This is a genomic window from Parazoarcus communis SWub3 = DSM 12120 (genome assembly GCF_003226565.1).
In the GTDB taxonomy this organism is placed as follows: Bacteria; Pseudomonadota; Gammaproteobacteria; order Burkholderiales; family Rhodocyclaceae; genus Parazoarcus; species Parazoarcus communis.
The window spans coordinates 288357-344109 of record NZ_QKOE01000002.1; the positions used below are offsets into that span (position 1 = coordinate 288357).

General features: G+C 63.4%; 58 protein-coding genes (2 of these 58 only partly in view). 31 read left to right on the forward strand and 27 right to left on the reverse strand.

Annotated features, from left to right (window positions below; genetic code table 11):
• On the forward strand, positions 1–14 hold the 3' portion of the coding sequence (locus DNK49_RS04895) for a DUF6156 family protein (RefSeq protein WP_110523202.1). The gene continues 265 nt to the left of window position 1, outside the view; 14 of the gene's 279 nt are visible here — the last part of the coding sequence; the start codon falls outside the window, past its left edge; its stop codon occupies positions 12–14.
• Positions 15–159: 145 nt separating this feature from the next.
• Here DNK49_RS04895 and DNK49_RS04900 read toward each other — a convergent pair whose 3' ends face one another.
• The 5 genes from DNK49_RS04900 to DNK49_RS04920 form a co-directional block, all read right to left on the reverse strand.
• Positions 160–1821, reverse strand: a complete 1662-nt coding sequence (locus DNK49_RS04900) for a serine protease (RefSeq protein WP_110523203.1) — start codon at positions 1819–1821, stop codon at positions 160–162.
• Positions 1822–1844: 23 nt separating this feature from the next.
• On the reverse strand, positions 1845–2795 hold the full coding sequence (locus DNK49_RS04905; RefSeq protein WP_110523204.1) for an alpha/beta hydrolase family protein: 951 nt from the start codon (positions 2793–2795) through the stop codon (positions 1845–1847).
• 58 nt (positions 2796–2853) lie between these two features.
• The gene (locus tag DNK49_RS04910; RefSeq protein ID WP_110523205.1) at positions 2854–5046 is read right to left on the reverse strand and encodes an ATP-binding protein; all 2193 of its coding nucleotides are present in this window, start codon (positions 5044–5046) and stop codon (positions 2854–2856) included.
• Complete coding sequence (locus DNK49_RS04915) at positions 5043–6140, reverse strand: toll/interleukin-1 receptor domain-containing protein (RefSeq protein ID WP_110523206.1); 1098 nt, start codon at positions 6138–6140, stop codon at positions 5043–5045. Before DNK49_RS04915 ends, DNK49_RS04910 begins: the two co-directional genes overlap by 4 nt.
• Before the next feature lie 211 nt (positions 6141–6351).
• Positions 6352–6570 carry a Nif11-like leader peptide family natural product precursor gene (locus tag DNK49_RS04920; RefSeq protein ID WP_110523207.1) on the reverse strand — a complete coding sequence of 73 codons (219 nt, stop codon included), beginning with the start codon at positions 6568–6570 and terminating at the stop codon, positions 6352–6354.
• A gap of 326 nt (positions 6571–6896) precedes the next feature.
• Here DNK49_RS04920 and mnmG point away from each other — a divergent pair, with 326 nt between their 5' ends.
• The 6 genes from mnmG to DNK49_RS04950 all read left to right on the forward strand — a co-directional run bounded on the left by mnmG (position 6897) and on the right by DNK49_RS04950 (position 11847).
• Positions 6897–8807, forward strand: coding sequence for a tRNA uridine-5-carboxymethylaminomethyl(34) synthesis enzyme MnmG (mnmG, locus tag DNK49_RS04925; protein WP_110523208.1), 1911 nt, complete (start codon positions 6897–6899; stop codon positions 8805–8807).
• The gene (gene rsmG / locus DNK49_RS04930) at positions 8804–9463 is read left to right on the forward strand and encodes a 16S rRNA (guanine(527)-N(7))-methyltransferase RsmG (protein ID WP_110523209.1); all 660 of its coding nucleotides are present in this window, start codon (positions 8804–8806) and stop codon (positions 9461–9463) included. The genes mnmG and rsmG overlap by 4 nt, the downstream gene beginning before the upstream one ends.
• Positions 9464–9562: 99 nt before the next feature.
• Entirely contained in the window at positions 9563–10333 is a 771-nt protein-coding gene (locus DNK49_RS04935; RefSeq protein ID WP_110523210.1) for a ParA family protein, read from the forward strand.
• Between the two features lie 10 nt (positions 10334–10343).
• Complete coding sequence (locus DNK49_RS04940) at positions 10344–10637, forward strand: nucleotidyltransferase family protein (RefSeq protein WP_110523211.1); 294 nt, start codon at positions 10344–10346, stop codon at positions 10635–10637.
• Complete coding sequence (locus tag DNK49_RS04945) at positions 10637–10999, forward strand: HepT-like ribonuclease domain-containing protein (RefSeq protein ID WP_110523212.1); 363 nt, start codon at positions 10637–10639, stop codon at positions 10997–10999. Before DNK49_RS04940 ends, DNK49_RS04945 begins: the two co-directional genes overlap by 1 nt.
• A complete protein-coding gene (locus tag DNK49_RS04950) occupies positions 10996–11847 on the forward strand; it encodes a ParB/RepB/Spo0J family partition protein (RefSeq protein WP_110523213.1) in 852 nt (283 codons plus the stop codon). Before DNK49_RS04945 ends, DNK49_RS04950 begins: the two co-directional genes overlap by 4 nt.
• Positions 11848–12054: 207 nt before the next feature.
• On the opposite strand, the gene DNK49_RS04955 is transcribed toward DNK49_RS04950, so the two are convergent.
• The 4 genes from DNK49_RS04955 to DNK49_RS04970 form a co-directional block, all read right to left on the reverse strand.
• The gene (locus DNK49_RS04955; RefSeq protein WP_110523214.1) at positions 12055–14919 is read right to left on the reverse strand and encodes a DUF2339 domain-containing protein; all 2865 of its coding nucleotides are present in this window, start codon (positions 14917–14919) and stop codon (positions 12055–12057) included.
• Between the two features lie 14 nt (positions 14920–14933).
• Complete coding sequence (locus DNK49_RS04960; RefSeq protein WP_110523215.1) at positions 14934–16814, reverse strand: MFS transporter; 1881 nt, start codon at positions 16812–16814, stop codon at positions 14934–14936.
• Positions 16815–16941: 127 nt separating this feature from the next.
• A complete protein-coding gene (aas, locus tag DNK49_RS04965; RefSeq protein ID WP_110523216.1) occupies positions 16942–19086 on the reverse strand; it encodes a bifunctional acyl-ACP--phospholipid O-acyltransferase/long-chain-fatty-acid--ACP ligase in 2145 nt (714 codons plus the stop codon).
• A gap of 92 nt (positions 19087–19178) precedes the next feature.
• Positions 19179–19490, reverse strand: coding sequence for an ArsR/SmtB family transcription factor (locus DNK49_RS04970; protein WP_110523217.1), 312 nt, complete (start codon positions 19488–19490; stop codon positions 19179–19181).
• A gap of 190 nt (positions 19491–19680) precedes the next feature.
• Between DNK49_RS04970 and DNK49_RS04975 the strand changes: the two genes are divergently transcribed.
• From DNK49_RS04975 to DNK49_RS05015, 9 genes are all read left to right on the forward strand, one after another.
• Positions 19681–20022 carry an ATP synthase subunit I gene (locus DNK49_RS04975; protein ID WP_110523218.1) on the forward strand — a complete coding sequence of 114 codons (342 nt, stop codon included), beginning with the start codon at positions 19681–19683 and terminating at the stop codon, positions 20020–20022.
• A gap of 2 nt (positions 20023–20024) precedes the next feature.
• On the forward strand, positions 20025–20870 hold the full coding sequence (gene atpB, locus DNK49_RS04980; protein ID WP_110523219.1) for a F0F1 ATP synthase subunit A: 846 nt from the start codon (positions 20025–20027) through the stop codon (positions 20868–20870).
• A gap of 69 nt (positions 20871–20939) precedes the next feature.
• A complete protein-coding gene (atpE, locus tag DNK49_RS04985) occupies positions 20940–21185 on the forward strand; it encodes a F0F1 ATP synthase subunit C (protein ID WP_002925444.1) in 246 nt (81 codons plus the stop codon).
• A 41-nt stretch (positions 21186–21226) separates the two neighbouring features.
• A complete protein-coding gene (locus tag DNK49_RS04990) occupies positions 21227–21700 on the forward strand; it encodes a F0F1 ATP synthase subunit B (RefSeq protein ID WP_110523220.1) in 474 nt (157 codons plus the stop codon).
• Between the two features lie 3 nt (positions 21701–21703).
• Complete coding sequence (locus tag DNK49_RS04995; RefSeq protein WP_110523221.1) at positions 21704–22237, forward strand: F0F1 ATP synthase subunit delta; 534 nt, start codon at positions 21704–21706, stop codon at positions 22235–22237.
• Positions 22238–22249: 12 nt separating this feature from the next.
• Positions 22250–23788: a F0F1 ATP synthase subunit alpha gene (atpA, locus tag DNK49_RS05000; protein WP_110523222.1), complete on the forward strand. Its 1539-nt coding sequence runs from the start codon at positions 22250–22252 to the stop codon at positions 23786–23788.
• Positions 23789–23808: 20 nt separating this feature from the next.
• The gene (atpG, locus tag DNK49_RS05005) at positions 23809–24678 is read left to right on the forward strand and encodes a F0F1 ATP synthase subunit gamma (RefSeq protein ID WP_110523223.1); all 870 of its coding nucleotides are present in this window, start codon (positions 23809–23811) and stop codon (positions 24676–24678) included.
• A 24-nt stretch (positions 24679–24702) separates the two neighbouring features.
• Positions 24703–26103 carry a F0F1 ATP synthase subunit beta gene (atpD, locus tag DNK49_RS05010; protein ID WP_110523224.1) on the forward strand — a complete coding sequence of 467 codons (1401 nt, stop codon included), beginning with the start codon at positions 24703–24705 and terminating at the stop codon, positions 26101–26103.
• Positions 26104–26156: 53 nt separating this feature from the next.
• On the forward strand, positions 26157–26582 hold the full coding sequence (locus tag DNK49_RS05015; RefSeq protein WP_110523225.1) for a F0F1 ATP synthase subunit epsilon: 426 nt from the start codon (positions 26157–26159) through the stop codon (positions 26580–26582).
• Positions 26583–26730: 148 nt separating this feature from the next.
• Here the strand turns inward: DNK49_RS05015 and DNK49_RS05020 are convergent, their stop codons facing one another.
• From DNK49_RS05020 to DNK49_RS05035, 4 genes are read right to left on the reverse strand one after another with little or no spacing between them, the layout of a single operon-like run.
• A complete protein-coding gene (locus tag DNK49_RS05020; protein WP_110523226.1) occupies positions 26731–27306 on the reverse strand; it encodes a ubiquinone biosynthesis accessory factor UbiJ in 576 nt (191 codons plus the stop codon).
• A gap of 46 nt (positions 27307–27352) precedes the next feature.
• Positions 27353–28213 carry a Tim44 domain-containing protein gene (locus tag DNK49_RS05025; RefSeq protein WP_110523227.1) on the reverse strand — a complete coding sequence of 287 codons (861 nt, stop codon included), beginning with the start codon at positions 28211–28213 and terminating at the stop codon, positions 27353–27355.
• Positions 28214–28233: 20 nt separating this feature from the next.
• On the reverse strand, positions 28234–28971 hold the full coding sequence (gene ubiE / locus DNK49_RS05030) for a bifunctional demethylmenaquinone methyltransferase/2-methoxy-6-polyprenyl-1,4-benzoquinol methylase UbiE (RefSeq protein ID WP_110523228.1): 738 nt from the start codon (positions 28969–28971) through the stop codon (positions 28234–28236).
• 9 nt (positions 28972–28980) lie between these two features.
• Entirely contained in the window at positions 28981–29406 is a 426-nt protein-coding gene (locus DNK49_RS05035) for a gamma-butyrobetaine hydroxylase family protein (protein ID WP_110523312.1), read from the reverse strand.
• Positions 29407–29583: 177 nt separating this feature from the next.
• On the opposite strand from DNK49_RS05035, the gene phoB reads away from it, so the two are divergent.
• Positions 29584–30294, forward strand: a complete 711-nt coding sequence (phoB, locus tag DNK49_RS05040) for a phosphate regulon transcriptional regulator PhoB (RefSeq protein ID WP_110523229.1) — start codon at positions 29584–29586, stop codon at positions 30292–30294.
• 67 nt (positions 30295–30361) lie between these two features.
• Positions 30362–31660, forward strand: a complete 1299-nt coding sequence (phoR, locus tag DNK49_RS05045; protein ID WP_165843258.1) for a phosphate regulon sensor histidine kinase PhoR — start codon at positions 30362–30364, stop codon at positions 31658–31660.
• Here the strand turns inward: phoR and DNK49_RS05050 are convergent.
• The 8 genes from DNK49_RS05050 to gatC all read right to left on the reverse strand — a co-directional run bounded on the left by DNK49_RS05050 (position 31626) and on the right by gatC (position 39831).
• The gene (locus DNK49_RS05050; RefSeq protein ID WP_110523231.1) at positions 31626–33242 is read right to left on the reverse strand and encodes a hypothetical protein; all 1617 of its coding nucleotides are present in this window, start codon (positions 33240–33242) and stop codon (positions 31626–31628) included. The two genes, phoR and DNK49_RS05050, sit on opposite strands and share 35 nt — an antisense overlap.
• Positions 33243–33253: 11 nt before the next feature.
• Positions 33254–33691 (reverse strand): HIT family protein, encoded by a 438-nt coding sequence (locus DNK49_RS05055; protein ID WP_110523232.1) that lies wholly within the window; start codon positions 33689–33691, stop codon positions 33254–33256.
• 92 nt (positions 33692–33783) lie between these two features.
• Positions 33784–34587, reverse strand: a complete 804-nt coding sequence (locus DNK49_RS05060; protein ID WP_110523233.1) for a class II glutamine amidotransferase — start codon at positions 34585–34587, stop codon at positions 33784–33786.
• Between the two features lie 166 nt (positions 34588–34753).
• Positions 34754–35842 (reverse strand): YeeE/YedE family protein, encoded by a 1089-nt coding sequence (locus DNK49_RS05065; protein ID WP_110523234.1) that lies wholly within the window; start codon positions 35840–35842, stop codon positions 34754–34756.
• A 180-nt stretch (positions 35843–36022) separates the two neighbouring features.
• Positions 36023–37480 (reverse strand): Asp-tRNA(Asn)/Glu-tRNA(Gln) amidotransferase subunit GatB, encoded by a 1458-nt coding sequence (gene gatB / locus DNK49_RS05070; protein ID WP_110523235.1) that lies wholly within the window; start codon positions 37478–37480, stop codon positions 36023–36025.
• A gap of 26 nt (positions 37481–37506) precedes the next feature.
• Positions 37507–38004 (reverse strand): hypothetical protein, encoded by a 498-nt coding sequence (locus tag DNK49_RS05075; protein ID WP_110523236.1) that lies wholly within the window; start codon positions 38002–38004, stop codon positions 37507–37509.
• A 5-nt stretch (positions 38005–38009) separates the two neighbouring features.
• Entirely contained in the window at positions 38010–39482 is a 1473-nt protein-coding gene (gene gatA, locus DNK49_RS05080; protein WP_110523237.1) for an Asp-tRNA(Asn)/Glu-tRNA(Gln) amidotransferase subunit GatA, read from the reverse strand.
• 61 nt (positions 39483–39543) lie between these two features.
• The gene (gene gatC, locus DNK49_RS05085) at positions 39544–39831 is read right to left on the reverse strand and encodes an Asp-tRNA(Asn)/Glu-tRNA(Gln) amidotransferase subunit GatC (protein WP_110523238.1); all 288 of its coding nucleotides are present in this window, start codon (positions 39829–39831) and stop codon (positions 39544–39546) included.
• Positions 39832–39945: 114 nt separating this feature from the next.
• Between gatC and DNK49_RS05090 the strand changes: the two genes are divergently transcribed.
• The 12 genes from DNK49_RS05090 to DNK49_RS05145 all read left to right on the forward strand — a co-directional run bounded on the left by DNK49_RS05090 (position 39946) and on the right by DNK49_RS05145 (position 51506).
• Positions 39946–40989, forward strand: coding sequence for a rod shape-determining protein (locus DNK49_RS05090; RefSeq protein WP_110523239.1), 1044 nt, complete (start codon positions 39946–39948; stop codon positions 40987–40989).
• Between the two features lie 53 nt (positions 40990–41042).
• Positions 41043–41942 (forward strand): rod shape-determining protein MreC, encoded by a 900-nt coding sequence (gene mreC, locus DNK49_RS05095; RefSeq protein ID WP_110523240.1) that lies wholly within the window; start codon positions 41043–41045, stop codon positions 41940–41942.
• Positions 41943–41952: 10 nt separating this feature from the next.
• A complete protein-coding gene (gene mreD / locus DNK49_RS05100; RefSeq protein WP_110523241.1) occupies positions 41953–42474 on the forward strand; it encodes a rod shape-determining protein MreD in 522 nt (173 codons plus the stop codon).
• Positions 42475–42548: 74 nt separating this feature from the next.
• Positions 42549–44441 (forward strand): penicillin-binding protein 2, encoded by a 1893-nt coding sequence (mrdA, locus tag DNK49_RS05105; RefSeq protein ID WP_110523242.1) that lies wholly within the window; start codon positions 42549–42551, stop codon positions 44439–44441.
• Entirely contained in the window at positions 44438–45580 is a 1143-nt protein-coding gene (rodA, locus tag DNK49_RS05110) for a rod shape-determining protein RodA (RefSeq protein WP_110523243.1), read from the forward strand. The genes mrdA and rodA overlap by 4 nt, the downstream gene beginning before the upstream one ends.
• A gap of 12 nt (positions 45581–45592) precedes the next feature.
• On the forward strand, positions 45593–46624 hold the full coding sequence (locus tag DNK49_RS05115; protein ID WP_243632239.1) for a septal ring lytic transglycosylase RlpA family protein: 1032 nt from the start codon (positions 45593–45595) through the stop codon (positions 46622–46624).
• Positions 46625–46727: 103 nt separating this feature from the next.
• Positions 46728–47855 carry a D-alanyl-D-alanine carboxypeptidase family protein gene (locus DNK49_RS05120; RefSeq protein ID WP_110523244.1) on the forward strand — a complete coding sequence of 376 codons (1128 nt, stop codon included), beginning with the start codon at positions 46728–46730 and terminating at the stop codon, positions 47853–47855.
• Between the two features lie 27 nt (positions 47856–47882).
• Complete coding sequence (locus tag DNK49_RS05125) at positions 47883–48740, forward strand: D-amino acid aminotransferase (RefSeq protein ID WP_110523245.1); 858 nt, start codon at positions 47883–47885, stop codon at positions 48738–48740.
• On the forward strand, positions 48733–49014 hold the full coding sequence (locus tag DNK49_RS05130) for a YbeD family protein (RefSeq protein ID WP_110523246.1): 282 nt from the start codon (positions 48733–48735) through the stop codon (positions 49012–49014). Before DNK49_RS05125 ends, DNK49_RS05130 begins: the two co-directional genes overlap by 8 nt.
• Positions 49011–49700 (forward strand): lipoyl(octanoyl) transferase LipB, encoded by a 690-nt coding sequence (gene lipB / locus DNK49_RS05135; RefSeq protein ID WP_279386404.1) that lies wholly within the window; start codon positions 49011–49013, stop codon positions 49698–49700. The genes DNK49_RS05130 and lipB overlap by 4 nt, the downstream gene beginning before the upstream one ends.
• Before the next feature lie 67 nt (positions 49701–49767).
• Positions 49768–50715 carry a lipoyl synthase gene (lipA, locus tag DNK49_RS05140; RefSeq protein ID WP_110523247.1) on the forward strand — a complete coding sequence of 316 codons (948 nt, stop codon included), beginning with the start codon at positions 49768–49770 and terminating at the stop codon, positions 50713–50715.
• Between the two features lie 62 nt (positions 50716–50777).
• Entirely contained in the window at positions 50778–51506 is a 729-nt protein-coding gene (locus DNK49_RS05145; RefSeq protein ID WP_110523248.1) for an SIMPL domain-containing protein, read from the forward strand.
• Positions 51507–51539: 33 nt separating this feature from the next.
• On the opposite strand, the gene DNK49_RS05150 is transcribed toward DNK49_RS05145, so the two are convergent.
• Positions 51540–52181, reverse strand: a complete 642-nt coding sequence (locus tag DNK49_RS05150; protein ID WP_110523249.1) for a pentapeptide repeat-containing protein — start codon at positions 52179–52181, stop codon at positions 51540–51542.
• 205 nt (positions 52182–52386) lie between these two features.
• Between DNK49_RS05150 and DNK49_RS05155 the strand changes: the two genes are divergently transcribed.
• The gene (locus tag DNK49_RS05155) at positions 52387–53067 is read left to right on the forward strand and encodes a DUF4197 domain-containing protein (protein ID WP_110523250.1); all 681 of its coding nucleotides are present in this window, start codon (positions 52387–52389) and stop codon (positions 53065–53067) included.
• A gap of 45 nt (positions 53068–53112) precedes the next feature.
• Here DNK49_RS05155 and DNK49_RS05160 read toward each other — a convergent pair whose 3' ends face one another.
• The 5 genes from DNK49_RS05160 to DNK49_RS05180 form a co-directional block, all read right to left on the reverse strand.
• Positions 53113–53472: a hypothetical protein gene (locus DNK49_RS05160; protein WP_243632240.1), complete on the reverse strand. Its 360-nt coding sequence runs from the start codon at positions 53470–53472 to the stop codon at positions 53113–53115.
• Positions 53473–53506: 34 nt separating this feature from the next.
• Positions 53507–54208: a C39 family peptidase gene (locus DNK49_RS05165; RefSeq protein WP_110523315.1), complete on the reverse strand. Its 702-nt coding sequence runs from the start codon at positions 54206–54208 to the stop codon at positions 53507–53509.
• Between the two features lie 8 nt (positions 54209–54216).
• Positions 54217–54795 (reverse strand): hypothetical protein, encoded by a 579-nt coding sequence (locus tag DNK49_RS05170; RefSeq protein WP_110523251.1) that lies wholly within the window; start codon positions 54793–54795, stop codon positions 54217–54219.
• A 397-nt stretch (positions 54796–55192) separates the two neighbouring features.
• Positions 55193–55534 (reverse strand): hypothetical protein, encoded by a 342-nt coding sequence (locus tag DNK49_RS05175; protein WP_110523252.1) that lies wholly within the window; start codon positions 55532–55534, stop codon positions 55193–55195.
• Between the two features lie 148 nt (positions 55535–55682).
• Positions 55683–55753, reverse strand: the 3' portion of a protein-coding gene (locus DNK49_RS05180; protein ID WP_243632241.1) for a transporter. 853 nt of this gene lie beyond the right edge of the window; the window shows 71 of its 924 coding nt (coding positions 854–924); its start codon lies off the right edge, out of view; it ends in the stop codon at positions 55683–55685.

Sequence of the window (55753 nt, forward strand, 5' to 3'; positions counted from 1 at the left end):
CAGGCAAGGCTTGAACGGGGGATGAGTGTCGGGGGGCGCGGGTGACGACTGCCGTCCTCAAGCACCGCCTTCTGAGCGGGGTCGAAGGGCGGTGGGCTTCGGCAGGCTTGGATCGAATGGGAGCACGATGTTCAGAGCCTGGGTGAATCGCGTTGCGCTTCAGTCTGCCATGGGCGGGGAAAACGCCTGCATGATCGCCGCGCGGATCGAGCCGATGAAGATGCCCTCGTTGGCGCCATAGGTGCCGGTAGCGCCGTTCAGCCGTTGCATCTGCCCGCTGCCTTTGTGGTGGATGCCGATCAGCCGCCAGCTGGCGTTGAATACCGGACTGCCGGAACTGCCCGGTTCGGTCGGTGTGCGGTAATGCAATAGCGGCAGCTCGTGATCGAGCAGCAGGCTGTCCTGCAGCGAGAATGCCAGTGATCCGCCAGCCGGGTGGCCGATGACGAACACCCGCTGCTTGCCGTCGCGCAGAGGGGGCGAGCTGGCCAGTGGATAGGGTGGTGCATGGGTGACTGGCCGGTTCAGGCGCAAGAGCGTGGCGTCGAGCGCATCCGGGGGTGATGTCCAGAGTTCTGCCGCGATTTCCCAGTGCTCGTTGGGGTCGTGGGCTTCGAACACCACGATGGCTTCGTCGGCGGGGATGGCCGCTGCCGCCCGTGGATCGCTGCTGATCACATGGGCATTGGTCAGCAGCAGCATTTCTTCGCCCAGGGGGGGATACAGGTCGCTGCCGCGGATCAGGAATCCGGTGCCCTCGCCCCGGACCCGGTCGCGGCCGATGCGGGCAACGCCAAGTGCGCGCAACTGGGCGTTGCGAATCCAGTCCAGGCTCTGGAAGGTGTCAAAGCCGAGCACCTTTTCCAGACCATGCAAGTTGCGCCCATCTCCCTTCAGGGCCTGATGGCGGGCGGCAATGGCGTGGCGGGTGTCGGCCGCACCCACCACCACCTGGCCACCGTCGTCACCAATCAAGGCTGCCTCCAGCAGCGGCAGCAGGTGTGCCCCCGGGGCGTGATCGCGGTCCAGCCGCCAGACCTCGACCAGCTGGCGCCGGGTGCTGGCGAGCTCGAACGGGTTGGCGCCGGGGTGGCCCACGTACAGGGTCAGCCATTCGGCGGCCTCCTGGCCGCGGTCGAGGGCGAGCAGGGCTTCGGCTGCGGTGGCGTAGTCGTAAAGGTTGGCCTCCCGGTAATTGCGTCTTTCCTGAATCGAGGCGAGCAGTGCCTGCGCATAGGCGACGGCATCGGCACCGGGATGGGGGTGGTCGGGCAGGTCAAGGCCGTCGCGTGCGGCGCGGCACAGCAGGGCCACCGCATTGATGCCGTGCCAGCTGCGACTGCGGTCTTGCAGGTAGATGCCCTCATACAGCGCGATCGCGCGTGCCAGATCCTGGCGGGTACGTTCCAGCGTCGGGTTGTCGGCATTCACATAGCGTTGCTTGAAGGCGCGACCGAGCAGACCACAGGCTTCGCCATGTTCGCGATGTCCGGCGGGCAGGATGCTGCGCAGGGATTCCAGCTCGTCGATCGCGGCGCGCAGCTTGCCTTGCTCGATCAGGGCCTGGGCATACAGGCGGCGGATCTGGGGGGCAGCCTGGCCGCTGTCGATGAAGGCTTCAGCGAGTTCCCGCAGGTCGTTGAACCAGCGCCGCGCACGCAGACGCTCCAGTACGGGCCAGGCGAGTTCGAGCGGGCAGCTGTCGTCAGTCTGCCGGATGGCCTCCACCAGCGCGCGTGTCGCGCTTGCAACCCGGGTTTCGTCCAGGCTGTCGATGGCGGGCGGCAGGGCCTGCAGGCATTGCTCGAGGTGCGCATCCATGGCGGGACTCCCGGTTCAGCCATTCATGGCGTCAGCAACTGGGTCAGTGCTGCACGCAGTTGCCGGCCTTGCAGGTATTTGGTGATCGAATGGCGCCAGGCGCCCCAGTTTGCCTCCTGAATGTCTTCGACCGCTTCCGTACCGTCGCGGCGATAGTCATTGGCAAAGTGGGGGTCGAAGCCGGCAACCGGGTCGAGCCGGTCGAACACATTGACCCAGCGTCCGCGTACCCGCGGGGTGGGAAAGCCGTCGTTGCGCCGCCATTCCGGCTTCAGCATGTCCTGGATCTCGTCGAGTCCGAGCGGGCTGCCGAGGGTCATCAGTGCGCTGACTGAGGGACAACTGGCGACCCGTTTCAGGCAGTCGTAGGCGATGACCGTACCCATGCTGTGACTGACGACGACATGTGGCGTGCCGGTCGCGAGCGTGTTGCCCGCCTCGATCGCGGCGACAAAGCGGGCGCGGATCTCGTCCTGAACCCGGAACTGCACGCCCGGGCGCGGGCTGTGCAAGGCATTGAACAGGTAGTGATGCACGTCGCGCAGCAGCCTTTCCATCATGGGCTTCTTGATCGCCCACGGTAGCGGGATGCGTTCGAGCTCGGCTTCCGGTGTGCCGATGGGGACCGGATCGACTTCCTCATCCGGTTCGTCGGCACCCAGATGACGGGCAAGCGCATCGATCTGCGCGGCTTCGTCGGGGGGAAGCTCCTCGCGCCAGTCTTCTGCCTGCTCGGGGGTGATTCCGTCCTGGCGGATGGACTCGAAATCGTCGTCGGCCACACTCTCGTAGCGGCCGTCGTCGATCAGCGGTGCGGCATACATGACATCCGCCCAATACACCATCGAGGCGCTGATGCCTTCACTGCCCAGGTCCGGGCCATCGTTGCGGGCGAGGGCCTGCAGCCAGATACGCAGCAGGGCATCGCAGTCGGGCTTGTTGGCAATGCCGTGGATGAAGGTGATGTGGGCCATGCTGGAGGTCTCCCTGTCGGCTGTCTGTACGGTGTGGGTGGAGCGGGATGCAAGGGTGTCATGGGATTCGCAACTGGATGGGGCCGGCTGGAAACCACAGCTCCAGATGGCCGTCACGGGTGGCGGTCTTGCCGTAGCGGTTGCTCAGGTCGCGCAGCTCGACCTGGGGTGAGGCAAGCTGGCGGTTGATCTCGGCCAGCACGACAGGTGCCAGACGTTCGCACTCCGGCGGCGAGAAGCAGCGCAACTGGGCTTGCGAAGGAAACTCCTTGACCAGCTCAATACCTGGCACCACCAGCGTGCGCTCGCCGATCCGGAGTTGCTCCAGCATCCGTTCCAGCGCGCGTGCGTTTGTGCGTTGCCCTTCCTCGGCAATGTGTACGTAAAGCCGGGGGGCGAGGCTGCTGCTGGCGATGGGCGCTGGTGTGGCAGCGGGTTGCTGCAGCTTGTTCTGCGCGGTGGTGATCTGTGCCGTCCAGCCACGGGTGTCAACCGTGCTGCCGGTCTGATGCACGACTGCCGCCTTGGCTTCTTCCAGCGCATTCAGGGTGGCCGCCAGTTCTGCGCCCAGGGATTCGTTTCGGGTACGCAGGCTGGTGATCAGGTTCTCGAGTTCGATGTTGCGACTGCGGGTGGCGTCTACGCTGGCGTGCTGGATACGACTTTCCTGTATTTCACTGAATGCGTACAGCAGCGCAGTGATCAGGGCAACCACCAACATGCCGGTGATGGTCAGCGCCCGGCGCATCAGGCCGGCCCTGGCGCTGCGGCGCAGGGCTTCGGCTTCGTTTGCCCTGGCCTGATCACGGGCGTGGATGCTGGCAGCAATCAGGGCCTGCACGCGGTCCCAGCCACCGCCATAGCGTTCGGCCCAGGCCGGATTACGTCGCTTGAGCCAGCGTTCACGTTCGTCGGTGGTGGCCGGCGCAAGCACATTGTCGGGGTTGCGTTCGAAGCTGTCGGCCTGCACCAGCAGCGCCCGCCAGACCAGGCTGTTGCGAAACTCGCGGATCAGCCAGCCGTCACGTGGGTCTGCCAGTGCCTGCCAGCATCTCAGCAGGGCCTCATGGCCGACGTCCACTGCGGCACCGTCAGATAGTGCGTGCTCGCCATGGGGGCCGAGAAAGGACACGCCGTCGGCACGAAAGGCATCGATCGCCTTGCGCATCCTGTCGACGCTCGTGCCGCTCATCAGGGCAAGTTGGTCCAGGCGCTGACGGCGGCGGATGGCGTGCCCTTCGGCATTGATCTCGGACAATGCGCGAAACAGGTCCTCGACCAGGCGTGGAGGCGTGCCGGCAACGGCCTGCACCTGTGCCATGACCTCATCGGCGTGGGCTGACAGCAGGCCGGCCAGCCCGCCGGCCGCCGGAAAGTCCGTGACGCCCAGGCGCCAGCGACCCGCTGGATCGCGCTCGGTGCGCTGGTAGAGCCGCATCAGACCGTGCTGGATCAGCGGTAACTGGTCCTGGCTGCCGCCGACGTCGGCAATCATGCGTTCGGCCAGCTCGCGACTGACGGTGCCATCGTAGAGCAGCGCTGGCTCGCAAATGGCGCGGATCATGTCTTCGTGTTCGATCCTTGGCAGCAGGTACTGCACCGCATTGACCATCTCGGCAAAGCCTTCGAATCGTGCGCAGGCGCCGAGGTATTCGGAACGCATCGTCATGGCCAGGTGCAGCCCAGGGATGGGCTGCTCGTGCAGCCCGATCAGTACGCGGGTCAGCAGGATGGCCTCTTCGGGGCCCTGGCTGCGTGCATGCTCGAAGAGCTCCTCGAACTGGTCGATCAGCAGGCAGCATGGGGCGTTGTCAGTCCCGGCGAACCGCGGGCGGAGCGCGTCGGCCGCATGGATGCCGGCGTTGAGCGCCCGCCGCCAGGCGAGCACGCAGCCATCGTCATCCGCCTCTCCGGTCAGATCGGCAAAGGCCTTTGCTAGGTTCCAGAGCGGCGTGGTGCCGGGCAGGGCGGCTGCCGTGCGCCAGCGCTGACCTGGGGCGCCTTGTGTCAGCCGGGCGAACACGCCGGCGCGCAGCAGCGAGCTTTTGCCACAGCCCGAGTCGCCGTGCACGAACAACATGCGGTGCCGGATCAGACGTGCAAGCACCTCATCGGTCATGCGTTCGCGGCCGAAGAACACCGGCCACTCGCTGGCGGCGAAAGGGCGCAGCCCGGGGTAGGGGCGTGGCGGCAGGATGCAGCCCGGACTGTCGGCGTCCGTATCGGCGGCCAGGTCGGCAGTGGCGATCATGGCGCCTGCACCGCGGCAGTGCCCTTGTCGGTCAGCCATTGATGGACGCGCGGAAGCCAGGGTTCAGTGGTGCCGTCCAGCCAGTCTGCCTGCAGATTGCGAGCAGCCCGTTTGCGAATCTCGGTGGCCACGGGCGGGCCGACGGTATCGAGCACGCCGCAGGGTAACAGGCGGTGGCTGCGTGCCCGTGCGGACTGGCGGTTGTGGCGTCCGACCTCCATCAGGTCCAGGTCCAGCGCGCGGCCGTCGGCGGTGCCGAGCAGCAGCAGGGCGTCGCAGTTGCCCAGGGTGTCGACACGTTGTTCGTTGAGCTTGAGGCGGGCTTCCGGTTCGCTCACCGGGGGGTCGGGTTCGCCAGGGAACACCGCAAAGCCCTCGTCGCTCAGCGCAAGCGCGGTGCGCTCCCAGGTGGTTCGGTTGTCGTCGCGCCCATGCAGGTAAATTGCCTGGCCACCATGTGCCTGAAGGCGCCTGGCTTCATCCTGGATGCGCTGCAAGGCCGAGGTGCGGACCTTGAGCGCATCGAGCTTGAGGGCCAGGTGGCCGGCAAGCTCGACCAGGGCCGCGCGGAAGTCCTTGCCGAAGGCGTCGGGCAGTTCGGTCCAGCCCAGCGGCCGGCAGGTGCCGACGCGTTCATGAAACTGGAAACCGACCAGCGGCTCTCCCTGTGCATCGCAGAACTCGGCAGGCCAGGGGGGCTCGGTCGGCGCCATGCGAACGATGGCAATCCGCTCCTGGGTTGGCAGACCGAGCGCATGCTGTCCGTCAAGCCACCAACTGCGTTCGCGTTCGCACCAGCGCGAAGCCAGATAGTGCGGTGACATCAGCACCACCAGCAGTCCCGAGCTGCCGGCATGGGCCTGGAGTTGCGGGTGCAGCCCGTCCATCGGGTCGATGCCCTCGCCCGGACGCTCGCCTGCGTCGAAGAAGACGTTCAGCGAACGGGTCAGGCGGAAGTCGAAGCGCAACTCGTTTTCGAGTTCGCGGGCAAAGGCTTGCGACCAGGGGCGGAGAATACCCCGACCCTTGCCATCATCGCCGTGGCTGTAGCTGATGAACAGGTCGTGTTCGAACGGACTGCCGACGTAGGCCATGCCGACTCCCTGCCAACTTGACGCCTTGTCCTGAAAGCATAGGACAAGTGGGAGGCAATGAAAGGAGAAGATGCAGGGTCACGATGCCGGGTGTCAGAAGCCTGCTGCTTCCGGGTCGAACAGGGGCTGGATGTTGCCGATCACGCCGGAATGGCGCGTAGGTCGGGCCGTGTCGCATGTCTGACAAGCGACACGGTAAACATGGCGTGGCTCAGGCCCTGAGCAAGGCCTTGACCAGACGCTCGGACAGCTGTTCTTCGGTGAACTGTGCTTCATTGGGCGGATAGAGCTCGTCTTCGATGAAGTTGAAGCCGCTATCTTTCGCGAGTGTCAGCATCTCGCGAACCTTCTGACAGCTCTTGAGTTTTTCGCCGAGTTCGGCGTCAGTGCGTGCCTTATCCGAGAAGGCCTTGATTTCCTTGATTGCCATGGTCCGACTTTGCTTCCTGACTGTGGTTGAAGGAGTGAAACGCGCCGACGGCCCTGGCCTCCGCCAAGGGCGGGTGCATGGCTTGTTGTCGGCACCCGTACGGAACTGCAATAAGTGTTCCAGTGTTGTTTTCGGTGTGGGTGTCACGCTCATGCCTTACTGCGGGCTTGGGGGCGGGGCTTCTGGGCCTGGCTTCAAAACGAAGTTTAACCATATGTTTAAAAATGAGTATTTCGTGAAACAAGCATGTGTTGTGCTAGGCATCCAGGCGTTGTCGGCGTAGAATCCTGCCCCTTCCTTCCCGGCTTCACTGCGCGGAGCGCGCCATGCTTTATCCCTCCCGTTTCGATGTCATCGTGGTTGGTGGCGGTCATGCCGGCACCGAGGCGGCGCTTGCCGCTGCACGCATGGGCTGTCGTACCTTGCTGCTCAGCCACAACATCGAGACCTTGGGGCAGATGAGCTGCAACCCGTCGATCGGTGGCATCGGCAAGGGCCACCTGGTCAAGGAGGTCGATGCGCTGGGCGGGGCGATGGCTGCGGCCACCGATGAGGGCGGGATCCAGTTCCGCATCCTCAATGCGTCCAAGGGCCCCGCGGTGCGCGCCACCCGCGCCCAGGCCGATCGCGTGCTGTACAAGGCGGCGATCCGCAAGCGCCTGGAGAACCAGCCCAATCTGTGGCTGTTCCAGCAGGCGGTGGATGATCTGACGGTGGTTGGCGACCGGGTGACTGGCGTGGTCACGCAGATCGGCCTGCGCTTCGAGGCGCCGGCGGTGGTGCTGACCGCCGGCACCTTTCTCAATGGTCTGATCCATGTCGGCATGCAGCACTATTCCGCGGGTCGTGCGGGTGACCCACCGGCGATTTCGCTGGGTCAGCGGCTGAAGGAGCTGCAGTTGCCGCAGGGCCGTCTGAAAACCGGTACCCCGCCACGGCTGGATGCGCGCACCATCGACTTTTCGGTGATGACGGTGCAGCCGGGCGATGACCCGGTGCCGGTATTCAGCTTCCTTGGTTCGGCCAGCCAGCATCCGGCGCAGCTGCCGTGCTGGATGACCAGCACCAATACCCGTACCCATGATGTGATCCGGGCCAACCTCGACCGCTCGCCGATGTACTCCGGCGTCATCGAGGGCATCGGGCCGCGTTACTGTCCGTCCATCGAGGACAAGATCCACCGCTTCGCCGACAAGGATAGCCACAACATCTTCCTCGAGCCGGAAGGCTTGACGACGCACGAGATCTACCCGAACGGAATCTCCACCTCGTTGCCTTTCGACGTGCAGCTCGAGATCGTGCGCTCGATCCGTGGTCTGGAGCACGCCCATATCCTGCGCCCGGGCTACGCGATCGAATACGACTATTTCGATCCGCGCAACCTCAAGAGTTCGCTCGAGACGAAATCGATCGGCGGCCTGTTCTTTGCCGGCCAGATCAACGGAACCACCGGCTACGAGGAGGCCGCTGCCCAGGGCCTGCTCGCCGGGGCCAACGCGGCGCTGCAGGTGCAGGGGCGCGAACCCTGGTGCCCGCGTCGCGACGAGGCCTACCTGGGGGTGCTGGTGGACGACCTGATCACCCGTGGAGTGTCCGAGCCGTACCGCATGTTTACCTCGCGCGCCGAATACCGGCTGCAGTTGCGCGAGGACAATGCCGACCTGCGCCTGACCGAAAAGGGGCGCGAGCTGGGCTTGGTGGACGATGCGCGCTGGGCGGCCTTCTGCGCCAAGCGTGAGGCCATCGAACGTGGCAGCACGCAGTTGAAAGCCGCGTGGGCGCGACCGGATGCGATTCCTGTGGACGATCAACTGCGCGTGCTGGGCAAGCCGCTGGAGCGCGAGCAGCGCTACTTCGAGCTGCTGCGCCGGCCGGAGACCAGTTACGCCTCGTTGATGAGTCTGCCCGGCGCGCCGGAAGCGGGTGAGACCGACCCACAGGTGATCGAGCAGATCGAGATCGCGGCCAAGTACCAGGGCTACATCGACCGTCAGCTGGACGAGGTCGCACGCCAGTTGCAGGCCGAATCGACGGCGCTGCCCGAAGGTCTGGACTACGCCGAGGTGCGTGGGCTGTCCAAGGAAGTGCAGCAGAAGCTCAATCAGCACAAGCCGCAGACCATCGGCCAGGCCGGGCGCATCCAGGGGGTAACGCCGGCGGCTATATCCCTGTTGCTGGTCTGGCTCAAGCGTCGCGACCTGGCAGCGCGTGCAGGCACGGAGCAACGTCGCGCATGAATGGACCCCTTGCCCCCTACGCCGGCCGCTTGGCCGATGGTATCGCTGCGCTGGGTCTCACGCTGCCGCAAGCGATTGTCGACAAGCTGCTCGCCTATGGCGAACTGCTGCTGAAGTGGAACCGCGTATATAACCTGACCGCGATCCGTAACCCGCAGGAGGTGGTCACGCACCACCTGCTCGATTCGCTGGCGGTGCTGCCCCTTGTCGGCAATCTGCGGACCCTGGCGGATATCGGTTCGGGCGGCGGCTTGCCCGGCATTCCGTTGTCCATCGTGCGGGACGGCCTGGTGGTCAACTCGGTGGAGACGGTCAACAAGAAGGCAACCTTCCAGCAGCAGGCCAAGATCGAGCTGCAGCTGGGTCACTTCACCGTCATCAACAAGCGTGTCGAGCAGGTGCAGCCAGACAGCCTGTCTGGTGGCGCGGCAGAGGGCGTGATTTCGCGTGCCTTCTCCAGTCTGGCGGACTTTGCCCGCTTGTCTGGCCATCTGGTCGCGGAAGGTGGGGCCTTGTATGCGATGAAAGGGGTGCATCCGGCCGATGAGCTGGCAGCGCTGCCGGCAGGCTGGATCGTGGCGGAGGTGCATCCGCTGACGGTGCCGGGCCTGGATGCCGAGCGCCACCTGCTGGTGTTGCGGCGTCAGCCGGGCTGAATTTTTCCGGTAGCGCATGTTGCGTTGCCGCATTGAACTACACTTGCGGATGCACGCAGATGACGTGCATCCCCTGAATGGAATCGTCCGACCAAGACCATGGCGCGTATCTTCTGTGTAGCCAACCAGAAAGGCGGGGTGGGCAAGACCACCACCTGCGTCAATCTCGCCGCCGCCCTGCATCAGGCCGGGCAGCGCACCCTGCTGGTCGACCTCGATCCGCAGGGCAACGCCACCATGGGCAGCGGGGTGGACAAGCGCGCGCTTCAGCAGTCGGTGTATCACCTGCTGGTCGGCCTTGCCGGGCTGGAGCAGGTAAGAGTCAATTCGCCGACGGGCGGCTATGACATCCTGCCGGCCAATCGCGATCTGGCCGGTGCCGAGATCGAACTGGTCAGCCTGGACAAGCGCGAGAAGCGCTTGCGCGAGGCCCTGCATGCCTTCGATGCCGATTACGATTTCGTGCTCGTCGATTGCCCGCCATCGTTGTCGCTGCTGACCCTGAACGGCCTGTGTGCCGCGCATGGCGTGATCATCCCGATGCAGTGTGAATACTATGCGCTCGAGGGCCTGTCCGATCTGGTCAATTCGATCAAGAAGGTGCATGCCAACCTCAATCGCGATCTCAAGATCATCGGCCTGCTGCGGGTGATGTTCGACCCGCGGGTGACGCTGCAGCAGCAGGTGTCGGCCCAGCTCGAGAGCCACTTCGGCGACAAGGTGTTCCGCGCGGTGGTGCCGCGCAATGTGCGTCTGGCCGAGGCGCCCAGCCATGGCATGCCGGGTGTGGTGTTCGACAAGGCGGCCAAGGGCGCGCAGGCGTACACGGCCTTCGCCGAAGAGATGATCGAACGCATCAAGACGCTGTGAGACATTGACCATGGGCCGTCTGCTCGACCACCTGATCGCCAACCGCGAGCGTGTGCTTGATTGTCTGGCCCGGCATCGCGCGCGTAACCCACGTGTATTCGGTTCGGTGGCGCGAGGCGAAGAGGTGGCCTCCAGTGATGTGGATTTACTGGTCGAGTTTGATGAAGAGGCGAGCCTGTTCGACTTGTTCGAGCTGCAGGATGAGCTGGCACAATTGCTGACCCGGCCGGTGGAGGTCGCGACGGTCGGGGGGCTGCATCCCATGATCCGCGAGGCAGTGATTCGCGAAGCGCGGGCGTTGTGATGGACAAGCGCCAGCGGGCACTGCCTCTGTTGTTGGCGGATATCACCGGTGCTGCCCGTGAGATCGCGGATTACGTATCGGTTGGGAGAGAGGCTTTTCTTGCTGACAGAATGCGTCAGCGGGCGGTCATTCAGTGCTTTGAAGTGATCGGTGAGGCGACCAAGAAGCTGCCAGATGATTTTCGTTCCGCTCATCGTCAATTACCGTGGCGAGCGATGGCGGCATTCCGAGACAAATTGATTCACGACTATTTCGAGGTGGATCTCGCGCTGGTGTGGACCACTGCCAGTCGCGAGATTGCTGCAATGTTGCCCGAGCTGGAGCGACTTTCCAGTATCCCGGATTTGAAGAAAGACGCATGACACCACCCAAACTCAAAGGCTTGGGCCGCGGGCTTGATGCCCTGCTGGCGGCCAATCGCGACGACGACGCCGACAAGGGCGAACTGCAGACCTTGCCAACCACTGCGTTGCAGCCTGGAAAATACCAGCCACGTACCCGCATGGATCCCGGCTCTCTGGAAGAGCTGGCGGCCTCGATCAAGGCCCAGGGGGTGATGCAGCCCATCCTGGTGCGGCCGATCGGCGACGAACTCTACGAGATCATTGCGGGTGAGCGGCGCTGGCGAGCGGCGCAGATCGCCGGACTGGAAGACGTACCCTGCCTCGTGCGCGAGATTCCCGACGATGCCGCATTGGCGATGTCGCTGATCGAGAATATCCAGCGCGAAGACTTGAATCCGCTGGAAGAAGCGGGTGGCATCCAGCGTCTGATCGATGAATTCGCCATGACGCACCAGCAGGCGGCCGATGCCGTCGGGCGCTCGCGTCCGGCGGCAAGCAACCTGTTGCGCCTGCTCAACCTGGCCAAACCGGTGCAGGAATTGCTGATGGCGGGCGATATCGACATGGGGCACGCCCGCGCCTTGCTGCCGCTGGATGGGGCCAACCAGATCCAGCTTGCCAATGTGGTTGCGGCCCGCCAGCTGTCGGTACGTGAGACCGAACGTCTGGTGCAGCAGGTACTCAACCCCCGCCAGAAAAAGGCCCATGCTGCACCGGATCGCGATCTCGTCCGTCTCGAGGAAGAGATCGCCGATGCGATTGGCGCCACGGTCAAGATCAAGGCCAACAAGAAGGGCGCGGGCGAGGTGACCATCCGCTTTGGCAGCCTGGACCAGCTGGACGGCCTGCTTGGGCGCCTGCGCTGACCGCCCGAGGGCAGCATGCCTGCCCGGCGGGCCGTATCTAGGAGGCTGTCGGGCTTGAGGCCGATCTGCTGCGCCAGTGGGAGAAACGGTCCATATCCGCCCGTTTTTTCGTCGCATGGAATGACTATGCGCCTCAAAAACGGCCGAATCTGTCCTCGTTTTCCCCCTCGGCTCGCTACGATCGCTCAAGTCCGACAGCCTCCTAGCTCAGGCCTCGTCTTCTGTCTGGCTTGCGGGCCCGGTCGTCGCCGGCGCCTGTCTGGGTGGCAGCGGCGAAAAATAGCCGACCAACAGCAGGACCAGGCCCGCTCCGATGAAGGACACGATGCGCGCAAGAGCACCGCTGGCCGCCATGTCTACGGTAAATAGCTTGATCACCACGGCGGCCATCAGGCCCGCTCCTGCGAGCCACAGCGGACGGCTGACGCGACGCCCGGCAAACAGCATCATGGCCAGTCCCAAGGCGGCCCAGCTCAGTGACAAGGTGGCCTGGGTGAGCGGTGCCGACAGCAGCCTGTCCAGCGCCCAGTCGATCCCGCCCAGATGATGGATGGCGCGCAGCAGCAGGCCATTGAACGCGATGAAGGCGGCGGCACCGAGCATTGCCTGCAGACGGATCACGGTGGTGAAGGTCTGGGCGAGGATATCGGTGCTGGTGCGCAACCAGGTGTGGACAATGGCCAGGGTCGCGATCACCGCGACATCCAGCGGATTGAGCAGCGGCAGGTAGGACCAGGGCTGGGCGCTGCCGTTACCGGCAAACTGGACCATGATCGCCCAGAGCGTGAGGGCGGCAGCGAGCGGTGCGGCGCCCCATAGGCGGTAGACGGTATGCCACTGCGCAGACCGTTGCCCCTGCCCCCTGCCGGCCCACAGCAGCGCGGCCAGAAGCAGGCCGGGCGCAAGGCCGTAGCCCGCGTCGACCCAACCCTGACCAAGTGCGAGATGAGTCAGGCGCAGCCCCGCCTCCTGGGAAAGTGCGAAGGCAAGCACCCATACCCCCGCGGCATGCGCAAGCGTGACCAGGTTGCGCTCGAGTCGGCTGAAAGTCAGGCCGCGCGCGCAGTACAGGTGCGCGGCAATGCCCACGCCCCAGGCCAGGCCGCCCAGATTTGCCGTAGGGGGTACGGCATAGCCGACGGTCTCGACCAGGGCCAGCAGCATGCCAGCCAGCGGTAGCAGCCCGGCTACCCGCAGGCTCGGCCACTGCAAGCGCTCGCCCAGTTTGCAGGCGAGGGCTCCGCTCAGTGCGAACAGCAGCAGCGAGGCGGCCGGCTGCAATCCGGTGTTGAGGTGAGCATCGATCTCGGCCAGGGCGCCGCCCAGCCACCATAGCCAGGCCCAGGCCAGCAGCGCATGGGCGGCGGTTCTGAGCCTTGGGCGGGTACTTTCCAGGCGGGCAGCAAGGCCCGCGCTGAAGAAGGCCGCCGCGGCGATCAGCACGGTACCGAGCAGGGCACTGTTCAGCACCGGGGGCTGGCGCAGGCCGGGGTGGAAGGCCAGATCTGCGGCAAACAGCATTGCCGCGCCAAGCTGCAGCAGCAGGCCCGCTGCCGCAGCGAGTCGACGTTGCTGGCGCAGGCCGATCCACCACAGGCCCGCGCCCTCCAGCGCCCAGGCCGCCGCACTCCAGCGGCCGTCGAAGGCGAGGGGGAGTGCCAGGGTCAGGAAGGTGATGCCGAGTGCGACAAAACTACGGGTCAGCAAGGACAGCGCCGGACGCTGCAGGCGATGCAGCGCGGCCGCGAGCGCCAGGTAGAACAGGCCCACCGCGCCAGCGCTCCAGGCCAGCGCGTAGGGCATCTCATACACCAGCGCGGCCTGCAGCCCGAACCCCACCACCGGTACGCCGAAGGTCAGCGTACCGTCGACCGGATCGCGCAATCGCGGGGCCTGCCGCCAGGCGTAGGCCACGGTAGCCGCGACGTACATCAGGAAGAACAGGATCAGGAAGGGCTCGGTGGTGGAGAAATGGGTGGGGGCGTAGAACTGAGCGCCCCAGCTCAAACCGATCGCGAACGTGAACACGAAGCCGGTGAGGTTCAGGCCCCGCCACGCCTTCAGCCAGGCCAGCGCCAGGATGCCGGTATTGAGCAAGGCGTAGTAGGTGAACAGCTGGACGTGACTGCCTGTTCCGGTCGAGGCCAGTATGGGCGCGGCAAACCCGCCGGCGGTCGCGATCACGGCCAGCGCTGCAGCGTCCTGGCGCACGGCGAGTATTGCAGCCACCATCACCATGGCGAGCATCAGTGCGAATACGGTGCTGGCGGGCAACAGTGCGTACAGCCGCAATGCCGCGAAGGCGCTCAGGTAGAGGATGGCAATCGCGCCGCCCTGCAGGCTCAGCGCATAGCTGCGCCGACGCTCGCGCAGGTGCCAGCCGATGGCGCCCAATGCCAGGCCGAACACGGCGATGCCGCTCAGACGCAGGGCAGGCGACAGGGTCGTGTGCTCGATCGCGTAGCGTGCCAGAAAGGCGAGGCCGAAGAACAGCACCAGCAGGCCGACCCGCACCAGTGTGTTGCCACCAAACAGCCAGTCGCGGCAGCGGCGGTAGATCGGGTCGAGGTCGAACGAGCGCTCCTCCTCGCCCGACACAGGGTGATTGCCGGGGGACTGAGGCGGGGTGGCTAGCCGCTGCCCGGAATCGGGTGAGACGACTTGGGCATCCGCTGCGGTGAAGGCCATCTCGGTGTCGATTGTTGCGGCAGCGCGTTGGTGTGGTGCCGGCTTGGATGCAGCAGGGATCTGATGCGCTTCATCCAAGGCTGAACTGGCTTCGGGCAAGGGCGGCGCAGCTGCGGCAATCACTTCGTTTTCAGGCGTTTCGGTGCCGATGTTGGCTGTCTTGCCGACCGGGTGGGCACCGCCTGCAGCATCCAGCTGGCTGCGTAGGGTGGCGACTTCGTGTTCGAGCTGGCGCAGGCGCGTGTCGTGCTGATCGAGGGTGCGATGGCGGTCCTTGCGCAGGCTGGCAATCATGCCGCCGAGCGCGGCTCCCGCAACAGCCCCGCCGGCGCCTTCCAACATGCCAAGCAGCGCACCAGCCGCGATCCAGAGCAGTGTGTTCATGATCGTCGGGCCCTTCAGCGCAATTCGCCGCGCAGGGCAGCGACGTGGGCTTGCAGCATCTCGGGGGTGGCTTCGGACGTGCCGACCGGACTGCCGACAATCAGCTCGATGCGGTTGAACAGGCCGCGACGAAGCGGCCGACTCATTGCCGGGCCATCCTTGCGCGAGAAGAAGCTGCCCCACAGGCCGCGCAGCGCCATGGGTACCACCGGTACCGGGCTGCGTTCGACGATGCGGCGGATGCCGGGACGGAAGGGGTTAAGTTCGCCCGTGTCGGTGATCCGTCCCTCGGGAAAGATGGCCACCAGCTCGCCGGCGGCGAGTGCGTCGGCCACGGTGTCGAAGGCGCGCTGGGTCAGGGCGGGATCTTCCTTTGCTGGTGCGATGGGGATGGCGCGGCTTTCACGGAACACGAAGGACAACACCGGCAGGCGGAAAATGCGATGGTCCATGACGAAGCGCACAGGCCGCCGGCTCGCCGCCATGATCACCAGTGCATCCACGAAGCTGACGTGGTTGCACACCAGTACTGCAGGACCCTGTTCGGGGATGTGTTCGATACCCTCGGTTCGTAGCCGGTACACCGTATGGACAAGCAGCCAGACGATGAAGCGCAGCAGGAACTCCGGCACCAGGGTGTAGATGTAAATGGCGACCACGGCGTTGAGCACGGCGGTGACCAGGAAGAGTTGTGGCACGCTGAAGCCGGCGGCAAGCAGCCCCGCACCCATCCCTGCCGCAATCACCATGAACAAGGCGTTGAGGATGTTGTTGCCGGCGATGGTGCGCGAGCGGTGGGCAGGCTCGCTGCGGCTCTGGATCAGCGCGTAAAGCGGTACGATGAAGAATCCGCCGAACACGCCGATGCCCACCAGGTCGATCAGCACCCGCCAGGTGGCCGCCTGCGCCAGCACTTCACCTAGCGGAAGCGGTGAGGCGAACAGTCCGGGGGCTGGACTGCTCCACCACAGGTCGAGGGCGAACAGTGAAAGACCGATCGAACCAAACGGCACCAGACCGATTTCGACCCGCCCGGCCGACATGCGCTCGCACAGCAGCGAGCCGACGCCGATGCCGACCGAAAAGACTGCCAACAGCAGGATGACCGCGTGCTCGTTGCCACCGAGCACATCCTTGGCATAGGCCGGAAACTGCGACAGGAAGACGGCACCATAAAACCAGAACCACGATACCCCGAGGATGGAAAGGAACACCGTGCGGTTGCCACGGGTGAACTGGAAATTGCGCCAGGTTTCGGTGATCGGGTTCCAGTTGATGCGCAAACCGGGCGAGGCCGCCGGCGCCAGCGGGATGCCGCGGCTGGCAAGGTAGCCGAGCAGTGCGAGCAGGAGGACGGCCACCGAGACCCAGACGATGCCTTGATCAAAACTGATCAGCACGCCACCGGCCAGGGTGCCGATGAGGATGGCCAGAAAGGTACCGGCCTCCACCACCGCATTGCCGCCGATCAGCTCGTCCTCGCGCAGATGCTGGGGCAGGATGGCGTACTTGACCGGGCCGAACAGCGAAGACTGGCTGCCCATCAGGAACAGGCAGCCCAGCATCAAGGCGAGGGATTCGAGGGCGAAGGCGAAGCCGGCCAGCACCATGATCGCGATCTCGAGCAGCTTGGTGAAGCGGATCAGCCGGCTCTTTTCAAATTTGTCGGCAATCTGCCCGGCGGTGGCGGAGAACAGGAAGAAGGGAAGGATGAAGATGCCTGCGCACAGATTGACCAGAATGCCCGGCGACATGGAGGTGTAGCGCGCCGACTGGAAGGTCAGCAACACCACCAGCGCGTTCTTGTAGACGTTGTCGTTGAACGCACCGAGGAACTGGGTGAGGAAGAAGGGGCGGAAGCGACGCTCTTTGAGCAAGCCGAACTGGTGGCTCATGCGGGACTCCCGACGGCGGTGGCGCAGGTCGCGCCACCTGTCAGCAGCAGATGTCCGGCTACGGGAATGGGCATGGCGGTGGCAGCTCCTTGTCCGGTGGCAGGGTGATCAGGGCAGTCGGCTTGCATTATGCCGCCTCGGCCCACTGCTTGAGGCTGACATAATCGATCTTGCCGGTACCCAGCAAAGGCAGGGCATCGACGCTGATGATACGGCGTGGTACCGCGATTTCCGGCCAGCCACCCGCGCGGGCTGCAGCCTGCAGGCGCTCGCGACCCAGTGCGGTGTCGGTGGTGAACAGCACCAGGCTCTCGCCACGTGCGGAATCGGCCTGGGTCGAGGCGGCGTGGGCGTGATCCGGTGCGGCTTGCACGGCAAGCTTTTCGACCGACTCGAGTGACACCATTTCGCCGGCGATCTTGGCAAAGCGCTTGACCCGGCCGACGATGCGGACAAAACCGTCGTCGTCGATCTCGACCACATCGCCGGTCTCGTACCAGTCCGTGCCGGCGGCAGAGCTGGGGGGCTGCAGTACGCCAGGCTGTTCGGTACGCAGGTAGCCTGACATCAGGTTGGGGCCGCTGACATGAAGGATGCCGCCGCGCTCGATGCCCGGCACCGGCTCCAGGTGGGCGTGCAGCCCTGGCAACAACTGGCCGACGCTGCCGCTGCGGAAGGCCATCGGGGTATTCACCGCCAGCACCGGTGCGGTTTCGGTTGCACCGTAGCCTTCGAAGATGCGGATGCCGAACTTTTCGATCCAGGTCTGGCGCACCGGTTCGGCCAGCTTTTCCGCGCCGGCGATGACGTAACGCAGGCGGTGGAAATCATAGGGGTGGGCAAACTTCGCGTAGTTGCCGAGAAAGGTGCTGGTGCCAAACAAGACGGTGCAGCCGCGATCGTAGGCCAGCTCGGGAATGACGCGATAATGCAGCGGCGAGGGGTAGAGGAAGACATCCGCGCCCGACAGCACCGGCAGCAAGGCCCCCGCGGTCAGGCCAAAGGAATGGAACAGCGGCATGGCGTTGAGGATCTTGTCCTCGGGAGAGATGTCGACCACTGCGCGGATTTGCGCCACATTGGCGAGTACGGCACGATGCGACAGCACGACGCCCTTGGGTTTGCCTTCTGATCCCGAGGTGAACAACACCACGGCCGGCGCCTCCGGCGACAGACGCGCCGCCACCTGACGCGGAAAATGCAGGGCCCACAGCATCAGCCAAAGCTTGTCGCCCAGCGCAATGGTCTCGCGCAGGTCTTCCAGGAACACCAGCCGGACATCCCTCAGCGCGGCCAGCTTGTCGCCCAGTCGTGCCTGATCGACGAAGGCGCGCGAGGTGATGACGGTGCGGATCGTCGCGGCGGTGCAGGCGGCCTGCAGGCCGTCACTTCCCGCAGTGTAGTTGAGCATCGCCGGCACCCGGCCAAACGCGTTCAAGCCAAAGATCAGGCCGAGGGTCGGTGCCAGGTTGGGCAGCAACAGGCCGATGCGCTCTCCGGGTGCGCCAAGTCGGCTGCCAACGCGTCCCAGCATCAGCGCCATCTTCAGCAGGTCGTTGTAGCGATACTCGATCTGCTTGATATCCTCGACAACGGCGCGCTGACGGCCATGTACGCTGGCCGCGTCCAGCAGGGCTTCGAACAAGGTCTGTTCGGGACGGGCGGCAAACACCATGTCCTGCATGATGCGCCGCATCGCGTCTCCTGCCTTGCGGCGGCGTTCGCGTGCGGCGCCGGCGGTCCCGAGTTCAATTCGGCTGGCGGGCTGGATGCTGACCCGGATGGCAGGCAGAAGCTGCCGCGGATGACGCCCCGACAGTCGGGAAAAGTAGCTGCGGGTCGCACCTTCGAGACTGACCGGCACGATGGTGGCCCCCGTCTTTGCAGCGACGAAGGCAGGGCCGTCGTAGACCTTCATCAGGCTACCCGTGGTGGTGATGCGACCTTCCGGGAAGATCACGACCGGACGGCCTTCTTCGATCAACCGGATCACCTTCTTCATCGCCATCGGGTTGGTGGGATCGACCGCGAGGTAATCCACCAACTTGAGCGCGATGCGGAACCACAGGTTGCGGCTGACCCAGGTGTGAACGACGAACACCGGATTCACGGGCAGGAACAAGCCCAGCAGCAATCCATCCAGAAAGGACTGATGGTTGGCCACGATCAGCAGGCGGGGGCGGGAGAAAACCGTCGTGTCGCCGGTCACCCTGACCCGGAACAGCCACTGAACACACTTGCGGAGGACCTGCTTGATGATGGCGCGCAACACGATGTCCGACTCCCGTCCGGCATGAAAGTGCGCAGACTATGCCATACGGTATGTCCATATGTCGAGACTTTTCGACGTATTTGTGGAGGTGCCTAAAGTTCGTCGTGCAGATAAGTGCGTACGTTGTCGAAGGTCTCGAGCAGGAAAGGCTTGTTGATCCAGAAGAACACTTCCTTGCCGATCTTCTCCGAGCCGAGCACGCCGGCCTCTCTCAGAAGCTTGAGGTGATGCGAGACTGCCGGTCGGGACAGTGTCGATACCGCGACGATCTGACTGACATTGAGCCGCTCGCCACGCTCGAAGGTCAGCAGGATACGCTGCCGGTGCTCGTCGCCGAGGGCGGTGAAAACCTTGGACATCTGCACCCAGGCGGGCGGGATGGCGCGGGAGTAATGAGGGTTCATGGGCGCATGGTGGTGAGCGGAGCCGGGCCTTGTCAATCGTGCCGGTGTTGCATCTTATATAGGAGTAATGCCCGGCAGACGTTTTTTGACTGTTGCGGCGCACCCAAGATTTGACATTACTACGGTTAACCCCTAGTATTGCCGGGATTTTTAGGCGGTCGCGGATTCGCGGCGCGCTGGTGAGGAACGGATGCACAAGGCAGTTTTGCTGCAACTCGGCGCAACCCTTCTGGCAACGGCCATTGCGGCCGTTTTTTTCGGGGTGCGCGGTGCGGTGTCTGCGGCATCCGGCGGTCTGGCTTGTGTGCTTCCGAGCTGGTTCTTTGCCTGGCGGCTGATGTTGACGACGCGTCGTAAAGGTACGGCGACTGTGACCGCTTTTGTCGCAGGTGAGTTCATCAAGCTCGCCTCGATCGTGGGATTACTGGGGTTAGTACTTGCGCTGTATCCGGACGTCCATTGGGGGGCGCTCCTGATCGGGCTGGTGCTGGCACTGAAAGCGAATTTATTTGCATTTTTGGTAAAGACCTGACCATGGCTGGAAACGCTCCCACTGCATCCGAGTACGTCGTTCATCACCTGACGCATCTCAACAACACCGGACACGCACAAGAAAACATTGTCGACTGGTCCGTCATCAACATCGACTCGATGTTCTACTCGATCACGATCGGCCTGCTCACAGTGTTCTTGCTGTGGCTCGCCGCGCGTAAGGCGACGTCGGGCGTGCCCGGTCGTTTCCAGGGTTTTGTCGAGATGATGGTCGAAATGGTTGCCGATCAGGCAAAAGGCATCGTGCATAGCGCCGAGTCGCGCAAGTTCGTGGCGCCGCTCGCACTGACCGTGTTTGTCTGGATCTTCCTGATGAACGCCATGGACTTGGTTCCGGTCGATCTGTTGCCGCGCATCTGGGAAGGGGTGTATGCCTCCGCAGGTGGTGATCCGGCTCACGCATACATGCGTGTCGTGGCGACGGCCGACCTCTCGGCTGCGCTCGGCATGTCCTGCGGCGTACTGCTGATGTGCCTGTACTACAACGTCAAGATCAAGGGTGTTTCGGGCTGGGTGCATGAGCTCTTCACTGCGCCGTTCGGCAGCCATCCCTTGCTTTATCCGGTTAACTTCGCGATGCAGATCATCGAATTCGTTGCCAAGACCGTCTCTCACGGCATGCGACTGTTCGGCAACATGTACGCTGGCGAACTGATCTTCATCCTGATCGCACTGCTTGGTGGTACCGCCACTGCGTTCGGCTTCATCGGTCATGTCATCGCAGGTTCGATCTGGGCGATCTTCCACATCCTGATCATCACCCTGCAGGCCTTCATCTTCATGATGCTGACCCTGGTGTATGTCGGTCAGGCCCACGAAGCGCACTAAGCTGCATCCAAGTTTTTGTAATAGCTGTACCTGTTTTTAGTTTCTCTTATCTTTAACTAAGGAGTTGTCATGGAAAACGTTCTGGGTTTTGTTGCGCTGGCTGCTGGTCTGATCATCGGTCTGGGCGCCATCGGTGCTTGTATCGGTATCGGCATCATGGGCTCGAAGTACCTCGAAGCTTCGGCCCGTCAGCCCGAACTGATGAACGCGCTGCAAACCAAGATGTTCCTGCTGGCCGGTCTGATCGATGCCGCGTTCCTGATCGGTGTCGGTATCGCGATGATGTTCGCCTTCGCCAACCCGTTCCAGCTCTGATCGGTTCGAGTTCCTCTAAACATTACTGAGGGCCAAGAACAGTGAATCTGAACGCAACTCTGATAGCCCAGCTCGTTGTGTTCTTCGTGTTGGCGTGGTTCACGATGAAATTCGTGTGGCCGCCCATCGTGAAGGCACTGGACGAGCGTGCGAAGAAAATCGCAGACGGGCTGGCAGCTGCGGACAAGGCCAAGGCCGATCTGGCGCTTGCCGAGAAGAAGGTCGTCGAAGAACTGCGCAAGGCTCGCGAATCCGCGGGTGACGTGCGTAGCTCTGCTGAAAAGCAGGCGAGCCAACTGATCGACGAGGCCCGTGCCGAAGCTGGCCGCATCATCGCCAAGGCTCGTGAAGCCGCGGAAGCCGAAGCCGGCGTCGCCGCCCAGCGTGCCAAAGAAGCCCTGCGCGACCAGGTCGCTCATCTGGCTGTTGCCGGTGCAGAAAAAATCCTGCGCCGCGAAATCAACACCCAGGTGCATGCCGAGCTGCTTGCCAACCTGAAACAGGAACTGCAATAAGTCATGGCCGAGAACGTCACCATCGCGCGTCCCTATGCAGATGCCGCCTTCGAGCTGGCTCGCGGGGCAGGTGCGCTGGGGCCTTGGTCGGATGCACTGGATCGGCTTGCCGCTGTGGCAGCCGATCCCGACATGCTCGCGTGTTTCAGCGATCCCAAACTGTCTGCTGACCAGATCAACAAACTGGTTCTGGAAGTGTCGGGTACGTTGAGCGCCGAGCAGCAGAATTTCGTCCGCGTCCTCGTGGAAAGCGAACGTCTGCAGGTGCTTCCGGAGATCCGTGACCTGTTCGTTGCACTCAAAAACGAACACGAAGGTGTCCTTGAGGCGGAAATCGCCTCTGCCTTCCCGCTTGACGATGCCACCCTGGCCTCACTCAAAGCCGACCTCGAAGCCCGCTTCAAGTCCAAGCTGGATGTGACCGTCAGTATCGACCCCGAGCTTATCGGTGGGGTCCGCATCGCCATCGGCGACGAAGTCATCGACGCCTCGGTCCGCGGCAAGCTCGCGAACATGGCCGCTGCGCTAAAGAACTAGGAGCATACATACATGCAACTCAACCCCTCTGAAATCAGTGATCTGATTAAGAGCCGGATCCAGAACCTGCAGCTCGCCGCCACGTCGCGGAACGAGGGCACGGTGGTCTCCGTCACCGACGGCATCACCCGTGTTCACGGCCTTACCGACGTCATGCAGGGCGAAATGCTGGAGTTCCCCGGCAACACCTTCGGCCTCGCGCTCAACCTCGAGCGTGACTCCGTTGGTGCGGTTGTGCTCGGCGAATACGAGCACATCACCGAAGGCGACACCGTCAAGGCCACCGGCCGCATTCTCGAAGTGCCCGTCGGCCCCGAGCTGATCGGTCGCGTCGTCAATGCCCTGGGTCAGCCGATCGACGGCAAGGGCCCGATCAACGCCAAGCTCACCGACAAGATCGAAAAGGTCGCGCCGGGCGTCATCGCCCGTCAGTCCGTTTCGCAGCCGGTGCAGACCGGTCTGAAGTCGGTCGACTCCATGGTGCCGATCGGCCGTGGCCAGCGCGAGCTGATCATCGGCGACCGCCAGACCGGCAAGACCGCCGTCGCGGTTGATGCCATCATCAACCAGAAAGGCCAGAACATGTTCTGCGTCTACGTTGCGATCGGTCAGAAGGCTTCGACCATTGCCAACGTGGTGCGCAAGCTGGAAGAAAACGGCGCGATGGAATACACCATCGTGGTCGCTGCCACGGCTTCCGAGTCCGCCGCCATGCAGTACCTGTCGGCTTACTCGGGTTGCACCATGGGCGAATACTTCCGCGACCGCGGCATGGATGCACTGATCGTTTATGACGATCTGACCAAGCAAGCCTGGGCCTACCGTCAGGTTTCCCTGCTGCTGCGCCGTCCGCCGGGTCGTGAAGCTTACCCGGGTGACGTGTTCTACCTGCACTCCCGCCTGCTTGAGCGCGCCGCTCGTGTGAACGCCGACTATGTCGAGAAGTTCACCAATGGCGAAGTCAAGGGCAAGACGGGTTCGCTGACCGCTCTGCCGGTCATCGAAACCCAGGCAGGTGACGTGTCCGCATTCGTGCCGACCAACGTGATCTCGATTACCGACGGTCAGATCTTCCTGGAAACTGACCTCTTCAACGCCGGTATCCGTCCCGCGATCAATGCCGGTATCTCGGTGTCTCGCGTCGGTGGTGCTGCGCAGACCAAGGTCGTCAAGAAGCTGTCCGGTGGTATCCGTACCGACCTGGCGCAGTATCGCGAACTTGCTGCGTTCGCCCAGTTCGCTTCCGATCTGGACGATGCCACCCGCAAGCAGCTTGAGCGTGGTCGCCGTGTGACCGAGCTGATGAAGCAGGCACAGTACTCGCCGATGTCGATCGCCGAAATGGCCATCGTGCTGTACGCGGTGAACAACGGCTATTTCGACGACGTCGATGTCGGTCGTGTGCTGGCCTTCGAAGCGGCCATGCTGCAGGCCGTCAAGACCAAGCAGGCTGCCCTCGTCTCCACGATTCTCGACAAGAAAGAGCTCGACGCCGAAGGCGAGAAGGCTCTGGCTGCCGCGATCGCCGAGTTCAAGAAGAGCTGGGCCTGATCGGCTGAGGGAGACGGAATATGGCTAGCGGTAAGGAAATCCGTACCAAGATCAAGAGCGTGCAAAACACGCGCAAGATCACCAAGGCCATGGAAATGGTGGCTGCATCCAAAATGCGCAAGGCGCAGGACCGGATGCGTGCCGCCCGCCCCTATGCCGAAAAGATCCGCCGACTCGCCGCGAACCTGTCTCAAGCCAATGTGACCGACTACAAGCATCCCTTCCTGGTCCGCAAGGACCAGGTCAAGCGGGTGGGCTTGATTCTGGTAACGACTGACAAGGGCCTGTGCGGTGGTCTGAACACCAACGTACAGCGTATTGCGCTCAACGCAATGAAGGACTGGAACGCTGCTGGCGTGACCGAGATCCAGGCTTGCTGCATTGGCAACAAGGGCTTGGGTTTCATGCAGCGGATGGGGGCCAAGGTGGCTTCCCACGTGACTCACCTGGGCGACACCCCGCATCTCGAAAAGATGATCGGGCCGGTCAAGGTGATGCTCGACGCTTTCCAGAGCGGTGAGCTCGACGAGGTCCACATCGTGTACACCCGCTTCGTCAATACGATGAAGCAGGAGCCGATGCTTGAGCAGTTGTTGCCGCTGACTGGCGAAAAGCTGGGTACGCCGGAATCCTCGTGGGATTACCTCTACGAGCCGGATCCCCAGGTGGTCATCGACGAAATGCTGGTGCGTTACGTCGAAGCGCTGGTCTATCAGGCAGTCGCCGAGAACATGGCTTCCGAGCAGAGCGCGCGTATGGTGGCGATGAAGGCCGCATCCGACAATGCGAAGAACGTGATTGGTGAGCTTCAGCTGGTCTACAACAAGACCCGCCAGGCCGCGATCACCAAAGAGCTGTCGGAAATCGTCGGTGGCGCCGCCGCGGTCTAACGGATTATTGATTAAGGAAAGACGATGAGTAACGGTACTATCGTTCAGTGCATCGGCGCGGTGGTGGACATCCAGTTCCCGCGCGATTCGATGCCCAAGGTGTACGACGCCCTGAAGCTTGAGGACGCCGCCAACTCCTTCGCCGAAGATGGCCTGACCTTCGAGGTTCAGCAGCAGCTTGGTGATGGTGTGGTGCGTACGATTGCGATGGGTTCTTCCGATGGTCTGCGCCGTGGCATGAAGGTTGCCAACACCGGCAAGCAGATTTCGGTACCGGTGGGTCACGGTACCCTCGGCCGAATCATGGACGTGCTGGGTCGCCCGATCGACGAAGCTGGCCCGATCGAGACCGACGAACTGCGTTCCATCCACGCCAAGGCGCCGAAGTTCGACGAGCTGTCGCCGTCGGTCGAACTGCTGGAAACCGGCATCAAGGTGATCGATCTGATCTGCCCGTTCGCCAAGGGCGGTAAGGTCGGCCTGTTCGGCGGTGCCGGCGTGGGCAAGACCGTGAACATGATGGAGCTGATCAACAACATCGCCAAGCAGCACTCGGGCTTGTCGGTGTTCGCTGGTGTGGGTGAGCGTACTCGTGAGGGTAACGACTTCTACCACGAAATGAAGGACTCCAACGTTCTCGACAAGGTCGCGATGGTGTTCGGTCAGATGAACGAACCCCCGGGCAACCGTCTGCGCGTTGCGCTGACCGGTCTGACCATGGCCGAGCGTTTCCGTGACGAAGGCCGCGACATCCTGTTCTTCGTGGATAACATCTACCGCTACACGCTGGCCGGTACCGAAGTGTCCGCGCTGCTGGGCCGTATGCCTTCCGCGGTGGGTTACCAGCCGACGCTGGCAGAAGAAATGGGCCGTCTGCAAGAGCGGATCACCTCGACCAAGGTGGGTTCGATCACCTCCATCCAGGCCGTGTATGTGCCCGCGGATGACTTGACCGACCCGTCGCCGGCAACCACCTTCCTGCACCTTGACTCCACCGTCGTGTTGTCGCGTGACATCGCTGCACTGGGTATCTACCCTGCAGTCGATCCGCTCGACTCCACCAGCCGCCAGCTCGATCCGCTGGTTGTTGGCGAAGAGCACTACAACGTGGCGCGCGCTGTGCAGCAGACCCTGCAGAAGTACAAGGAACTGCGCGACATCATCGCGATTCTGGGTATGGACGAACTGTCTCCCGAAGACAAGCTGTCCGTGGCTCGTGCGCGTAAGATCCAGCGTTTCCTGTCGCAGCCCTTCCACGTTGCTGAAGTCTTTACCGGTTCGCCGGGCAAGTACGTCTCGCTCAAGGACACCATCGCCGGCTTCAAGGCGATTGTCAGCGGCGAGTACGACCACCTGCCGGAACAGGCCTTCTACATGGTCGGCAACATCGAAGAGGCCGTGGAAAAGGCGAAGAAGCTGCAGTAATTCGCCCACCCGTGCGACGTTTCGACGTCGCACGGATTTGAAGAGGACATACCATGGCTATGACGGTTCACGTTGACATCGTCAGTGCGGAAGAGCAGATCTTTTCCGGACTGGCGGAGTTCGTCGCGCTGCCTGGCGAGGCGGGTGAACTCGGCATCCTGCCCGGTCACATGCCGCTGATGACCCGGATCAAACCGGGTGCGGTACGGGTGAAGGTTCCGAATCAGGCGGAAGAAGAGCTGGTTTTCGTTGCTGGGGGCATTCTTGAGGTTCAGCCGGGTCTGGTGACCGTGCTGGCCGACACCGCAATCCGCGGCAAGGATCTCGACGAAGCGAAGGCCCTGGAAGCCAAGCGCAAGGCAGAAGAGGCGCTTTCCAACCAGAGCGCTCAGCTCGACTACGCCAAGGCCCAGGCAGAACTGACCGAAGCGATCGCCCAGATCGCTGCGATTCAGAAACTGCGCAAGCGCGTACATTGATCCCGCATTCACCGCGGCTCATGCGGTGCGTGCAGGTAGAAAAAAGGCAGCCCTGGCTGCCTTTTTTCATTGTTACCGGGGTGTGGAACCCTTCGAGCGTCCCACGATGCGAGCAGGAGTGTTAGCGACCTCCTGCAGTGCGCGCGCGCTATGCCTTTTCCAGGCGATCCACCCGCTTCTCCAGCCGGGCAATCGCGTCGCGCAGTGCGCGGATATCTGTGTCAATGCCAGGCAGCGAGCCACGGCCAAGAAGCATGGCCTGTTCTTCTGTCACGTACTCGACCACGTTTCCAACGACGCCTTGCAGCGCTCGCTGCTGAGCCTTGCCAAAGGCCTGGCCGATGGTGACAATGCGGTGCGCCGCAATATCTCCGACCAGGCGCGATAGATCATCTTCAAGATCCCAGCGCAGGTGACGAAACACAAATCCCAGCGCGTCGGCAAATTCGGCATTGCCGCTGATACGAACCTGTGACATCAATGCGTCGATGCCGCCGCCGATGAGGCGCCCTGACTCGGCAAGCGGAATATCCAGCGTGACGTCCGCTTGTTCGGTACTGGTGCAAGCGGCCAGTTCTCCCCCTTCGGCAATGGAAAACTGCACGCTGAAAGGTGCGAGATTGAGCAGGGCACGACGTCCTGCATGCGGTTGCAGGCGTTTGCGTGCCCAGGCGGACTGACCTAGCAGATGATTGGTGGCGGCAAGAAAAAGGGTGTCGAACATATGAAAGCGGGGGCCGCAGCCCCCGTTTGTCCATCTTGATGTGATATCAGCTGATCTGCTGGATGCCGCCGATACGCCAGCCGGCATTGCCACTGACGGGCTTCACCAGATGCCAGATCTCGTCAAACGCCGCAGGGGCGGCATTTTCTTCTTCACGCAGCAAACCGGAGAAACGTACGCTGACAACGTAACGATCCCCTTCTTCAGCCACTTCGATGACCTGGGCGTTGAGCTCGACCACATCGGTGCGCTGGCTTGCAGCACCGCGTTCGGTGATCTGCATGCTGATCTCGGCGAACACTTCAGGTGTGGTGAATTCGCGGATGTCCTCGATGTTGCCAGCGTCGTTTGCCGCCTGCAGACGGATGAAGTTCAGCTTGGCCTGGCGGGCGAAGCCTTCTGCATCGAAGTCAGCCGGGATCGCTGCAGCCGGTGCGCTGGTGGAAGACGACAACGGTGCCTGTGCTTCGAACGCAGCGGGGGCGTTGCCTGCTGCACCATTGGCGCCTGCCCCCGCACCTGCATACTGCATGCCTTGCGGGGCCTGAGCGTTGTTGCGACGGAACAGCAACTTGAACAGGATGACGGCACCAACGACAAGCAGCGCGATCATCATGAACGAGGCCAGTTCCTCACCCATGCCCAGGTGGGAGAACAGCGCAGCCAGGCCCAGACCTGCTGCCAGACCGGCGATCGGGCCCATCCACGAACGCTTGGGTGCGGCGCCTGCAGCCGGGGCGGCTGCCGGCGGGCGGCTCAGGTTCTGCTGCGGTGCGGCTGCCGGAGGGGTAGCCTGGCGCTGCATGCCGAAGTTGCTGCCGCCACCGAGGCGCTTGGCTTCGGCTTCGGGTACGCCGAAGCCGAAAGTGAAGATCGTGACGATCAGGGTCAGGAACAGGTTCTTCATTGTGACAAGGTCTCCTTGAGTCAAAGTTTGTAGCCGCGATGCAGGGCAACGACGCCTGCACTCAGGTTGAAGTAGTCGACACGCTTCAGCCCGGCTTGTTCCATCATGGTCTTCAATTCTTCCTGGCCGGGGTGCATGCGGATGGATTCGGCCAGGTAGCGATAGCTTTCCGCATCGTTGGCAACCTTGTCGCCCATCCACGGCAGCAGCTTGAACGAGTACAGGTCGTAGGCCGGTGCGAGCGGCTTCCACACCTTCGAGAACTCCAGTACCAGCAGACGGCCGCCGGGACGCAGCACGCGCTGCATTTCGGCCAGTGCGACGTCCTTGTGCGTCATGTTGCGCAGACCGAAGGCAACGGTCACGCAATCGAACCATTCGTCAGGGAAAGGCAGTTTTTCGGCGTTGCATTGCGCCACAGGCAGGGGAAAGCCCTTGTCGAAGACACGATCCCTGCCGCGCGAGAGCATGGCATGGTTGATATCGGTCAGCCACACCTGGCCCCGGGCGCCGACCTTGCGGGCAAAGGCCAGCGAAAGGTCGGCCGTGCCGCCGGCGACATCGAGCACGCGGTCGCCTTCGCGCACGCCGGATACCTGGATGGTGAATGCCTTCCACAGGCGATGCAGGCCCATGGACATCAGGTCATTCATGACGTCATATTTTTGCGCGACCGAGGAGAACACCTCGGCCACTTTCTTCTGCTTGATCTCTTCGGCAACGGTCTGAAAGCCGAAGTGGGTCGTTTTATCGGTCATGGTGTAAGGTCAGTGACGATGACTGGCGCAGCCGCCCTTGGGTGCGGGAGGGGGCGTCAGCGCCGGATCGCGGCTGCCGCCAGCCTGGGCCAGGCGGTCGAGGTAGTCCTGCCACATCTCGGTCTGATTGCGGCCGAGCATGTAGAGGTAGTCCCACGAGTAAAGGCCGCTGTCGTGGCCATCGGAGAAGGTTGGCTTGATCGCGTAGTTGCCGACGGGCTCGAGATTCAGGATATCGACGTCGCGCTTGCCCAACTGCAGGGTTTCCTGACCCGCACCGTGGCCTCTGACTTCGGCGGATGGCGAGTAGACGCGCAGGAACTCAAAGGGCAGTTCGAAGCGGCTGTCGTCGTCAAATGCGATTTCCAGCACGCGCGACTTGCGGTGCAGCGTGATTGCGGTCGGCAGCGGGGTATCCTTGTCGAGTCCAGCCATTTGATGGGTCTCAGTGTCGGGGAGCTCAATCATACCCGAATCAACCTGGCGGAAAGACGCTCCCGGGGACCGCGACATCGTTGGAATGGTTAAGCGGCGGTGTTTCATCGTGATGACGTGTCATCAAAACTTCAAATTGCTGAAATACACTTTGGCCGGTCAAAGGGAGCCAAAACTATGCCTGCCAATATTCTGCTGGTGGAAGACGAACCGGCCATTCAGGAACTGATTGCTGCGAACCTGGCGCGTGCTGGACACCATGTGGTACGTGCCTCGGATGTCGAGGCGGCGCAGCGCATCGTGCGCGACGCCTTGCCGGACCTCGTGTTGCTCGACTGGATGCTGCCGGGAACGTCGGGAATCGACTTCGCCCGTCGCCTGCGGGCCGAGGAGCGCACCCGTGATATCCCGATCATCATGCTGACCGCTCGCGGCGAAGAGCAGGACAAGGTTGCCGGGCTGGAAACCGGTGCCGACGACTACATCACCAAGCCGTTCAGCCCGCGCGAACTGGTGGCGCGGATCAAGGCCGTACTGCGGCGGCGCGCACCGCAGGCCACCGAGGATCCGGTCGAGCTGGGTGGATTGCGGCTCGATCCGGAAACCCATCGGGTCAGCGCGGGGGAGCAGGCCTTGTCGCTGGGGCCGACGGAGTTCCGCCTGCTGCACTTCCTGATGACCCATCCGGAGCGGGTGCACTCGCGGGCCCAGTTGCTCGATCAGGTCTGGGGCGATCACGTGTTCGTCGAAGAGCGCACCGTCGATGTGCATATCCGGCGACTGCGCTGTGCGCTTGAGCCGTCCGGACACGACGCGCTGGTGCAGACGGTGCGGGGTAGCGGCTACCGTTTCTCGGCACAGACGGAGCAGCCAAGCGGCGTGCGATAATCCGGCCCGCCTGTGCGGACTGGGAGTCCTCATCATTCGATCGCTTACTTATCTTCTGGCAAGCGCGTTGACCGCGCTTGCCGTTCTGGCGTGCTTGTCCGTCGCGGTTGCGCTGCTGGCGGGCACGGTTGCGGGTCTATGTGCCTTCATCGCCGGTCTGCTGTTGTGGGGCGCTCTGCATCTGCGCCATCTCAACCACCTGGTGTTGTGGACCCGCGAGCCGGTGGGCACGCCCGTTCCGCGCGCAATGGGTGCGTGGGGCCGGGTCTTTGCCGATCTGGCGGGGCGCACACGACTGGCCTACGACATGCGCGAGCGTCTGTCCTCGGCGCTGGAGCGTTTTCAGGATGCCAGTCAGGCCATGCCGGACGGGGTCATCTACCTGTCCGACAGCGATACCATCGAGTGGCTGAATTTGCGCGCAGAGCAGCATTTCGGTCTGGATCGCGACCACGATATCGGTGCGCCGGTGGTCAATCTGCTGCGTCAGCCCGAGTTCGTGCGCTATCTGGCATCGGGCAATTTTGAAGAGCCGATGGTGATGCAGTGTGCGCGTCGCCAGGGACTCACCCTGCAGATCCAGATCATTCCGTTTGGCGATGACCAGAAGATGGTGTTGTCGCGGGATATCTCGCAGATCGAGAAGCTCGAGACCATGCGGCGTGATTTTGTTGCCAACGTGTCCCATGAGCTTCGCACACCCCTGACGGTGGTGGGGGGGTTTCTCGAAACCCTGGTCGATGGGCTGGACGATTTCGAGCGTGAGGATGTCATCCGTTTCCTCAATCTGGCTCTGGATCAGTCCAACCGCATGCGCCGCCTGATCGAGGATCTACTCACCTTGTCTGCGTTGGAAACGGGGGCGCCGGCGCCTTCGGAAGAGCGGATCGAGATCGGTGCCCTGCTGAAGGGGGTGTATGACGACACGGAACTGCTATCGGGTGGGCGCCATCAGGTGACGCTCGATGTCCAGGGTGGCGGCTACCTTTTGGGAAGTGCCAAAGAGTTGCATAGCGCCTTTTCCAACCTGGCGAGCAATGCGGTGCGATATACCCCTGAGGGCGGCCGTATCGAGCTGGTGTGGACGCACGACGCCCAGGGTGCGGTGTTTTCGGTACGGGATACCGGCATCGGTATCGATGCGGCGGACATTCCCCGCCTGACCGAGCGCTTTTACCGCGTGGATCGGGGGCGTTCGCGGGAAAGCGGTGGCACCGGCCTCGGTCTGGCCATCGTCAAGCACATCCTCACCCGGCACCAGGCCATGTTAAGGGTGAAGAGCGCCTTGGGTCAGGGTAGCGTCTTCAGCGCGCATCTGCCCAAGGCCCGTTTCATTCCGCTTCCGGCGCAAGCGTCTCGAAGCTGACGTGGTCGAAATTGGCCCCCTTGATCAGCTGGCCGGTCAGCCGGACCTGCACCGTATGGCCGCGTGCGGTGACTTCGATGACGCGGTTCGGGTGATACCAACCGCCGGGTAACACCAGGGTGGTATCGGCGACCTTGAGCTTGGCATGAGCGGGAATCAGGAAGGCTTGCTGATAAAGCTCGCGTTGTCCGGGATGCGGCGCCAGCGGACGGGCGCCCACCACCTCGGGAATGCCGCGCAACACATGCGTGCCAGCCTCGAGCATGCCGTCGTCGCGGTACATCAGCCAGCTGACCTGGGCAAGCAGGAAATACTCGCCATCAAGTGGTCGGATGCCGACCAGCTGCTGGTGTTCCAGGCGTTCGGCGTGGGGGCGTTGGCGCAGGCGGAAACCGCCCACCGACTGGTCGAGCAGTGACCACCGCTCGCATACCAGACCGAGTCGTTCAGCATCGAGCTGGCGCTGCCGGTGTGTGGTGCCGTCCCGTTCCGTAGCCTCCGGCGCACGTTCACCGAAAGTCAGCAGGGAGATGTCGCTCTTCAGACTGCCGGCGATACCGTAGCTGCGAGGTTGTTCGAACAGCCGGCCCTGGATGTGAAAGCCGATGGCCAGCCAGTCGCCACAGAGCTCGATTTCGCCCCTGCTGCCGTGGCGCGGAAAGCGGCGCCCTGCCGAGGAGAGTCCCCACGGGCGGTAGAGCGAGATCAGCAGGCGGGCGCTCATGTCCAGCGTGGCTTCCTCGCCCAGGCCCAGTGAGGCCGGTGATACCCCCTGTTTGAACTGGTTGAACACCGCACGAATCTGCCCGGCCAGCTTTTCGCTGTCGAAGCGCCTGACCATGTTGCCCGAGCTCATCAATCCGACCGGACGCAAGCCGTGGTCACTGGCCAGATCCAGGCCATAAGAGGTCGGCTTCAGGCCGTCCATCATCGGGCCCAGTGTGCAGTACGGCGCAAAGCGTTGTGCCCACCGGCAGATCAGCTGCAACTCCTGACCGGTACGGCCAAAAGGATTGGCCAGATCGATCAGCAGGATCGCAACATAGGCTTCCATTGCGCTTTGTGCCTTCCACAGCGCGTTCAGCGGGTCGGCAACCCGTGCTGATGCCAGCCGGGTCTGCTCTGCGGCGGCGAAGCTCTCGTGAATTTCCGTCCACACCCCATGGGGTACCGCACGGTGCGCCCGGAAGTACTCGATCAGGATCGAAGCCGCATAATGGACCCGGCGTTGTCCCAGCAAGGCTCGCTGGTCGTCGAGCGTCCCCATCTGTGCATCGTGACGTGCGATCTGTGCGTAGGACCGCGACAGGTTGCGCCACAACGCGACGACTCGCAGCAGGTTCGCATTGCCTTCGGAGTCGGGGGGCAAAGGGTGGCCGGCATAGTGCTGGCTCAACGCAGCCTGGATCTGGGCGATGGCGGGGCGTGCTGCCTCGAGTACTTCCAGGTGCTGGTTGGGGGCTGGCAGTGCCTCCAGCAGTCCGGCGACCATGTCGGAGAGCACGGTATGGCATTCATCGACCTTGTGGGTCTGCAGTTTCTGCAACAGACTCAGGCACGAGGCTGGATTGCGGTAGTCCATGATGGCTCCGGTCAGCGAGGTTGCTGGGTAAGGGCGGTGGCGTGCGCAGCCAGATGGCTATCGATTGCGCTGGCCAGCACGCTGTTGTCGGGTGCGACGCGGACGGCGCCGGTGCGCTGGACCGGGCCCCACACCGACTCGGGAAAGTGCGGATCGTCGGTATGGCGCGGGATCACATGCCAGTGCAGGTGGGGCACCATATTGCCAAAGCTCGCAAGGTTGATCTTGTCGGGCTTCATCAACTGGCGCAGTGCGGCCTCCACTGCCATCACCACCGTCAGCAGATGGGTGCGGTCGGCAGGTGCCAGATCGGTCATCTCTGCGACATGTGCATGCCAGACCACACGGCAGAAGCCGGGATAGGCCGGGTCCGGAACACGGATGACCCGACAGCGGGCGTCTTGCCAGACGATATCGTCGTTGTTCGGGCAGCACAGGGGGCAATCCATGGGCGTCTCGTCAGTGCATTCTGCAAAGTCCCGATACTTTAGCGCTTCTGCATGGTGCAGGTAAGCGGCATATGCACTTTGTCAGTGATCTTTCAGCGTGCGGGTGCTGCGACGGTGGTGTTTTCACCGAGTATTTCCGGCTGGCCGAGGTGAAAGCTGAGCAGGCTGCCAGGCGTCATCTGCACCCAGTGTTCATTGTCGGTCAGGGGGAGTGTGGCAATCACTGCAACCCGGTCGTCCGGGGTGGTCACCTGGTTGAAATCCACGCTCATGTCTTCATCGGCCAGGTGGGCGACGGGAAAGGGTGACTGACGCAAGACATAGACCAGGCGCGACGAGCAGTGTGCGAACAGGCGCTCGCCATCGGACAGCAGGAAGTTGAATTCACCGGATTGCCCGATATGGCATGCAAGCGCACGCAAGGCCGCATACAGCACCTGGGGGGCAGGTGGCGTGTGCCCGAAGCGCTGGGCCAGGGTGTCGAGGATGTGGCAGAACGCGCGTTCGGAATCGGTGCTGCCGACGGGCAGGAAACGCCCGCTCAACGTGGGTTGATAGTCCAGCAGATTGCCGTTGTGGGCAAATATCCAGTGTCGTCCCCATAGCTCACGCTGGAAAGGGTGGGTGTTTTCCAGCCGGATCTCGCCCTGTGTTGCCTTGCGGATATGGGAGATGACATTGAGCGAGCGGATCGGGTAGTGCCGCACCAGTTCGGCGACGGGCGAATCGGCGCTGGCGCAGGGCTCGAGGAACACGCGTGCACCACGTCCTTCGAAAAAGGCGATGCCCCAGCCGTCGCGATGATGATCGGTCAGGCCGCCGCGTGCCTTGAAACCCGTAAAGGAAAAGCAGATGTCGGTCGGCACATTGGCATTCATGCCCAGGAGCTGGCACATCGTGGGATTCCTCGGTGGCGGTCGAGCACGGATTATCCCGGAAAGCGCAGTCGGGTGCACCGGATGGGCGATGCTTGTCGAGGGCACAGAACGTCGTGTTGAGCTGGCCTCCGGGGTGTCGCCAAGGAGGCCGCTGCAGCCTTCGGTATCACGCCAGCTGTGTCGTTCAGGGCTGGAGGGGTGCGGATGTCACGTGGCCTGCAGCTGGGTGGCGGTCGATCAGCCAGTCGGTCAGGCTGGCGCCGGCCCACATCCCCGAAAGCGTGACCCAGGCGGTGACGGCAAAAACGGCGGCGCCCGACACGCCGGCACCCACCGCACAGCCACCGGCCAGCATGCCACCAAAGCCCATCAGCACCGCACCGACAATATAGCGGCGCATGGCGTGCCCGCCCTGAAAGCCCTCAAGCTTCAGCTCTCGCGCCAGCAGTGCGGCAAGAAAGGAGCCGATGAACACGCCGGGCACCATGCCGAGGTCGAAATTCAGCAACTGTCCAGGGGGTGACAGCACCAGCATCAGCATGTCGGCTGATGGACCGGTAAATGACAAACTCTTGATGGGCGTGGGATCGAAGGTGCGTGACGACATCTCGAAGGTAAACCACCAGGCGAGCGCGACCATCGCACCGGTGCCAAGGCCGCCGAACCAGCCCCAGCGCGAGACGCGATGGCGGCTCGCGAACCAGGCGCCAGCCAGCAGCCAGATCAGGCCGAACAACAACCCGCCACTGTGACCGATGCCCGCCAGCGCAAGCAGGTCACGTGCGGTACCGCCATCGATGGTCCACCAGTTGCCGATGGACTCGCGCAGTGGGGACAGGATACCGTTCATCGATGCCTGGGCGGCGACGGCGAAGATCAGGCCAGACAGCAGCGCACGCAGATTGCCGTTGGCCGCCAGTACCAGCAGGCGGCTGGAACAACCCCGGGCCAGGATCATGCCGGCGCCGAACAGCAGCCCACCGATCAGCGCACCGGAGAGGCTGCCCTGGCTGGACAGCTGGCGGACATTGGCGGTGTCGAAGTGGCCGCCCAGGTGCAGCAACTGGACGCTGATGATGGCCGCGGAGAAGGCCAGCAGCCAGATCGCCAGCTTGACGCCAAGCTGACCGCGTGCGACCTCCACGACTGCTGCACGCAGGCAGAAACGCGAGCGTTGCGCAAAGGCACCGAAGGCCGCGCCGATCAGCAGCCCGCCCAGCGCGAGGCTGCGATCCTCGCCCAACCAGTCGATCAGTCCGAGCAGATCCGGCATGGGGGTCTCCGTCCCATTCTCCGGCCGTGTTTGCCGGCCGTCATCTTTAGAGTAGAAGAATATAAGAATGTGACGAAAAATGAGCCGGCGTGTTGATGCTTCTCAATCTTCAGGCAAAAAAAGAGCCTGCCGTGCGCCGAGCGCGGCAGGCTGCGGGAATGGATTGCGGCGCGTGAACGTTCAGCCGAGCTTCTTGCGCAGCAGTTCGTTGACCTGCGCCGGGCTGGCCTTGCCCTTGCTGGCCTTCATCACCTGACCGACCAGGGCGTTGAAGGCCTTGTCCTTGCCCGCGCGGAACTCCTCCACCGACTTCTGGTTGGCAGCCAGGACCTCGTCGATCATGGCCTCGATCGCACCGCTGTCGGTTACCTGCTTCAGGCCTTGCTTGTCGATGATCTCGTCCGCACTGCCGCCTTCACCGTTCCACAGGGCGTCGAACACCTTCTTGGCGATCGCGTTGGAGATGGTGTTGTCGGCAATGCGTGCAATCAGCCCTGCCAGTTGCACGGGGGATACCGGCGAATCGGCGATGTCGAGTTCGGCCTTGTTCAGGCGCGCGGCGACATCACCCATCACCCAGTTGGCACACAGCTTGGCCTGCGCGCTGCCGGCAGCATCGACGGTGGCCTGGAAATAGCTGGAGACCTCCTTCGAGGCGGTCAGGGTGCTTGCATCGTAGGCCGACAGGCCCAGTTCGCTCATGAAGCGCGCCTTCATCGAGCCCGGCAGCTCCGGCATCTCGCCACGTACGCGCTCGATCCATTCCGGTGCAATCACCAGTGGTAACAGGTCGGGGTCGGGGAAGTAGCGATAGTCGTGCGCGTCTTCCTTGGAGCGCATCATGCGGGTCTCGCCGGTATCCGGATCGAACAGCACGGTGGCCTGCTGGATGGTGCCGCCATCCTCGATGGTGTCGATCTGCCACTGCACCTCGTAGTCAATGGCCTGCTGCAGGAAGCGGAAGGAGTTGAGGTTCTTGATCTCGCGCCGGGTCCCGAAGGCCTCGGCGCCCTTCTTGCGTACCGACACGTTGGCATCGCAGCGGAACGAGCCTTCCTGCATGTTGCCATCACAGATGTCGATCCAGCGTACCAGGGCGTGCAGGGCGCGGGCGTAGGCCACCGCTTCGGCCGACGAACGCATGTCGGGCTCAGAGACGATTTCCAGCAGCGGCGTACCGGCGCGGTTGAGGTCGATCCCGCTCATGCCGTGGAAGTCTTCGTGCAGGCTCTTGCCTGCGTCTTCCTCGAGGTGGGCGCGGGTCAGGCGTACGGTCTTCTCATAGGCCTGTTCGCCCTCGCCGACGCGCAAGGTGATGGTGCCGCCCTGTACCACCGGCAGCTCGAACTGGCTGATCTGGTAGCCCTTGGGGAGGTCGGGGTAGAAATAGTTCTTGCGCGCGAAGATGCTGGTCGGCGAAATGTGCGAGCCCAGCGCCAGGCCCAGGCGGATGGCGCGCTCCACCGCACCGCGGTTCAGTACCGGCAACACGCCGGGCAGGGCGATGTCCACCGCGCTGGCCTGCACATTGGGTTCGGCACCGAAGGCGGTGCTGGCGCCAGAAAAGATCTTCGACGCGGTGTTGAGCTGGGCGTGGACCTCCAGCCCGATGACGACTTCCCAATCCGATCTGCTCATGTTCGTGTATCCGTTTGCTGTTGCGGTCAGTTGCAGCGACCGCTGGACCGGTCCACCAGGATCGGCCATACATAATCGAAGGTGCCGCGGTCACAACGACCGGCACATTGGCTGAAGGCCACCGTCACCTGTTCGCCCTGCTCCCACATCCTGACCGTACATCCGTCCTGGCCGCGCAGTTCGACATGGGGCTCGGTACGTACCTGACGGAAGTCGGCAAGGTCGAAGCGGCAACTGCCGCGGCGCGGGACGTCGACCGCAGCAGCGAAGCTGCGCACCTCGGAATAACTGATGTCCAGGCGTGCGCGACCGCGATAGCCGGCCTCGTCCTGGAACTGGCAGTCAGTCTGCACATTGAGCGGGCGTACCGGCATCGGCTTGAGCTGGCCGCGGGCGGCAGACGGGTGCTCGAGGACCTCGGCTGACGGAGATTCCGGCGTGACCTGCTGCGTGCTGCAGGCGCTCAACAACGCGGCAGCGATGCCGGCCAGTACGGTACGGTGCAGGATGTGGCGGTGCTTCATGGCGGTCAGGCGGCGCCATCCGGGCGGCGCAGGTGCCAGTCGCTGGCTTGCTGGTAGCGGTGCGCGGTGGACAGCAGCTGGCCTTCGGCAAAGTAGTTGCCGATCAGCTGCAGGCCGACCGGCAGTCCGCCGGCCCCAAAACCGCAGGGGTGCGACAGTCCGGGCAGGCCCGCGAGGTTGACGGCAATGGTGTAGATGTCCGCAAGATACATCTGCACCGGGTCGTCACCCATCGCACCGAGTGCCCAGGCAGTCGTCGGCGTGGTCGGGCCGGCGATCAGGTCGCACTGCGTCAGTGCTGCCTTGAAATCCTCGGCGATCAGCCGGCGCAGTTTTTGCGCCTGCAGGTAGTAGGCATCGTAATAGCCGTGCGACAGCACGTAGGTCCCGACCAGGATGCGGCGCTTGACTTCGGCGCCAAAGCCTTCAGCCCGGCTCTTGCAATACATGTCGTTGAGATCGCCGTAGCTGGCGGCGCGATGGCCGTAGCGTACGCCGTCAAAGCGCGACAGGTTGCTCGAGGCTTCGGCAGGCGCGATCACATAGTAGGCCGGGATGGCCAGCTTGGCATTCGGCAGGCTCACGTCGACGGTGCTTGCGCCCAGTGCGCGATACTGCTCGAGCGCGGCGTCAACCGCGGCGCGCACGTCGTCGCTCATGCCCTCGGCGAAGAACTCGCGCGGCAGGCCGATGCGCAGGCCGGCAAGCGGTTTTTCTCCGGCTTGCGCTGCCAGGGCAGCACTGTAGTCTTCAGCCGGGCGCTCCAGGCTGGTGGAGTCGCGGGGGTCGAAGCCGCTCATCGCCGACAGCAACAGGGCGCAGTCTTCGGCCGAGGCGCCGAAGGCACCGCCTTGATCCAGCGACGACGCATACGCCACCATGCCGTAGCGGCTGACCACACCATATGTGGGCTTGATGCCGGTTACGCCACAGAAGGCCGCTGGCTGACGAACCGAGCCGCCGGTATCAGTGCCGGTGGCGATCGGCACCAGACGGGCCGCCACGGCTGCGGCCGAGCCGCCCGACGAGCCGCCCGGCACGTGCGCCGGGTTCCATGGGTTGCGTGCCGGTCCGAAGTGCGAGTTTTCGTTGGACGAGCCCATCGCGAACTCGTCCATATTGGTCTTGCCCAGGCTCACCGCACCCGCCTGCTTGAGCAGGCTGACCACGTGGGCGTCGTAGGGGCTGACGAAGTTGGCGAGCATTTTCGAGCCGCAGGTGGTCAGCACGCCTTCGGTGCAGAACACGTCCTTGTGGGCCAGCGGGATGCCGGTCAGCGCGCCGGCCGTGCCAGCGGCGATGCGGGCGTCGGCCTCGCGTGCGGCGGTCAGGGCGCCGTCGCGGTCGATGGTGATGAAGGCATTGAGCGTCGGGTTGGCGGCCTCGATGCGGTCGAGGAAGAGCCCGGCCAGTTCGACGCTGGAAATCTGTTTTTCGTCCAGCGCGCGGCGCAGGGCGGGGAGGGACGCATTGATCATGGAAACGGTTTCGCAGAAAGTGGCAGGACGCCTGCAGGCGGATCGCAGGCGTGCAGCGGGTTCATTCGATGACTTTCGGCACCAGGTAGAGGCCGGCTTCGGTCTGCGGTGCGGTTGCCTGGAAGGCCGCGCGGCGGTCGGATTCGGTGACGGTATCCGTACGCAGGCGGGTTGCGAGCTCCTGCGGATGGCTCATTGGCGCCACACCGGTGGTGTCCACCGCCTGCATCTGCTCGATCAGTTCGAAGATGCCGTCGAGCTTGTTGCGGGTGGCGTCGATTTCGCTTGCGGAAATCTCGAGGCGGGCGAGGCGGGCGATACGCCCGACTTGTTCATTCGAAAGCGACATGAGGTAACAAAACCTGCTGAATCCACAAAGGTTTGTAGGTTATCATAATCGCCTTTCGCCCTGCTCAGGGCCGGCCCCTTGCGGCGCATCTTCCCACCGGTTTCGGAATCCCTCATGTTCGGTTTTCTGCGTTCCTATTTTTCCAACGATCTCGCGATCGATCTCGGCACCGCCAACACCCTGATTTACGTGCGAAACAAGGGCATCGTCCTGGACGAGCCCTCGGTTGTGGCCATTCGCACCGAAGGCGGTCCCAATGCCAAACGCACCATCCAGGCGGTGGGTCATGCCGCCAAGCAGATGCTTGGCAAGACCCCAGGCAACATCACGGCCATCCGGCCGATGAAGGACGGCGTGATCGCCGACTTCGTCGTCACCGAGCAGATGATCAAGCAGTTCATCAAGAAAGTGCACGACTCGCGGCTGCTGTCGCCGAGTCCGCGCATCATCATCTGCGTGCCCTGCGGTTCCACCCAGGTCGAGCGCCGCGCGATCCGCGATGCGGCCCTCGCCGCGGGCGCATCGCAGGTCTACCTGATTGAAGAGCCGATGGCGGCGGCGATCGGCGCCGGCATGCCGGTGTCCGACGCGCTCGGGTCGATGGTGGTCGACATCGGTGGCGGCACCACCGAGGTCGGGGTGATCTCGCTCGGCGGCATGGTCTATGCCGGCAGCGTGCGCGTGGGCGGTGACAAGTTCGATGACTCCATCGTCAACTACATCCGCCGCAACTACGGCATGCTGATCGGTGACACCACCGCCGAGAACATCAAGAAGGAAATCGGCTCGGCCTTCCCCGGTTCGGAAGTCCGCGAGATGGAGGTCAAGGGGCGCAATCTGGCTGAAGGCATCCCCCGCAGCTTCACCATCTCGTCCAACGAGATCCTCGAAGCACTCACCGAGCCGCTCAACCAGATCGTCTCCGCGGTCAAGATCGCCCTCGAGCAGACCCCGCCCGAACTCGGTGCCGACATCGCCGATCGCGGCATGGTGCTGACCGGCGGCGGCGCGCTGCTGCGTGATCTCGACCGGCTGCTGATGGAAGAGACCGGCCTGCCGGTGATCGTTGCCGAGCAGCCGCTGACCTGCGTCGCGCGTGGTTGCGGCATGGCGCTCGACAAGATGGACAAGCTCGGCTCCATCTTCACCTCCGACTGACCGGCTGGCCACAGGCCGCGTCGATTTTTCCTCGCTGACCCGGGAACTGCTGGATGTCCTTAGTCGGCCATCAACCGCCCCCCATCTTTCGGCGCGGACCGGCACCGCTGGTCCGTCTGCTGATCTTCGTCTCGCTCTGTCTGGCGATGCTGGTGGCCGACCTGCGTTTCCGCTATCTGGAAGTGCTGCGTCAGGGCATGTCGGTGGCAACCTACCCGCTGCAGATGGCGGCGGCGACGCCAGCCGATTTCGTACGCAACGCTTCGGTGTATTTCGCGACCTTGATCCAGGTCCAGATCGAGAATGCCGACCTGCGTCGCAAGCAACTCGATGCCGCCGAGCAGTTGTTGCGTTTTGATCAGCTCGAGCGCGAAAACGCCCAGTTGCGGGGGCTGCTCGAGATGTCCCAGCGTATCGGCGTGCGCAGTGTCGCGGCCGATGTGCTGTATGACGCGCCCGATCCGTTTGCGCGCAAGGTCATCCTTGACCGCGGCGCGCAGCAAGGTATCGAGCCCGGGCTGGCCGTGGTCGATGCGCAGGGCGTGCTAGGTCAGGTGACGCGGGTCTATCCGATCCAGTCCGAAGTGACCTTGTTGACCGATCGCAATCAGGCCATTCCGGTGAAAGTGGTGCGAAATGGCTTGCGCGGCGTACTGTTCGGTGTCGGTCAGGGGCGGCTGGAACTGCGTTTCGTGCTGGCCAGCGCAGACGTCCAGCCAGGCGACCAACTGGTGACCTCGGGTCTTGACGGCGTGTTCCTGCCCGGCTTGCCGGTCGCCGTCGTCGGTACCGTGGATCGTGAGGCGGACGCCTTTGCCCGCATTGCCTGCACCCCGTTGGCAGGCGTCGAACGCAGTACCCAGGTGCTGGTGATCGGTCGCGAGGTCTTGCCGCCGCCGCCTCCGCCGCAGGAACCCGAGGCGCCGATCGTGCGTCCACGTGGCCGTCGCTGAAAGTTCCCCTATGCAACCCACCAATCGCTCGCGTCGCATCCTGTTGCCGGTCAGGCTGTGGTTCATCCACTTCAGCCTGCTGGTGGCGCTGGGTCTGAGCTATATCCCGACCGGCCGCTTTCCCGGGGTGCCCGACTGGGTCGCGCTGGTGCTGGCGTTCTGGTGCATCCGTGAACCGCTGCGCATCGGCATGGGGGCGGGTTTCTTTTTCGGACTGCTGGTCGATATCGGGCAAGGGGCGGCCATGGGGCAGCATGCGCTGGCCTATGTCGTGCTCGCTTACCTGGCCAGCGGTCTGGCGCGCCGCTTGATGTGGTTTCCGTCGATGCAGCAGGCGCTGCATGTCCTGCCGATGCTGCTGGTCGCGCAGGTGCTGATGGTGATCGTGCGCATGATCGCGGGCGCCGAGTTTCCCGGCTGGTGGTACTTCCTGTCGAGCTTCACCAGTGTGTTGCTGTGGGTGCCGCTGACTTACCTGTTGCTGCTGCCGCAATACCAGCCGGTCGAGCGCGATGACAACCGCCCGATCTGACGGATGTACCGGATTGTGGCCGATGTGCGTGCTGGGAACGTGAGAAGCCGGATGGCCGCTGGGCAGGTGCGGGCATGAATGCCTATCACGCACCCGAGCAGGATAACGCGCGTTTTCGCCGGCGTGTGCTGGTGGCAGGGCTGTTCGTGCTGGTCTGCTTTGGTCTGCTGGCGGCGCGCTTCTATTTCCTGCAGGTGGTCCGGCACGACTATTTTCATACTCGTGCCGAGGACAACCGCATCGCCCTGCTGCCGGTGGTGCCCAACCGTGGCACCATCGTCGATCGAAATGGCACCGTGCTTGCGCGCAACTACGCCGCCTACACGCTGGAAATCACGCCCTCGCGTACGGGTGGGCTGGAGGACACCATCGATCGACTGGCCGAGATCATCACCATCGAGCCACGAGACCGGCGCAATTTCCGAAAACTTCTCGACGAAAGCCGCAATTTCGAGAGTGTGCCGATACGTACACGGCTGAGCGACGAGGAGGTGGCGCGCTTCGTCGCTCAGCGCTACCGTTTTCCCGGTGTCGAAGTCCAGGCCCGCTTGTTTCGCGACTATCCGCTCGGCAGTACGGCGTCTCATGTGGTGGGTTATATCGGCCGGATCAACACCCGCGACCTCGAACGCATCGAGGAGCGTGGCGAGATCGCCAACTATCGTGGCTCCAACTACATCGGCAAGAATGGCCTGGAGTTGTCGTACGAGGCTGAATTGCACGGCACCACCGGGGTCGAGCAGGTAGAGGTCAATGCCGGCGGCCGGGCGGTGCGGCGTCTGTCGAACACGCCTGCGGTGGCGGGCAACGATCTGGAGCTGACGCTCGATATCGAGTTGCAGAAGATTGCCGAGAACGCCTTCGGCAAGCGTCGTGGTGCGCTGGTGGCCATCGAGCCGAGCACCGGAGGCGTGCTGGCGCTGGTGTCGGCGCCCACCTTCGATCCCAATCTGTTCGTCGAGGGGATCTCGACACAGGACTGGAAGGAACTCAACGAGTCGCCCGACCACCCCTTGCTGCATCGGGCCATCTACAGTGCCTATCCGCCAGGCTCCACCTTCAAGCCCTTCATGGGCCTGGCCGGGCTGACCACGGGCAAGCGTACCGCAGGGCAGACGATGGCCGACCCCGGATATTACGTCTTCGGGGGGCATCGCTTCATGGACGACAAGGTCGGCGGCCATGGCATGGTCGATCTGCACAAGTCCATCGTGGTGTCGTGCAACACCTATTACTACCAGCTGGCCAACGATCTGGGCATCGAGGGTATCGCCAACTTCATGGGGCCGCTGGGCTTCGGCTCGCGCACCGGCATCGACTTGCCGGGCGAGGCCGAGGGCGTGTTGCCGTCGCCTGACTGGAAGAAGCGGCGTTTTCGCAAGCCGGAGCAGCAGCGCTGGTATGGCGGCGAGACCATTTCGGTGGGTATCGGTCAGGGGTACAACGCCTACACGCCCTTGCAACTGGCCAATGCGCTGGCGGCAGTAGTCAACGATGGCAAGTTGTTCAAGCCGCATGTGGTGCGCCATGTGGTCGACAGCCGCAGCGGCGAGAAGCGGGTGATCGAACCCGAGCCGATTCGCCAACTGCAGTACAAGCCCGAGCACCTGAAGGCGATTCGTGATGCCATGGTCGGGGTGAACAAGTCCGGCACCGGCGCTCGGGCCTTTGCTGGCGCACCTTATGAAGTTGGCGGCAAGACCGGCACGGCCCAGGTATTCTCGCTGCGCGGTGCAAAGTACGTCGAAGGGCGCGTGACCGAGCGCCTGCGCGACCACTCGTGGTTCATCGCCTACGCCCCGGCGGACAAGCCCACCATCGCGCTGGCGGTGCTGGTCGAAAACGGGGGCTTCGGCTCGCAGTCGGCTGCGCCCATCGCGCGTCAGGTCATTGACTATCATCTGCTGGGCAAGCGCCCCAACCAGCCGGCTCCCGAGGACGCCGACGCGGTGGAGAGCATCGAGTGAGCGATAACCGCTTCCACCCCCTGAGGCTGCTGCGTGCCTTCCTCCGTCCCATCGATCCGGTGCTGGCTTTGATCATGGCGGTGCTGTTCGGCTACGCCTTCGTGCTGATGTCCAGTGCCTCGCCCGAGCGGCTGGACAGCCAGACCATGCACTTTGTCATTGCAGTCGTGGTGATGTGGTGCGCTGCGGCGATTCCTGGCCAGCGCCTGCTGTCGCTGGCCCTGCCGCTGTATCTGCTGGGTGTGGTGCTGCTGATCGGTGTCGCGTTGTTCGGCGAGGTGTCGAAGGGCGCGCAGCGCTGGCTCGATATCGGCATCACCCGCATTCAGCCGTCCGAGCTGATGAAGATCGCCATGCCGATGATGCTGGCCTGGTTCTTCCAGCAGCGCGAGGGGCGCATCGGCTGGCGGGAGTTCATCTTCGCCGGCTTGCTGCTGGCGGTGCCTGTCGCGTTGATCGTGCGTCAGCCGGATCTGGGTACCAGCCTGCTGGTCGCGGCGGCCGGTTTTTATGTGATCTTCTTTGCCGGCCTGTCGTGGAAGCTGATTGCACCGGTCGTGATCGTCGGCAGCCTGGGCATCGGCTCCATCGTCGCCTTCGGCGATTCGCTGTGTCAGCCGGGCGTCGAGTGGGTGGGTATCCGCGAGTACCAGAAGCATCGGGTGTGCACATTGCTGGACCCCACCCAGGATCCGCTGGGTAAGGGCTTTCACATCATCCAGTCCACCATTGCCATTGGGTCGGGGGGGGTGCTGGGCAAAGGCTGGATGGCGGGAACCCAGACCCACCTCGCTTTTCTGCCCGAGCGCCATACCGACTTCATCTTTGCGGTGCTGGCCGAAGAGTTTGGCCTGGGGGGCGCGGCCGTACTGCTGGTGGTGTACCTGCTGCTGATCCTGCGCGGCTTCCAGATTGCGGCGATGGCGCCGACCCTGGGTACCCGTCTGCTGGCCGGTGCGGTGACGATGATCTTTTTCACCTATGCTTTCGTCAATATGGGTATGGTGTCAGGCATCCTGCCGGTGGTGGGGGTGCCGCTGCCCTTCATCAGTTACGGGGGAACTGCGCTCGTGACCCTGTGTCTTGGGGTGGGTATCCTGATGAGCATCCGGCGCAGCCGGCTGGCGAACAAGAGTTGAGATGGACTGCCGATGAACGTGTTGCCTGCTTCGACCGCCGTGCCCGAGACACGGGCGCTGTTGCGCACTGCACTGCTGTGCGTGTCAATGCCCCTGCTGATGACGGCGTGTGGAACCGCACCCAAGCCAGTACCGGGTCAGGGTAGCGGCACGGCGCAGGCCCCCGATCAGACGACTCGTGCGCCGGTTGCTGCCCCTGCACAGCCGGCACGGCCTGCGCGTCGCGGGGGCGCCTACTACAAGGATGACGGTCCGGACGAAGTGCCACCCGACAACCTGCATGCCATTCCCGACGCCGAACCGCGCGCCGAGCCCTTGCACCGTTTCGCCAACCGCCCCTACAGCGTGTTCGGGCAGGACTATGTGCCGGTCACCCAGTTGCAGCCGCATCGGGAGCGTGGCCTTGGCAGCTGGTATGGCCGGCGCTTCCATGGCAACCCCACCTCCAGCGGCGAGCCTTATGACATGTACGGCATGACGGCGGCCCACCCCACGCTGCCGATTCCCAGCTATGCCCGCGTCACTCATGTGGAAAGCGGTCGCTCGGTGGTGGTGCGGATCAATGACCGTGGTCCCTTTCACAAGGGGCGGATCATCGACCTGTCCTATACCGCGGCCTACAAGCTGGGCTACGTGAATGCCGGCAGCGCGGAGGTCATCGTCGAACAGATCCTGCCGGACGAAGTCCCCATGGTTGCTGCTACCACGCCGGTACCGCCGCTCCCGGGGCGTCGCCCTTTGCAGCCGGTGATCGACGCGGCGCCGGTGGCACAGGCGCCATCCGCACCGGTGACGCCGCTGGCAGAAGCCAGTCGCGGCGTGTTCCTGCAATTGGGCGCGTTCTCGTCGCTGGACAATGCCATCGGCTTCCGGACCACGGTCGAGGCCCAGGTGGCGGCGTTTGCCGATCGCCTCGAGCTGTTTGCCGATGGCGGACGCTTCCGGCTGCATGCGGGGCCCTATGTCTCGGTCGAGGAGGCACGGCAGGCGGCGGAGCGTATCGCCACCGTGCTCAAGGCCCGTCCCTTCGTCGTCGTACGCTGATTTGCGAACAGGTTGAAACAAAGCCTGTCCATTTCGGTCAGGTTTTCGGGGGCAGCCTATAATTTTGCCCCATCCCGTTTTTCACTACTCCGGACCTTTTCTGATGCGTTTCATCCTTGCCATCCTGTTCTCGCTGTTTTCCGCGCTCGCCCTGGCCCAGGCGGTGCCCGCGCCCACGCTGGCGGCCAAGGCCTGGGTACTGATGGACCATGGTACGGGCCAGGTACTGGCTTCCAGTGATCCGGACGCCCGCATCGAGCCGGCTTCGCTGACCAAATTGATGACCGCCTATCTGACCTTCTCGGCCCTGAAGGCGGGCACCATCGCGGCCGATCAGCCGGTGCCGGTTTCCGAGGCGGCATGGCGTCAGGAAGGGTCGCGCATGTTCATCGAGCCGCGCAAGCCCGTCACGGTGGATGAGCTGATCCGTGGCGTCATCGTGCAGTCGGGCAACGATGCCTGCGTGGCACTGTCCGAGCTCATCGCCGGCAGCGAGGAGGCCTTTGCCGCCTTGATGAACCGCGAGGCCAAGCGTCTGGGCATGACCAACACCCACTTCACCAACTCCACCGGCCTGCCCGATCCGCAGCTCTATACCACTGCGCGTGACCTGGCCCTGCTGGCCGCGGCGATCATCCGTGACTTTCCCGAGTACTACAGCCTGTACTCGCTCAAGGAATACACCTACAACAACATCAAGCAGCCCAACCGCAACCGCCTGCTGTGGATGGACAGCACCGTCGATGGCATGAAGACCGGCCACACCAGCTCGGCAGGCTACTGCCTGGTGTCCACCGCCCAGCGCGGCCCGCGTCGGCTGATCTCGGTGGTGCTGGGTGCCGCATCCGACACCGTGCGTGCGCAGGAATCCCTCAAGCTGCTGAACTTCGGCTTCCAGTTCTTCGACACCGTGCAGCTGTATGCGGCCGATCAGGCCTTGTCGCAGTTCCGCGTGTGGAAGGGGCAGGTCAACGAAGTCGGTGCGGGCTTCACCAGCGATTTCGTGCTGTCGCTGCCCAAGGGCCAGGCCGAGAAGATCGAGGCCGTGCTCGAGAGCCGCCAGCCGGTCATGGCGCCACTGCAGAAGGGGCAGGAGATCGGCACCATGAAGCTCAGCCTCGACGGCAAGCTGCTGGGCGAATATCCTGTCGTTGCGCTTCAGGACGTGCCGGTGGCCGGCTTCTTCGGCCGCCTGTGGGATGCCCTGGTGTTGTGGTTCAAGAGTCTCTGACCGCCTGACGCGGTCAAGGAGCCGGTCATGAGTATCTGCTATCTGAACGGTCGCTTTCTGCCGGTCGGCGAGGCCAGCGTGTCGCCGATGGACCGTGGCTTCCTGTTTGGTGACGGGGCCTACGAGGTCATCCCGGTCTATTCGCGCCGTCCCTTCCGTCTGGACGAGCACGTTGCGCGCCTGGCCAACACCCTGGCGGCAATCCGTCTGCCCGACCCGCACAGCGCGGAACAATGGCAGGCCATCATCCGCGGTGTGATCGAGCGTAACGAGTGGGAGGACCAGTCGGTTTACCTGCAGGTCAGCCGTGGCGCCGACGACAAGCGCAATCATGCTTTTCCCAAGGTGATGCGGCCCACCGTATTCCTGATGAGCGAGCCGCTGGTGACGCCGCCCGAGGCGCAGCGTCAGGCTGGGGTGGCAGCGGTCAGCGCGGCAGACTTCCGCTGGCTGCGTTGCGACCTGAAGACGGTGGCCCTGCTCGCCAACTGTCTGCTGCGTCAGCATGCGGTCGACCAGGGGTGCATGGAAACCATCCTGTTCCGTGATGGCTTCCTGACCGAAGGGGCAGCGTCCAACATCTTCGTGGTTCGCGACGGCGTCATCCTGACCCCCCCCAAGAGCCACCTGATGCTGCCGGGCATCACCTACGACGTCGTACTCGAGTTGGCTGCCCGCCATGGTCTGGCGCATGAGGTGCGTGAGATCCTCGAGGACGAGGTACGTCATGCAGACGAGTTGTGGATGACGTCCTCCACCAAGGAGGTGCTGCCCATCACCACGCTCGATGGGCGACCGGTCGGCGACGGCAAGCCCGGCCCGGTGGGGCAGCAAATGCACGCGTTTTACCAGGACTTCAAGAATACGGTGATGAGAATTGGCTGATCAGACTCCCGAAACCCGGCAGACATTGCTCGAGTTTCCCTGCGACTTCCCGATCAAGATCATGGGCGCGCGCGTCGAGGGTTTTGCCCAGGCGGTGCTCGAAGTGGTGCTGCGCCACGCGCCTGACTTCGAGGCCGGCAGCATGCAGATGCGGCCTTCCAGCAAGGGCAACTACCTTGCGGTGACGTGTACTTTCCGTGCCGTCTCGCAGCTGCAGGTCGATTCGATGTACCGCGAGCTGACCGCACACCCCATGGTCAAGGTGGTGCTGTGACCCTGCCAGCGGCAGCGTCACAACTGGTGGTCAAACGTCTCGGGCAGGTGGCCTACGAGCCCGCGCTCGAGGCGATGCGCCTGTTCACCGCCGAGCGTGACCGCGACACGCCCGACCAGATCTGGCTACTCGAGCATCCTCCGGTCTATACCCTGGGTCAGGCGGGCCGGCCTGAACACCTGTTGCGCAACGATGCCGGCATTCCGCTGGTCCAGATCGACCGTGGCGGGCAGATCACCTACCACGGCCCGGGGCAGCTCGTTGCCTATCTGCTGATCGACCTGCCGCGGCGGCATCTCAAGGTGCGCGAACTGGTTCACCTGATGGAGCAGGCCCTCATCGACACCCTGGCGGGCTACGGTCTGGCGGCCGTACGTCGGGAGGGGGCGCCCGGCGTGTATATCGACGACGCCAAGATCGCTGCACTGGGGCTGCGCGTACGTCACGGTTGCAGCTACCATGGACTCAGTCTCAATGTGGATATGGACCTTGCCCCGTTCGGCTGGATCAACCCTTGCGGCTACGAAGGCCTGCGCACCATCCGCATGAAGGATTTCGGCATCGACGACACGGTTGTCGCGGTGGGAGAGCAACTGCTCGGCCATCTCGTCAGGCTGTTGCCGCCGGTCGCGCCGGGTGCAGCGTCGGCCTCTGCGGCTCCCCCCACTTTCGAAGCGCCCGCCTGAGGCGCACAATAGCGGTCGATCACGGCATTGCGCCGCCCACACCATAACAGACAACAGAGACAGCACCATGGAAACCCCCGTCCGCAAGCAGCGCGGCGCCGACAAGACGGCCCGCATCCCGATCAAGATCGTGCCGGCCGAGCGCCTGAAAAAGCCCGACTGGATCCGCATCAAGCTCGGTGCGGGCGTCGAAGCCGAGCGCTTCAACGAAATCAAGCAGACCTTGCGCGAGCACAAGCTGCACACGGTGTGCGAAGAGGCTTCCTGCCCCAACATTCACGAGTGTTTCGGCAAGGGCACCGCCACCTTCATGATCATGGGCGACATCTGTACTCGCCGCTGCCCGTTCTGCGACGTCGGCCACGGCCGGCCGGAACCGCTCAATGCCAACGAGCCGGCCGATCTGGCCAAGACCATCGCGGCCATGCGGCTGAACTACGTGGTGATCACCTCGGTCGACCGCGACGACTTGCGCGATGGCGGTGCCCAGCATTTCGTCGACTGCATCCGCGAAACCCGTGCCGCCTCACCCAAGACCACCATCGAAGTGCTCGTGCCGGATTTCCGTGGCCGCATGGATATCGCGCTCGACATCTTCGACCTGGCGCCGCCCGATGTCATGAATCACAACCTCGAGACCGTGCCCAGGCTGTACAAGCAGGCGCGTCCGGGTTCGGACTATGCCTATTCGCTCGAGCTGCTCAAGCAGTTCAAGGCCCGTCATCCCGAAGTGTCGACCAAATCCGGGCTGATGGTGGGTCTGGGCGAGACCGACGACGAGATCCTCGAAGTCATGCGCGACATGCGTGCTCACAACGTCGACATGCTCACCATCGGCCAGTACCTGCAGCCTTCGGGTGGTCATCTGCCGGTATTGCGCTATGTTCACCCCGACACCTTCAAGATGTTCGAGACCGAAGCGCTGAAGATGGGCTTCAAGAACGCTGCCTGCGGCCCGATGGTTCGTTCCAGCTACTGGGCCGACCAGCAGGCGCACGGCGCCGGCGTGGTCTGAACGTCCGACAGGTATTGGCAGCTGGCAGCGGTACATTCCTGAGTACTCGGTGAGGAGCACGGATGGCTGAATCAAGGTTTGGCTTCATGTCTGCGCTGGTGCTTGCAGGGGCCATCGCGTCGGCGGGGTATTGGGTTGGCGATGGTATCCAGCGCTTTCGCATGGCTGATCGCTCGATCACGGTGAAGGGCCTTGCTGAGCGGGAGGTGAAGAGTGACTTCGCCATCTGGTCACTCGGTTTTCGGCGTGGCGGTAACGAGTTCGGCGCTGTTCAGCAGCTACTCAACGCGGACCGGGATCGCGTACTTGCCTTCCTGCGCGAGCAGGGGTTCGGCGATGCCGAGATCGAGATCCGCCCGCTGCAGGTCCAGGATCTGTTTGCGCGTGAGTGGGGCTCTGGCAATGTTCCGCTGCGTTTCAACGGGCAGGGCGAAGTGCTGGTCAAATCGGCGCGCGTTGACGTGGTCGCGCAGGCGGCGAATCGCGTCGACCCGCTGATCCAGGCCGGTATCCAGCTGACTGGGACGAACGAGGGTTACGGTGGCCCTCGCTATCAGTTGCGTGGTTTCAACGAGATCAAGCCAGCCTTGCTCGAAGCTGCCACGCACAATGCACGGGAGCAGGCGGAAAAGTTCGCCGCCGATGCCGGCGCTCGGCTTGGTGTGTTGAAGAGCGCCAATCAGGGCGTGATCCGCGTGCTTGATGATGACGGCGGCGAGGGCGATTCCGTGGGCCAGACCATCGGCAAGCGCCTGCGGGTTGTCAGCACCTTCGAGTACGGTTTGCAATAAACGCAGGCCTGACCGGTGCTGTCATGCGGGCACTCAAGGGCAACCGATGCAGCCTTCGGTCTGCGCATTCAGAAAGATCGCCTGATCCAGGTTGGCGCCGCTCAGGTCGGCATTGACCAGCACCGCACGGGTAAAGTCGGCACCCTGCAGGTTGGCGCCGACAAATGATGCCCCCTTGAGCTTGGCGGCGCGCAGGTTGCTGCGTTGCAGGTCGGCATCGGTCAGGCGTGCGCCTTCCATCCGTGCATTGGTCAGATCGGCCCCGGCCAGTTTGGCCTTGCTCAGGTCTGTGCCATGCAGATCCGCGTTCTGCAGCACGGCGTTGCGCAGGTCAGCGCCTTCAAGCCTGGCTTCGCCCAATCGTGCCCCGCGCAGGTTGGTGCGAACCAGCAGCGCCTCCGTCAGGTCGGCGCCCTGCAGATCGGTCTGTGAAAAATTGGCTTCACTCAGATTGGCGCCGCGCAAGTTCGCCCCCGACAGATTGGAGCGGGTGAATTGCGAGTTGGCCAGATTGACCCCCGCCAGCTCGGCGCCGTTCAGGTTCAGATTGGGACACAGCGTGCCACGACGGATGTCGCAGCCACCAATACGGGTCGATGACTGGGCGTGCGCGCCGGCGGCGAGCAGCGCAGCGGAAAGCATCACGCAGGAGATGAGGCTGGACGTCTTCAACATGGGTTCTGGCCGTCTTGTGTTTATGGTTGTGAGGCTGTGCTGGTCAGACGGATATGGTGTCTCCGGGTTCCGTTCATCCACCTGCCTGCACGTTGCGATCGTCACACGGCTGGGGGTGGACAAAAGGACAGTCAGTGTTGACGATTGCGAGCGTGGCCAGTGGGAGAGGTCTCCTGCCGCCTCGTCCAACAACCTGGAGATCGTGATGCGTTCCATTCTGCGAGCTTTTGCCTTCCTTGTCATTACTGCGCCGGTCTGGGCTGCGGGTGGTCTGATGAGCCTGACTGACAGCGAGACGAGTGGCGGACTCAAGGAGGCGCTGACTCAAGGGGCCAGCAAGGCGGTCGATCTGCTCGGTCGCGATGGCGGCTTCATGAACAACCCGAAGGTCAGGATTCCGCTGCCCGACATGCTTGCACAGGCCGAGCCGCTGATCCGCATGAGTGGGCGTGGCAAGGATCTCGACAAGCTCGTCGCCACAATGAACCAGGCCGCCGAGGCCGCGGTGCCGCAGGCAAAGACCCTGCTGGTGGATGCGGTCAAGGGCATGAGCGTCAGTGACGCCAAGCGCATCCTGACCGGCGGTGACGATTCGGTGACGCGCTATTTCCGCGACAAGACCGAACGCCAGCTTACCCAGACCTTCCTGCCAGTGGTCAAGCAGAACACCGACAAGCTTGCGCTGGCCGGGCAGTACAACAAGCTGGCCGGCCAGGTTGCCGGCGTCGGCCTGATGAAGAGCGAGGATGCCCAGGTCGAGAACTACGTGACCCGCAAGGCGCTGGATGGTCTCTACCTGATGATCGCCGAGGAAGAGCGCGCGATCCGCAAGAACCCGGTCGGCGCAGTGGGCAATCTGGCCAAAAAGGTATTTGGCGCGCTCTGATCTAGCGCGCCAGCGCCTGGCTCCAGCGTTTGTACAGCCGGGTCATCATGTCATGCATGGCCGCGGTCCGGCGTTCGCTGTCGGCGGCAGTGTCGGCGCGGCTGCCGGCTGCAGCTTCTCGAAGCCAAACACCTCGTCGGCCACCGCCTTGAGCGCAGCCTCGACCTCGGGTGGCACCGGCATACCCTGGGCTTTGGCCTGGTCGAGCCCCTGCGTGAAATAGGTGGGTAGCTCTCGCACCATCCGCTCGATGCTGGTCACCTGCAACAGTCGCCGCCAGTCAGCAGTGGCTGCATCGGCCTGGACGCCGTGCATGCCATCCTGCTGCACGAACACAGGCGCACCCGGTGCAAGCAAGCTCAACACAAGCAGTCCTGCAGCCAGAAATCGAAACCGTTTGAACATGATTACGCCTTGTCAGCAAAACACACAGGCAACATCAGGGCCGCCAGGCCTTGCTAGCCAGATTCGAGAGCGCCGACGCCGACTGGCGCACGGGCACACGGGTGAAGAAGTCATCCTGCGCTACGACCTGCGCATCCTGCGGCAGCACCGCCAGAAACTTTCCCGCCAACCCATCGTTCGCGTCCTCGCGCGTCTGCCACATCGCCAGAAACTGCGCGCGGCTGTAGGTACGATTACCCAGCGACGGATCGGCCAACCACACCGTGTCGCCGCTGATGCCGCGCAAAACGGTGAAATGGTCGTCCTTGCGGTGCTTCACGTACAGAATGACCGGCATCTTTAGCCGCGCGAGTTGCTCCCAACTCGCAGCAAAGCCCTGCGCCCGAAAGCCGAACTGCGGCAATGCGCGCGCCATGTCTTCGAAGCTGGCCCGGTCATCGCCCTTGTCCATTGCCTTCAGCAAGGCTTCCTCGGTCACATCCTGGCCATAAAAGCTGTTGAGCAAGGTGGCCAGAGAGGCCGCGCCGCAAGAGTAGTCCAGATCCTGCTTGACGATGCGCGCGTCGCGGCGCGCCTTCCAGCTTTGCACCGGGACGACGCCGTGGACGGAGTGGGTGACGAGCAGGACGCCTTCGGCACGCTGAGGCGAGCTTGCATCCGACGTGCCGGACGTGTCCGCCAACGCCATGGCGCTGACCGAAGCCATCGCGACGGCGGCGACAAGGTGCGGCTTCATGAAAAGCACTAGCCCACGCCCTTCGGCCCCGCGCCCGTAGGCGGCGGGACAACCCCGAGCATGGTCAGCACGATGCCGAGCACCGCGAACACGACCATGGCCGCCAGCATGGCCGGGATAAAGCTAACGACGATGCCGCCAATGCTGTAGCCAAAACTCGCCTTGGGAATGGCCCCCGCCAGCGCATTGACCCCGACCCACGCCGAATACAGCCACAGGGGCAGCGTGAACAACGAGGGAACGCCTAGCGCGACCAGACCAGCGCCCACAGTGTCGGCCATCAGCCATGACGCAGCGACTAGGTTAAGCAGATCGCCCTGACCGTCCCAGCGGCCGCCGCGCTTCATCCACCAGCGCAGCACGGCGACGATGATCAGGAACGCCACCCAGGTGGTGAGCAGTCCCATGATCACGGCCAGCCACAGCGGCGGTGCGGGCATGTCCGGAGGCGCGGCACGCAAGCTCGGGTCGAGGCCAATCAGCAGGCCGATGAGCGAAATGGCCAGCAGCGATTGCCAGCGCGGGAAATCGAAGCGCGAAAAGGGGAGTTCGCGCAGGAGGAAGAGGGGAAATGCAGTTTGGAACATGTCGTGTGTATGTCCGTTTCAAAACCAACCCAGCATCCAGCCAACGAGACCTACACCAAGGATCGTAACTTCGGCGACGGTAAGTCAAAAGGTTACTGTTCCCATAGGAATATCCAGGCGTTCTGCTCAGGGGAGATTTGCATCGTCATCGCTTTCCATTTCTCCCCAAGTCGATTCCAAAAATTCAGAAGAACAACCAGTCGCGAATCGCTACCGCCGCCATCAGGACGAGCGCAAGCACTATCAATATGATATGAAAAAGCCAAAATATGAACGAACCTGTCCCTGGGTGGTTCCACTGTATAGAACGCAAGTAGTTGAGTATCCTGTTCATGATGTTCATCAGGCCACCAGAACACCCGCAGCTATTCGGTGGCCTTTCAGCGTGGCGCTTAGATCACCACCTGCTCCAGTAATAGCGAACCGCATTGCTAACGTGGTAGGCGGGCATGTATGCGGAGCTTTGATAGAACGTCCAAGCTGCTCCTGACAAAGCTGGTGCGTAATAGAGGATTGGCCACCAAGCCCCTTCAGTTTCCTTCATCTCCTGCTGCGACAACGCAGCCAGTTGCATCGGCCGCCCCGCCTGCTCGAACATTGCATTGATGTCCGTCTGGCTGAACGTCGCGATTGGTTGCGCGGCTTGCAGGTTCTGCACCTGCGCTTCGCTGGCGTGCGCCTGGGCCGACAGCAGGCCCGCCATGACCAGCGTTAGTGCTGCGTGTTTGAACTGCTTCATATAGACTCCTTCATGTCACGAAGTACAACAACAAGCCTCGAAACAGACTCCCGAGGCACCCATTGACGGTGTTTGCGTCACCGGCAATTCCTCGCGGGCGGCTTGTCGCCCGTCTCTTTTCGTGGTCGCACAAGGTGCAGCGTTTCCATTAAAACGTGTACAGCCAGTTCGCTCGCAACTCCGAACCGCCGCGCCCCGAGGCGTTGACCTTCAGGGTGG

Excerpts from the sequence above, each read along its gene's own strand:
- DNK49_RS04900 (WP_110523203.1), bottom strand. The coding sequence starts at position 1,821 with ATGGATGCGCACCTCGAGCAATGCCTGCAGGCCCTGCCGCCCGCCATC.
- DNK49_RS04905 (WP_110523204.1), bottom strand. The coding sequence starts at position 2,795 with ATGGCCCACATCACCTTCATCCACGGCATTGCCAACAAGCCCGACTGC.
- DNK49_RS04910 (WP_110523205.1), bottom strand. The coding sequence starts at position 5,046 with ATGATCGCCACTGCCGACCTGGCCGCCGATACGGACGCCGACAGTCCG.
- DNK49_RS04915 (WP_110523206.1), bottom strand. The coding sequence starts at position 6,140 with ATGGCCTACGTCGGCAGTCCGTTCGAACACGACCTGTTCATCAGCTAC.
- DNK49_RS04920 (WP_110523207.1), bottom strand. The coding sequence starts at position 6,570 with ATGGCAATCAAGGAAATCAAGGCCTTCTCGGATAAGGCACGCACTGAC.
- mnmG (WP_110523208.1), top strand. The coding sequence starts at position 6,897 with ATGCTTTATCCCTCCCGTTTCGATGTCATCGTGGTTGGTGGCGGTCAT.
- rsmG (WP_110523209.1), top strand. The coding sequence starts at position 8,804 with ATGAATGGACCCCTTGCCCCCTACGCCGGCCGCTTGGCCGATGGTATC.
- DNK49_RS04935 (WP_110523210.1), top strand. The coding sequence starts at position 9,563 with ATGGCGCGTATCTTCTGTGTAGCCAACCAGAAAGGCGGGGTGGGCAAG.
- DNK49_RS04940 (WP_110523211.1), top strand. The coding sequence starts at position 10,344 with ATGGGCCGTCTGCTCGACCACCTGATCGCCAACCGCGAGCGTGTGCTT.
- DNK49_RS04945 (WP_110523212.1), top strand. The coding sequence starts at position 10,637 with ATGGACAAGCGCCAGCGGGCACTGCCTCTGTTGTTGGCGGATATCACC.
- DNK49_RS04950 (WP_110523213.1), top strand. The coding sequence starts at position 10,996 with ATGACACCACCCAAACTCAAAGGCTTGGGCCGCGGGCTTGATGCCCTG.
- DNK49_RS04955 (WP_110523214.1), bottom strand. The coding sequence starts at position 14,919 with ATGAACACACTGCTCTGGATCGCGGCTGGTGCGCTGCTTGGCATGTTG.
- DNK49_RS04960 (WP_110523215.1), bottom strand. The coding sequence starts at position 16,814 with ATGAGCCACCAGTTCGGCTTGCTCAAAGAGCGTCGCTTCCGCCCCTTC.
- DNK49_RS04970 (WP_110523217.1), bottom strand. The coding sequence starts at position 19,490 with ATGAACCCTCATTACTCCCGCGCCATCCCGCCCGCCTGGGTGCAGATG.
- DNK49_RS04975 (WP_110523218.1), top strand. The coding sequence starts at position 19,681 with ATGCACAAGGCAGTTTTGCTGCAACTCGGCGCAACCCTTCTGGCAACG.
- atpB (WP_110523219.1), top strand. The coding sequence starts at position 20,025 with ATGGCTGGAAACGCTCCCACTGCATCCGAGTACGTCGTTCATCACCTG.
- atpE (WP_002925444.1), top strand. The coding sequence starts at position 20,940 with ATGGAAAACGTTCTGGGTTTTGTTGCGCTGGCTGCTGGTCTGATCATC.
- DNK49_RS04995 (WP_110523221.1), top strand. The coding sequence starts at position 21,704 with ATGGCCGAGAACGTCACCATCGCGCGTCCCTATGCAGATGCCGCCTTC.
- atpA (WP_110523222.1), top strand. The coding sequence starts at position 22,250 with ATGCAACTCAACCCCTCTGAAATCAGTGATCTGATTAAGAGCCGGATC.
- atpG (WP_110523223.1), top strand. The coding sequence starts at position 23,809 with ATGGCTAGCGGTAAGGAAATCCGTACCAAGATCAAGAGCGTGCAAAAC.
- atpD (WP_110523224.1), top strand. The coding sequence starts at position 24,703 with ATGAGTAACGGTACTATCGTTCAGTGCATCGGCGCGGTGGTGGACATC.
- DNK49_RS05015 (WP_110523225.1), top strand. The coding sequence starts at position 26,157 with ATGGCTATGACGGTTCACGTTGACATCGTCAGTGCGGAAGAGCAGATC.
- DNK49_RS05020 (WP_110523226.1), bottom strand. The coding sequence starts at position 27,306 with ATGTTCGACACCCTTTTTCTTGCCGCCACCAATCATCTGCTAGGTCAG.
- DNK49_RS05025 (WP_110523227.1), bottom strand. The coding sequence starts at position 28,213 with ATGAAGAACCTGTTCCTGACCCTGATCGTCACGATCTTCACTTTCGGC.
- ubiE (WP_110523228.1), bottom strand. The coding sequence starts at position 28,971 with ATGACCGATAAAACGACCCACTTCGGCTTTCAGACCGTTGCCGAAGAG.
- DNK49_RS05035 (WP_110523312.1), bottom strand. The coding sequence starts at position 29,406 with ATGGCTGGACTCGACAAGGATACCCCGCTGCCGACCGCAATCACGCTG.
- phoB (WP_110523229.1), top strand. The coding sequence starts at position 29,584 with ATGCCTGCCAATATTCTGCTGGTGGAAGACGAACCGGCCATTCAGGAA.
- DNK49_RS05050 (WP_110523231.1), bottom strand. The coding sequence starts at position 33,242 with ATGGACTACCGCAATCCAGCCTCGTGCCTGAGTCTGTTGCAGAAACTG.
- DNK49_RS05055 (WP_110523232.1), bottom strand. The coding sequence starts at position 33,691 with ATGGATTGCCCCCTGTGCTGCCCGAACAACGACGATATCGTCTGGCAA.
- DNK49_RS05060 (WP_110523233.1), bottom strand. The coding sequence starts at position 34,587 with ATGTGCCAGCTCCTGGGCATGAATGCCAATGTGCCGACCGACATCTGC.
- DNK49_RS05065 (WP_110523234.1), bottom strand. The coding sequence starts at position 35,842 with ATGCCGGATCTGCTCGGACTGATCGACTGGTTGGGCGAGGATCGCAGC.
- gatB (WP_110523235.1), bottom strand. The coding sequence starts at position 37,480 with ATGAGCAGATCGGATTGGGAAGTCGTCATCGGGCTGGAGGTCCACGCC.
- DNK49_RS05075 (WP_110523236.1), bottom strand. The coding sequence starts at position 38,004 with ATGAAGCACCGCCACATCCTGCACCGTACCGTACTGGCCGGCATCGCT.
- gatA (WP_110523237.1), bottom strand. The coding sequence starts at position 39,482 with ATGATCAATGCGTCCCTCCCCGCCCTGCGCCGCGCGCTGGACGAAAAA.
- gatC (WP_110523238.1), bottom strand. The coding sequence starts at position 39,831 with ATGTCGCTTTCGAATGAACAAGTCGGGCGTATCGCCCGCCTCGCCCGC.
- DNK49_RS05090 (WP_110523239.1), top strand. The coding sequence starts at position 39,946 with ATGTTCGGTTTTCTGCGTTCCTATTTTTCCAACGATCTCGCGATCGAT.
- mreC (WP_110523240.1), top strand. The coding sequence starts at position 41,043 with ATGTCCTTAGTCGGCCATCAACCGCCCCCCATCTTTCGGCGCGGACCG.
- mreD (WP_110523241.1), top strand. The coding sequence starts at position 41,953 with ATGCAACCCACCAATCGCTCGCGTCGCATCCTGTTGCCGGTCAGGCTG.
- mrdA (WP_110523242.1), top strand. The coding sequence starts at position 42,549 with ATGAATGCCTATCACGCACCCGAGCAGGATAACGCGCGTTTTCGCCGG.
- DNK49_RS05115 (WP_243632239.1), top strand. The coding sequence starts at position 45,593 with ATGAACGTGTTGCCTGCTTCGACCGCCGTGCCCGAGACACGGGCGCTG.
- DNK49_RS05120 (WP_110523244.1), top strand. The coding sequence starts at position 46,728 with ATGCGTTTCATCCTTGCCATCCTGTTCTCGCTGTTTTCCGCGCTCGCC.
- DNK49_RS05125 (WP_110523245.1), top strand. The coding sequence starts at position 47,883 with ATGAGTATCTGCTATCTGAACGGTCGCTTTCTGCCGGTCGGCGAGGCC.
- lipA (WP_110523247.1), top strand. The coding sequence starts at position 49,768 with ATGGAAACCCCCGTCCGCAAGCAGCGCGGCGCCGACAAGACGGCCCGC.
- DNK49_RS05145 (WP_110523248.1), top strand. The coding sequence starts at position 50,778 with ATGGCTGAATCAAGGTTTGGCTTCATGTCTGCGCTGGTGCTTGCAGGG.
- DNK49_RS05150 (WP_110523249.1), bottom strand. The coding sequence starts at position 52,181 with ATGTTGAAGACGTCCAGCCTCATCTCCTGCGTGATGCTTTCCGCTGCG.
- DNK49_RS05155 (WP_110523250.1), top strand. The coding sequence starts at position 52,387 with ATGCGTTCCATTCTGCGAGCTTTTGCCTTCCTTGTCATTACTGCGCCG.
- DNK49_RS05160 (WP_243632240.1), bottom strand. The coding sequence starts at position 53,472 with ATGTTCAAACGGTTTCGATTTCTGGCTGCAGGACTGCTTGTGTTGAGC.
- DNK49_RS05165 (WP_110523315.1), bottom strand. The coding sequence starts at position 54,208 with ATGAAGCCGCACCTTGTCGCCGCCGTCGCGATGGCTTCGGTCAGCGCC.
- DNK49_RS05170 (WP_110523251.1), bottom strand. The coding sequence starts at position 54,795 with ATGTTCCAAACTGCATTTCCCCTCTTCCTCCTGCGCGAACTCCCCTTT.
- DNK49_RS05175 (WP_110523252.1), bottom strand. The coding sequence starts at position 55,534 with ATGAAGCAGTTCAAACACGCAGCACTAACGCTGGTCATGGCGGGCCTG.